The following is a 55,164-nucleotide window of genomic DNA, read 5'->3' as shown; positions in this document are numbered from 1 at the left end:
CAGCGATCTTTCGCCCAGCCTCCCGCGACCCGCTGCATCGGCTTAAAAAATGAGAGTCCGCCCGACTAATACCGAACCGACTTAAGAACTGAAACTGGCGAGTTGCTTGGCCAGCATGCGGATGACTTGCTCGCGTCGCGCACTGCCGTCGTGATCGTCGGACAGACTGGACCACCGCGGCTGACTTCGAGCCTCCAGCAGTTCGGCGGGCAGTCTTTTCTTACGCCACGCTTCAGTCAGCGCGTCCCCCGCTGGACTATCAGGATCGTTAAACGACGCCGTCTCGAGCTGTATGGGCCCCTGGGCCGCATGGCCGCGACGTTCCAGCGCCGTCACCAAAGCAAGCTGGCGTAGCGCCAGCAGCCGCAGTACAGGATCGTCGACGCTAAGCTCTTGGTATCCCTTCAAGCGGCCCAGCATGCGTTTACCCAATTTATCGGCCCCCTGCCAGATACCACCGGCAGCCGCGCCCAGCAGGGTCGCTGCCCCGAGGCTGATTCCCGCAGTGAATACATCGAGAGTCGCGCCGGCCATTGCCCCGGCGGCCATGCCTTTACTGACGTGAATGCCAACGTCCTTCAAGGCCTGCGGATGAAATAAATCCATTCCCCAACGCTCGCCCTCGAGCGGTAAGGTGTGGGCGGGGAAGTCGCGGCTATTAAAGTTATAGCGCTTCAGCAGTCCTTGCACACAAAGGTCCTCGCGCGCACGAACCCTTCTCCTTAACGTCTGTGTTGCCGTTTCCAGCGCCGCCTTGTCAGGCTCGCAAGGCAAGTGCCACGCCGCGGCGTCGACCAGCATTTCGGCAACGATGCGCATCGCGTCAAGGTGGCGGATATGCCTTTGCTGTGCAACGTCATGCTTCAGCCGTTGCAGCAATCCGGCGTGCTTATCCATCAGCAGAGCCAATTTATCGTACAGCTGCGCTTCGCCATCCAGCGCCGGTGCGATCGTGTCAAACTCTACGATAACGTGCAGGCCTAATCGACCCAGCGCTTCGCGCCACGCCGCCAGTCGTTGTTCGGGGCTGTGGGTAAAGTTCAACACGGGTACGATCGGATGCCCGCAGCTGGCCAAAATGGTTAGCTCGTCCTTGTGTTTACCGAGCACCGGGTCGCGCACATCCACCACGTACAAGCCCGCATCGCAATCCAACAATTTGTGCAATACACGGGCTTCCTGCTCGAAGCGCCGTTTACTTTCAGGGCTGTGCAGAAACCGGCGCACGCGTTCGGGGCCGTCTACGCGCTCTCCGGGCTGTGTCAGTTGATCGAGGTAATCCAGCAAAGCGATCCCATCTTCCATGCCGGGGGTATCGTACAGTTCGACGACCACTGCGCCATCGACCAGCAAGTGTGCACCTTCAACATGGCGTGTGGTTCCCGGGCGATCTTCGACAACGCCGAAGCCGGGATCGCGCGTGAGCGTGCGCAGCAGTGACGTCTTGCCAGTATTGGTGTGGCCAACCACGGCCAGACGCAAAGGAACGTCAGGTCTGGGCATGCGGCTCTCGGGATAAGGAATCGCCAGGCTGTGCGGCGGTGAGCCATGCCAGCCCGGCGCTTAGGGTTATGTGTAATTGTTCCGCACTGAATCCCGCTGCACGAAGGCGGTCGTGCCATGCGGCACTACGCGTATCCTGCGCAATATTGGCCGGTGACTGGCCCTGCACCACAATGTGCGCTTCACCCGCCAGGCTGGCAAGATCAGCCAGCAGCGCAACGGTGCCGCGGTCGGGGGTTTGTTGTGCATCGCAGACCATCAACAACTGGCGCGGGCTCTGCTGCTGCAGCCGATCGAGCAGGCTTTTGCGCTGGGGCCGGGTATCGATGATGCCCAGATCGACAACGGTAGACGGCAGATTGGCCGGCGGCCAGTCCGTGTCTGGGGGGAGTTCTATTCCCACCAGCAGTGGCTGGTCAACGTCGTACGATGTGTGAGGCCGGGGGTGAAGCTGTGCCTGGAATGCAGCGGTGGCGGGCGCGTCTATCCCTGCCTTCTGGCTCGCCGGAGCGAGCCGGTGGCGCAGTTCGGCATAGCCGGGCAGGCTTTCGTCCAGTCCGATCGCGGTAAGGTTCTTACGTGCCATGACCAGGCCCAGCACCAGGCATATCAACCGCGGTAATAAGCCGTATGCCACGACGCAGCCTATCAACCAGCTCGACCACAGTGCCTGCGCCGACTCGGGAAGGGCCTGCAGCCCATTGCTTGCTCGAACCACGGACTCGGGCGGAATGGCAAAGCCCAGCAGCGCCGGCAGCCATCCAAGCGAGGCCGTCAGCGAAACGAAGGTATCGGCGGATAAGAGTGTGGTTTCCCAATTGAAGCCGTAACGCCGGGCCGAAAGTATGCCCAGCAGCGTCAGCAACATGCTCAGTAGGGCGGTAGACCAGAGCCCATGGCTGACCGTGCCGAGTATCCAGCGCAGAGCGTTATTGCGGCCTAAAACCTCTACCAGGGCCCGCGGCACCAGCGCGGCATCCGGCCCTCGCGCCAATCGGCGCGTAAGCCACAGCCAGGCTTCGCCGAGCCAAGTTCCAGTGGTCGTGCTCGTGATGGTAAAGCTAAGGAGCCAGAATAGAAACGCCAGGCCGTTGAGCCCGAGCATCGCCACCAGGGCAAGCAACACGTTGACCGACCGGCTGCCGTCGCCCAGTGCGCCCAGCGCCGTCGCAGCACCCGCCAACACGCTGAGCAGCCACATGGCCAGTAGGGCGACTTTGGAAAGCTGAGTCCATTTCGCAATGAGCTGATCGATTTTCTCGCGCCGGCCAAGGTAGTCAGCGCGCAACAGTATTTTTTCAGGAAAGCTCTGCGCCTCGGCACGGGCGCGGCGGACTTCGTTTGCGTCCTCCAGCGGGCCCCACAGCGCTTCGCGCAGCCGCAGTGTTTCGGCCAGCCAGTATCGGTTGAACCTTGGTTGACCGAGGCTGGCCTGCGCTTGAGCCTCAGGCATCCGTCGTATAAGAATTGACAGCAGGCTTGGTGAACCATTGGTCCAGCTTGCGGTGGGCCTGGTCCTTGACATCGGGAGTGATGTAAAACATGACCGTCGCCAAGGCTGCGGCCATAACACTAAGGTCGTCGGTATAGCCTATTAGCGGCGCCAAATCAGGAATGGCATCCAGCGGGAAAATAAAATAGCCCAGGGCGCCATAAATGACGCGTTTCGCCCACTTTGGTGTGTTGGGACTTTGCACGGCGTAGTAAAGGTACAGTGCTTTTTCCAACGTGCCGCGTCCGACCGATTGGGCACGGGGTCCAAGCTTCTGCCAAAAGCGGCGGGGCGTGTATTCGTTCTGATACCGGAATTTATCCATGATGCCTCCAGTCTGCTGGCGTTAAATGTATAGCGTATTGTATCGGTCACTGCACGCTTTGAGCGGGTGGACGTATTCAGGGAAGGCATAAAAAAGGGCACTCGAGTGGTCGAAGTGCCCGGGGACTGAACGCTATTGCCTGGTCCCGCAAGGTGGACCGCGGCGAATACTATCTTTTCTTGACGATAAGCCCGTAAATAAACAGCACAATAATGGCACCGACGATGGATCCGATCCATCCCGCGCCCTCTCCGGCCTGATAAAAGCCTAAGGCGGCACCCAGGTAACCGGCGACAATCGAGCCGACGATACCCAGGATAATGGTCAGGATGATTCCGAACTTTTGTTCCCCCGGCATGATTGCCCGTGCTAGTAGACCTACGATGAAGCCAACTACGATCATGCTGATAATGCCCATGGCGTTTTGTATCCTTTAAATGAGGAAAATGACTGATTGGGAATTATGGTGCTAGTCGGCTGTGACGCCGACTGTGTGCGTCAATCATAGGGATGCGGGGGCGTGACGTCTACCGTCGAGCGACGATTTTTGTATCGAAAGGTTGCCATACTCCGGCCTCGATTCTTGGATAACCGTCCAATTTACGGAGTCTGAAGGTGCAGTGGCCCGGGGCACGTCCGGCGAAAGTTTGAGCCCGCCGCGCAGTCGGCCTGGAGGGGGAATCAAGAGCGCGCTGTTCGCGCGGGACGCTTACGGACAGCCGGGGGCTGTCCGTTCCGCAAGTTCGCGCTCGCCCCCTCTGGGGCGATTGCAAGGGCAGTCCCGGAACGGGACCGAAGGCGATACTTGAGCCGGACGTGCCCCGGGCCACTGCACCTGTTAAGAACCCGCAACACTACTGAGGAGTCGGCCATAGCGTCCAAAGAAACGGTAACGAGGCAACTTAATAACCGCCAGCTGCCGCCAAAGAACCCGCAGTCGATCCCTCCACATCCAGCCCCTCCTGCGACAGGAAATCAAGGCTAGGCATCAGCGACAGCAAATGGCGGCTGTATTCATGCTTCGGAGCAGAAAATAAGGTCTCGGTATCGGCCACCTCAAGAAGCTGCCCGTGCCGCATCACACCGACGCGGTCGCACATTTGGCGGATCACCGGCAAATCGTGACTGATGAACAGAATCGTCAATCCCAGAGTCTCTTGGAGATCCTTCAATAGATTCAAAATCTGCGCCTGTATTGACACATCCAAGGCAGAGGTCGGTTCATCGCAGATAAGGAAGCGCGGTCGCGTCGCCAATGCGCGTGCAATACAAATCCGCTGCCTCTGGCCACCCGAAAACTCATGAGGAAAGCGTGACAAGGCCTGCGTGCCAAGCCCCACATAGTCCAGTAGACCGCTGACAATCTGACGCGTAATTTTCTCTGTTGTCGCGATCTTGTGAAAACGTATTGGCTCCGCCACGATGTCCAGAATACGCATGCGAGGATTCAGCGACGAGAACGGGTCCTGGAACACCATCTGAATCTGGCGTCGGAACGCATTCATCATTTTTTGATTGTTAAGTTGCGTAATGTTCACGTCATTGAACGTCACCGAGCCATTAGTGGTCTGGTACAGACCTGCGATCAAGCGCGCAATGGTCGACTTTCCCGAGCCCGACTCGCCCACCAAACCGAAGACCTCACCCTCCTTGATATGGAAGCTGACGTTCTTCACCGCGTCGAGATGAATGCGGTTCCGCTTGAAGAAGGAATTTTTCAGCACGAAACGCATGCTCAGGTCTTCCACCTGAAGCAACGGTTTGGCCGAATGTTCCCCGTATGTGCGTTGCTGTCCAAGCCAACGCGTTGCCACCTCAAGATCTTCTTTGTCCGCCGGTGCAATGACGTCTTCGATGTAGGTGACCATCGGAAAGCGGCGCAGCTTTATATCCGAACGAGGCACTGCGGAAATCAGACTCTTAGTATAGAGATGCTGCGGATTACTTAACAGATACTTAGTTGCCCCTTCTTCGACCAGTTTGCCGCGATAAAGCACGGCGACCCGGTCGGTGACTTCGGCGATCACGCCCATATCGTGCGTGATCAGGATCATGCCGACCTGCTTTTCTTTACAGAGCTTGCGCAAAAGATCCAGAATTTGTGCCTGTATGGATACGTCCAGCGCGGTTGTTGGTTCGTCGGCAATGATCACTTCGGGTTCGCAACACAAAGCCAATGCAATGACGACACGCTGACGCATTCCACCTGAAAATTGGTGGGGATATTGTTCCAGCCTTATTTTGGCATCGGCTATGCCGACGCTGTCCAAGAGTTCGATTGCGCGAGCCCGTGCCTGTGCGGCATTCAGCGGCAGGTGCACCTGCATGGTTTCGATCAGCTGGCTTCCTATGGTTTGCAAGGGGTTCAAAGAGGTCAGCGGATCCTGGAAAATCATGCCTATACGGCGCCCGCGAACTGCACGGAACTCATGCGGGCCAAGCTTGTCGATGCGCTCGCCGTTCAATAGCACGGCACCCCGGGTCATCTTGCCGGGTGGTTCCAGCAGCCCGATGACGGCGTTGCCGATGGTTGATTTTCCCGCGCCCGATTCTCCCACCACGCCCAGTATTTCACCTTTCTGCAGAGACAGGCTTACATCCTGAATGGCCACTACCTTGCCGCGCCGACTGGAAAATTCGATGCGCAGATTTTCAATTTCGAGCAATGCCATATGCAAGCCTTAACGAAGCTTGGGATTGAGCGCATCGCGCAGCCAATCGCCCAGCAAATTAACCGACAAGGCCAGCAAAACCAATGCAACACCCGGGAAGATGGAAATCCACCAATCGCCTGAAAACAGGTAGCTATTGCCTATGCGGATAAGGGTGCCCAGCGAAGGAGTCGTCGGGGGGATGCCCACGCCCAGGAACGATAACGTGGCTTCCGTAATAATGGCGATCGCCAGATGAATGGTGGCAATGACCAGGACGGGGCCCATGACGTTGGGCAGAACGTGGCGGCGCAGCACCATGAAAGGGCCCATGCCAATCAGCCTTGCAGCTTGCACGTATTCTTTATTGCGCTCAACCATGGTCGCGCCACGTACGGTGCGCGCGTATTGCACCCATCCCGAAATTCCTATCGCAAAGATAAGCACGTACAGCGATAGGCTGTCCTGGGAATCCCGAGGCAGCAAGCCGCGGGCGATGCCGTCGATTAGCAAGGCAATAAGAATGGCGGGAAAGGACAATTGCACATCGGCAATGCGCATAATGATGCTATCAATCCTGCCCCCCACATATCCACTGATCAAACCCAGCGATACGCCGATAATCAGTGAGAACATGACCGACGCAAAACCGACCAGTAACGATATGCGCGAGCCATACAAGATGGCGGACAACATGTCGCGGCCTTGGTCATCGGTGCCCAGCAAAAAGCGTGGGTCACCTTCGCCCGACCATGCCGGCGGAATATTGGCATCCAGTAAATCCAGAGTGGCCAGGTCGAAAGGATTATGCGGCGCGATCAGGGGCGCGCACACGGCCCCGGCGATGATGGCGAACGCGACAAGCGCAGAGATAATCGCCGTGGGAGAGCGGCGGAAGCTGTAGAAAACATCGCTGTGAAAAGCGCGCGAGATAACATTTTGGGTCATGTTCTGGACCTTCTAGCTTTTTTGCACACGCAGTCGCGGGTCGACAGCGAAATACAGGAGGTCAACGATCAGGTTAATGATCACAAAAAAGAAGGCGATCAATAACAAATAGGCGGCCATCACCGGGATATCCACCGAGCCAATCGACTGAATGAACAGCAAACCCATGCCTGGCCATTGAAAGACCGTTTCGGTAATGATCGAGAACGCGATAATTGACCCAAGTTGCAGGCCGGTAATGGTAATGACGGGTACGAGCGTGTTTTTGAGGGCGTGGCGGAAATTGATGATGCGATCAGGCAGGCCTCGGGCACGCGCAAACTTGATGAAATCGGCCTGCATGACTTCCAGCATCTCGGCACGTACCAGCCGCATGATCAAGGTCATTTGGAAAAGCGCAAGCGTAAATGCCGGCATTATCAAAGACTGCCAGCCGCTGTTGGTCAGAAAGCCGGTCGACCACCAGCCCAGCTGTACGACGTCACCACGCCCGAAGCTGGGCAGCCAGTGCAGCATGACGCCAAAGAACAGGATCATCAAAATGCCGATCAGAAAGGTCGGCAGCGAAATCCCGATCAGGGAAATGGTCATGAAGGTCCGCGACAAGATGCCGTTTCGCCTGAGGGCCGTGTAAATCCCCATCGGTATACCCAAAAACAGCGCCATCACCGCCGACACGAGCGAGAGTTCAAGCGTGGCAGGCAGGCGGCTTTCGATAAGCTCACTGACGGGCCGGCGCTGACGGTACGACATGCCGAAATCGCCTTGGGCAGCCTTGCCGATGAAGCGCGCATATTGCAGCAAGAAGGGGTCGTCCAAGCCAAGCTGCTTGCGTATTTCAGCGCGCTGCTCAAGGGTGGTGTCCTGGCCGACCATATTATTGATGGGGTCGCCGACATACCGGAACATGGCGAAAGCAATGAAGCCGACGGCGAGCATCACGAATATCGACTGGAAGATCCGTCGGGCAATGAAGTTGAGCATGTGGGAAGTCTCTAGAAACCAGGCCGGCAGGGCAGGCCGCAAGCTTCGGGAAGCTCGCGGCCTGCGCCGGCGTTATCCTGACTGGTTCAGGGCATTACGACGTTGCGGATGTCCAGCACATCGTCGGCGCGCTGTGCAAGCTTGATGCCCTTCTTGATGCCCCACGACATAGGTTGCTGATGCAGGGGCAGGTAGCCATAGTCGTTATGCAACATGGTGAAGGCTTCCTTGATCATGGCATTGCGTTTAGCCTGGGCGGTTTCAACGTCGATTTTCGCGGTAAGGGCGTCGATTTCTTTATTGCAATAACCGCCGAGATTGAACTGGCCCGCTGCCGTTTTTGAGTCGCGGCAGGAAACCAGGTTGGTCAGCGAATTAGCCGCGTCGATGGAACTGGGCGTCCATCCCAGCATATACATGCTGGTGTTGTTGCCGGCCTGTAGCAAAATCTTGGCAAAGTACTTGGACTTGGTCTGTGCCAGCAGGTCGATTTTGATGCCGACACGGGCCAGCATACTGGCTACGGCCTGGCACACCTTTTCGTCGTTGACGTAGCGGTCGTTGGGGCAATCCAGCTGTACGCTGAAGCCGTCGGGATACCCCGCGTCGATCAATAGTTGCTTGGCCTTGGCGACGTCAGCCTTGTAGGGGGTTCCGAACGATTCATCAAAGCCGTTGATCTTGTCGCCGATAAGCGTGCCCAGCGGTTTAGCGGCTCCGCGCATAATCTTCTGATTGATGACGCTGGTGTCCACTGCCAGATCGACCGCCTGGCGCACCCGCTTGTCCTTGAAGGGATTCTTGCCTTTGACATTGGAGAACAGCAGTTCGTCGCGGTGCTGGTCCATGCCGATGAAGACGGTGCGCGCTTCGGGTTCGTTCATGACCTGCACGTTGGGTTCTTTTTCCAGGCGTGGCCAGTCTTGTACGGGTACAGGAATCACAATATCCATTTCGCCGGAAATGAGTGCCGCTACGCGGGTGGATTCCTGGGATATGGGCTGGAAAACAATGTCCGTGACGTTGGTGGGAATGTCTTTGTTCCAATATCCATCAAACCGCTTGAGAGTGGTTTTGACGTCGGGCTGGCGGTCCACAATGACGAAAGGGCCGGTGCCATTTTGATGCAGATTGGCGTAGTTGCTTTCGCCGCCTTTGACGTTCGTGGCTTCGGTGGTTTTATTCTTTTCGGCCCAAGGCTTGCTCATCATGTACAGGAAGGTCCAGTCACGCGGCAGGATGGGGTTGGGGGTGGGCGTTGTGACTTCCACTGTGTGGTCGTCGATTTTTTTGATATCGACTGCTTTGGCGCCATAGGCCTTCATGTCCGAACCGGGAGTCTGGCTACGCTTCCAGGAAAAGATCACGTCGTCGGCAGTAAAAGGGCTGCCATCATGGAACTTGACACTTTTTCGCAAGTAAAAAACCCACTTGGTCGGTTCTGGGTTTTCCCATTTCTCGGCCAGCATCGGGACCAGTTTAAGGTCTTTGTCGTAGGCGGTCAGGGTTTCATAGAACCAACTCTGGAATCCCAGGGTGAAGGTTTCGTTCAACGCCATGGGGTCAAGCGACATCATGTCGCCCTGATAAGACCAGCGTAGCGTTTTTGCGTCGACCGATTGTGACAAGCCCACGCTCAGTGCGAGCGCTGTGGCGATGGCGGAATGTTTCAGTAGCTTTGTGATTTTCATTGTTGCTCTGCCCCTTCATCATTGTGTTGGCCCCTTGAAAGAGGCCTGTTTGGCGGCTTGTCAGCGAAGCCGTGTTAGCGCATCATCCCCGTGGATTCCTTGTTGTAGTGAAACTCCTCTGTGGGTGGTCAAGTCGAGCTTGGCCGGTTACTGGGCTAGTCGGTCCGTTAAGGCCTCCAGGAACTGTTCGCAGGCGCTGACTTCCGATACATCGATGTATTCGTTGGGCTGATGCGCCTGATCGATGGATCCGGGTCCGCACAGGACAACCGAGAAGCCTCGTTCTTGGAATTGCCCCGCTTCGGCGGCATACGGCACCACGCCGCTGTGCGAATGGCCGCACAAGCTGAATACAAGGTCTTGGGCCGCGCCGCCCTTGTCCTGCAGTGGTGGCGCGTCAGCCAAGATTTCGGTCTTGATGGACGCCATGGGCGCGATGGCCTTCATGGCAGGCAACAGGCTATCGGCATATTCCTGAAAGCGGTTCAGGTACGCACGCCAGTCGTCTCCCGGAAGGCTGCGGATATCCCAGATAAACGAACATTCGCGCGAAATAATATTGATCGCCGTTCCCCCATGCACGACGCCTACGTGCAGCGTGGTGTAAGGCGGTTCGAATTGACTGTCGGGGTCGGCCGAGGCCTTGTTTTCCAGCATCATGTCATCGATGAAACTGATCAGCCTTGCTGCCGTGGTGACGGCGCTTACGCCGCGCTGCACCTGGCTGGAGTGAGCTTCATGGCCGATGACGGTGGTGCGCAGGGCTGCTATGCCTTTGTGCGCCACGATCGGCCGCATGCTGGTGGGTTCGCCCACAATGACGGCACTGGGCCGGGCAATGTCGGTAAGCAGTCGGTCAATCATGGACGGCGCGCCAAAGCAGCCAATTTCCTCGTCATAGCTGAGCGCAAAGTGCACGGGTCGCTTCAGACCTTTTTCCAGCATGTCGGGCACCATCGCCAGTGCCACCGCTGAAAAGGCTTTCATGTCGCAGGTGCCGCGGCCATACAGGCGGCCATCTTTTTGAACAACGCTGAAAGGATCGGTGTCCCACGGCTGGCCATCGACCGGCACGACATCGGTATGACCGGACAAGACGATGCCGCCCTCGATATTGGGGCCGACCGTTGCGAACAGGTTGGCTTTGGTGCCTTCGGCATTTGACACAAGATGGCTTTGCACCCCGTAGCCGGCCAGATAGTCACGAACGTAGTAAATGAGCTCCAGGTTCGAATTGCGCGAGACGGTGTCGAAACCGACCAGCTTTTTGATCATGTCCAGCGATTGGGTTTTCACGGTTTGTATCTCCAATGACATTACGAGTGGATGCCAGGCACGCAAGCGTTGCCATTGGAACCGCACTGATCTTAGCCAAGTAGCGCTTGGCGCGTCAATCAGCTGGCGTTGGGGTATGCCCGAGGAAGCATGGCGCTTTTATGTAACTTAGGCCCGTGAAATGCTAAGCTGCCAAGGCGGAAATCGCTCACGGTGGCTTGCGCGCGCAAGCCGGAAAACCTTGCTGCCCCTTACTAGGAAAACCCATGCCCGATTTGTTCGACCCCATTACGCTTCGTCGCCTTACGCTGGCCAATCGTGTCATGGTTTCGCCGATGTGCCAATACTCCGCCGTAGAGGGCAACGCGACTCACTGGCATATGGCCCATCTGTCCAGCCTTGCCTTGGGCGGCGCCGGGCTATTGTGCATTGAGGCGACGGCGGTAAGCCGCGAAGGCCGGATTACGTCGGGATGCCTAGGCTTATGGAATGACGATAACGAAGCCGCTATAGCGACGGTAATCCAAACACTGCGCGCCGCATCACCCATCAAGCTGGCTATTCAATTGGCCCATGCCGGGCGTAAAGCTTCCAGTGCCCCCCCTTGGCGGGGCGGCCAGCTTGTTGCACTGGAAGAAGGGGGATGGACGCCCGAGGCGCCGTCAGCCGTCCCGCATAAGGACACCGAACCCGCTCCCCGCGCAATGACCGTCGACGATCTTGCGCGCATTAAGCAGGCCTTTGTGAAAGCCGCCGAGCGTGCGGTGCGTTTGGGGCTGGACGCGATCGAACTGCACGCGGCTCATGGCTATCTATTGCATCAGTTTCTTTCGCCGATAGCGAACCATCGCACTGACGAATACGGCGGCAGTCTCGAAAACCGCATGCGTTTTCCGCTCGAGGTATTTCGGGCGGTACGTGCGGCCTTACCCGACCCTATGCCCTTAGGCGTACGGATTTCCGCCACCGACTGGGTCGATGACCAGCCAAGCTGGACCCCCGACCAAACCGTCATATTCGGCCTGCAGCTGAAAGAAGCGGGCGCGGACTGGATCGACGTATCGACAGGCGGTGTTTCGCCCAAGCAGCAAATTCCGCTCAAGCCCGGCTATCAGGTCGATTTCGCACAACGGCTTAAACGCGAGGTAGGCTTGCCCACCATCGCCGTCGGCTTGATCACGGACCCTTCCCATGCGCAGCAGATCGTATCGCAGGGTCAGGCCGACATGGTCGCTTTGGGGCGTGCCATGCTTTACGACCCGCGTTGGGCATGGCACGCCGCCGCAGAACTGGACCAGCATGTTTATGGCCCGCCGCAATACTGGCGTTCTTTGCCACCCGGCAAGAACCGCGTGTTCGGCGAAGTGACCTTCGGTATGCGGTAGCCGGGGCTTCCGATTTATTCTTTACTTGAGCGGTCTTTGAAGGCATCGGAGGTGTTGCGATGGAAGACAAAAATTCATCGACGTTAATGCATGGCGGGCTCACGCCGTCTACGGCGACGCAGCGTGTATTTTTTGCCTTTTGGCCATCCGCTGAAGCCGCTGATCAGATAGCGGACTGGGCTCGTCATGCTCATGCCGTGTGCGGCGGGCGCATGATGCGTCCTGAATCACTGCATATGACGCTGGCCTTTCTGGGTAGTATCCCAGTAGATAAGGTGACGCAATTGATACAGGCGGCCCCCGCCTGGTCTATTCCCGTGGGAACAGTGGAACTGCGACACTTTGGGCGATTTTATGGTCCCCGTGTTGTATGGTTGGGGCCGTCGATCGACGACAGTGACCGCATTCAATGGCTTGACGAGGCCTATGCCACTTTGTGGGACCATCTTGAACCTTTAGGGTGGCAACGGCCCGCCTCGGTATTTCGTCCGCATGTGTCTTTGCTGCGTAAAGCGGGGGCGGGCGACCTGACCACCTTGCCGCAACCCAACTTGCGCTGGACACCGGTGCAATGTGTACTAGTGGTTTCTCGGCCGTCGACGAATGGTTCGCATTATGAGGTGCTGGCCCGGCTTCCGACAGCGCCGCCTGCCGGCTGAACCGATGGGCGCAAGTCCTCGAGCGCAAAATGATCGAGGGATCGTGATTTCCTTGGAAGGCCTAAGGATGCGCCGCTGCGCTACATGCCGCTGGGGTAGGTTTCCGGAGGCTCGGTATCCGGGCTTAACGGTACATCGAAAGCGTCCAGCGCTCGCGTGTGATCGATAAACAGAAAGGCATCGTAGCGCCTAGGCACTAAGGTGGGCACATAATTGCTTCGACGCTCTGCCTCAGGGTGGTACACCACACCAATGGCTCGATGATCCAAACTCTTGTCGAGGCCCGGAATTCCGCCATCGTCGCTGCCATTGAATACGAGTAGGCTGTTTTGCTTGTGCATGGTAGTTGTCGAGACGGCGAGGCCGGGCGCTCCCGCCCTGTGCAGCAAGTCTTCCAAACTATTTACGCGGGCATGAGGCATGCGCATCGCTTGCATCGGTGCTCCCCATTCCCGAGCTGCGATCACCGTGCCGCTGTGAGTTCCAAAGCCGACCAGGCGCACCACACCGGGCTCCGGATGCGCTTCCCGTATCAGCTGGCCGACGTTCACCATGCCGGCCCTGGCCATATTGGTGAATCTAGCGTCGCCCACATGCGTGTTGTGCTCCCATACGACCGCCCTGGCATGCGGGCCGTGGTAATCCATCAGCCGTTCCAGCGTTTCCGTCATGTGGCGGTCCCGCACATTCCACGAATTTTGTCCGTGCTGGATCATGGCTCGATAGTATCTTTCAGCGCCCCGTGCAATCAGGGCATTTTGTTCCGCGTTGTAGTAGGCCTCACGGTCGTCCTGCTGGTAGGCGGGCGCTTTTGCGCGCAGCGCCCTGAGCACCGCCACGGTCTCGTCTTCGCACGACGCGGGCACCATGACGGTAGCCCGTGCATAGGCTTGCGCATCTTCGCCATAAGGCTCGAAACACATATAGGCGCGCCTTGCGGCTCGGGCCAGCGCGGGGTCAACGGTTTCCAGGTAGTTCACGACTGCGGTCATGGAGTCCCACAGCGAATAAACATCCAAGCCATAGAATCCGATCCGCTGCTCGGGCTCTAGTTGCAGATTGTGCAGGCGCAGCCATTCTGCCAGTTCCGCGATTTCGCGATTGGACCACATCCAGGTCGGCCAGCGGTCGAAACTTCGCAGCACTTGTTCTGCGCTGTCGCCAGAGTCCGCATACGCTTTTACGTATCGATTTACCCGATAGCAGTCGGGCCAGTCCCCCTCGACAGCGATAAAGGAGCATTGTCTCTGCTGAATCAGGCGCTTGGTGATGGCGGCACGCCAGGCGTAGAACTCGTGGGTACCGTGCGTGGCTTCACCCAACAGGACATAGCGGGCTCGTTTAATTTTATTCAGCAATGGCGCAAGGTCTTCGTCCCCCTGCAGTGGCCGGGCCGCAGCGCGTAACGCCTTAACGAGTTCATCGTGGTTTTTGCCGACCATACCCAAGAACCTCGGAAAAGATTGCCTTTCCCGTCGCTGACGGAGTACCGTTTTATCTTACACGCTTATTTGCGGGGAGGGCGTATGAAACTTGAAGGGTCTTGCCATTGTGGTGCTGTCGAATTCTCGGTGTCGAGTTCGACGCCCTATCCTTATCAGCGCTGCTATTGTTCCATCTGCCGTAAAACCCAAGGCGGAGGCGGATACGCCATTAATCTCGCCGCTGATGCAAATACTATGGAGGTCAGGGGAAGCGCCAGTGTATCGGTGTATCACGCCCGCATGCCTGGAAAAGGGCAGGCGTTGGCGAAGACCAGTACGGCCGAGCGACACTTTTGCAAGCGTTGCGGCAGCGCCTTGTGGCTATTCAGTCCAGAATGGCCCGACTTGATCCATCCGTTTGCATCGGCGATCGATACACCCTTGCCGACACCGCCGGAACATACCCATTTGTTGTTAGATTCAAAAGCGTCGTGGGTAGAAATCGATAAACACAAGGGCGATAAATTTTTCGATGGGTATCCCCAGGAATCCATTGCCGAATGGCATGAGCGTCTGAAATTGACTTCTAACTAGCCAGCACGACGACTCCGCTCAACGCCACGGCTACGGTTGGTGCTAGACTATTTTTTTACCTTATATAGCAGATAGGACAATCGATGGCCGCTTTTCTGCCCGTATTAAAAATTGCATTGCCTTATATCACCCAAGTGGTCACAGCCACGCTGCCCATGTTCACCTCGAAGACAGCGGGTGAAAAGCCAGATGAAGTCATCCCTAAACAGATTGCCGAGTTGCAGTCGGCCGTTACCCAAAATGCGGAAACGGTCAAAGGGCTTGCGATGCAATTGAAGGAAAGCATCGAAAGCGTCGATGCAGCGGCGGCACGGTTTCAAGAACAGCTGGTTTTTTTGAAGCGTGTCGCCATTACCGCAGGGGTCGTGGCCCTGGTCGCGATCTGCCTCGCCATTTGGGCAATTGCGTCCCGATAACGCGCTTCACCTTGTGCCACTAACGGCCGCCGGCCACGTCGTTTGACGCAGCCGCCTGGCATACGAATTGCTCCGTCTCCCACGACCCATCGGGTCATATACCAGGAGACAACCATGAGAAAACTTTTAGCATTCGCCATATGCTCTGCTTCGTTCGCCATGGCGCCTGCGCTGTATGCGCAAAGCAGCGGAGCCCCCACGTCTAGCGGTGCGCCATCGCCATCGGGCGACGCTACGAAAAATCAGGCGCCTGCCGCCGGCACGACTCCCACACCTAAGGGCAGCATGGGCGGTACCAGCTCAAGTTCGGGGTACAAAGGCACGGCGGGCGCAACCATGGGCGAGGGTCACAAGTCCAATGGCGACAAGGGCAGCGCTACTGATCCCATGAAAGCGCGTGACCAGATTGGCGGAAAGCCGACCGAAGGCGCACCGAAGGGCGCCACCCCTCCGGGGACTAGCGCCAACGATAGCAATGCAAGCAAGAGCGGCACTGGCGGAAAGACGGCGCAGTGATGCGTGCTGATGAGGCCGGATTTGCTCTATCGCGCCTAAAGGTTGAGTGAGTTACAGGTGCATTTACGGTTTCTTCTGGCCGGACCTATTGTCGACCGGCGGAGCTCCCGGCGTGGCGCGGCCGGGGTCTGCCGCGGCTTTCGGCGAGACACCAGGGGGGAAATTGCCTTTTTCAGTAAGCGCGTTCGGGTCAACGGGATGATTCAACAGTGAGCGGTCTTGTGTCTTTGGTTTGTCCGGCTGATGGCCTGGAGACGTTTCCGCCTCATAGGACTTCTTTTGGATAGGTTTGGCTTTGCTATCTCGATCGACTGGCATGGCGGGCCTCTTAAAAAAACTACAAGTTGTACCGTAATACGGGCAAACCGCGTTCCCGCCGTTAAGTCCACAGCGGCATGCGGCCGTGTTGTGGCATCCAGGCACGTGCGATGCTGGGGAGTCGCGCCTTGAACAATCACCGCATTGCATTGCATTGGTACGGGGAATGTGGGCTTATATGACACGCGATTCAGTTCGGGAGACAGGCATGAGAGCACTCAGATGGCATGGCAAGCACGATATTCGGTGCGACACAGTTCCAGACCCCATCATTGAACAGCCACGGGACGCGATTATCAAAGTCTCCGCCTGCGCAATCTGCGGATCCGACCTTCATCTGTTTGATGGTTTCATGCCTGGAATGCAATCGGGCGACATCATGGGCCATGAATTTATGGGCGAGGTCATGGAGGTGGGCAAGGACAATAAGACGCTGAAAGTGGGCGATCGTGTGGTCATCCCGTTCACCATTTTTTGCGGGGAATGCGAACAGTGCCGTCGCGCCAATTACGCGGCATGTGAACGTAGCAACCGCAACCAGGATGATGCCGCCAAGATGTTTGGCCACAGCTGCGCCGGTCTATTCGGCTATACCCATATTACTGGCGGCTATCCGGGCGGGCAGGCCGAATATGTTCGGGTGCCGCTGGCCGACACGACCCATGTAAAAGTTCCAGATGGTCTTACCGACGAACAGGTGCTATTCCTGGGCGATATATTGCCAACCGGGTGGCAGGCTGCCGTCCAGTGCGACATTGAGCCTACCGATACCGTCGCCATATGGGGCGCCGGGCCGGTTGGTCAGATGGCCATACGCAGCGCTCTACTACTGGGTGCGAAGCAGGTGGTGGTTATCGACCGCGTGCCGGAACGCCTTTTAATGGCCCAGCAGAGCGGCGCCATGACCATCAATTTTGAAGAAGAAAGCGTTTTTGAACGCCTTAACGAAATAACCGACGGCAGGGGTCCGGAAAAATGCATAGACGCGGTGGGCATGGAGTCGCACGCCACCGGGTCAATCGACTCCATATATGACCGGGTAAAGCAGGCGGTGATGCTGGAAACCGACCGACCTCACGTACTGCGCGAAATGATCTATGTATGCAGGCCGGCAGGTGTACTCTCGATTCCGGGTGTATATGGCGGCTTGATCGACAAGATTCCTTTCGGGGCATCGATGAATAAGGGGCTGACCTGGCGCATGGGGCAGACCCACGTCAATCGCTGGACCGACGACTTGCTGAATCGTATCGCCGAAGGGCAGATCGATCCGTCGTTTGTGATTACCCACCGGGAAACGCTGGAACGCGGCCCGGACATGTACAAAACCTTCCGCGATAAGGAAGACGGCTGCATCAAGGTGGTACTGAAGCCCTGACCCGGTCTTGCCGGCGCCGGTCAGGCCGCCGTAGGGCTCGCGTTATTTGCCGAATTTCCCAAATTTGAGCGCCAGGAGCTCCACGAAAAGACGGACCCGCGACGATAGCTGATGGCGCTGGTGGTAAACGGCATATATGCTTGCCTGGGGGGTGGAGTACTGCGGCAGAACTTGCACCAAGGCACCACTGCGCAAATGGCGCTCAATGTCCCACTCCGCACGCATCACGATTCCGTGACCTTCCAGTGCCCAATTCACCGCGATTTCGCCATCGTTGGTGGTCAGGTTGCCGCGCACGTGGACGGCTTCCGTTTGTCGCTGTGCCTGTCTGACCGACGTTAGTCGCCAAACGCCATAAGCATCGCTACCCTGGCGAATGCCGATGCAATTGTGGCGAGCCAGTTCCGGGGGCGTCATAGGTACGCCATGATCCTGAAGGTACTTTGGGGACGCACACAGCAAGCGTCGATTTGGCGCAAGCAGCTTGGCGACGATGCGAGCGTCCGGAGGTTCCCCGAACCGAACGCAGACGTCGAACGCATCGCTGCTTAGCGAAGGCGGGTCGGCCGACAACTGTAACTGCACATCGGTGTCAGGGTACATCCTGCAGTACTCGGAAATGACAGGGGCCACGTGCATACGGCCAAAGCCCAGGGTGGCGTTGACCCGGAGCAGGCCGCTTGGGCGGCCCTTGGCATTCGTTAATAGCTGCTCCAGATCATTGATCTCGCCCAGAATCCTTCTGGCGTGCTCAAGAAAGACCTCGCCTTCAGGGGTTAGCCCCATCCGACGGGTAGTCCGTATCAGCAGCGGCATACCAATCCGCGTCTCCATCTGTCCAAGCCGCTTGCTGACCGCAGCGGTTGTGAGGCCCAGGTTCCGTGCTGCGGCGGTCAAGCTGCCCGCCGTTGCGACGGAAGCAAAAAAGCCCAATTCGGCAGGTTGGATGACGCTACTTGCACTTGAACTCATGTCATTCTCAACTCTAGGTTAACAATGCTTTAACTTTAGCCACGATCCAAAACGGCGTCCAGGAGTAAAAATCCGCTCAAGAGGTTTATTGGCAAACTTAACCGAGAGACAGGAAATGAAGACATACAAAATCGCTACGATTCCGGGAGACGGTATCGGCAAAGAGGTAGTGCCGGCAGGCCGTAAGGTGATGGAGGCCTTGGCCGCCCAGAACGCGGAGTTTCGCTTTGAGTTTGAAAATTTCGACTGGGGCGGCGACTACTACCGTAAACACGGCATGATGATGCCCGAGAATGGTCTTGATGCGCTACGCGCCAAGGATGCCATTTTGTTCGGCTCGGCCGGAGACAACGAAATTCCCGATCACATCACGTTGTGGGGACTACGCCTGAAGATATGTCAGGGTTTCGATCAATACGCTAACGTACGTCCAACGCGCATTCTTCCCGGCATCGACGCTCCGCTCAAACGCTGCGCACAGGAAGACCTGAATTGGATTATCGTGCGCGAAAATTCCGAAGGCGAATACTCCGGCGTAGGAGGCCGGGTTCATCAAGGGCATCCCATTGAAGCGGCGACCGATGTGTCCATCATGACCCGTGTAGGCGTGCAGCGAATCTTGCGCTTCGCCTTCAAGCTTGCCCAAGCACGCCCTCGCAAGCTGCTTACGGTAATCACGAAGTCCAACGCCCAGCGCCACGCAATGGTGATGTGGGACGAAGTCGCCCTGGAGGTATCCAAGGAATTTCCGGATGTCACCTGGGACAAGGAACTGGTGGACGCCGCCACGGCGCGTATGGTGAATCGTCCGAAAACCTTGGATACTATCGTCGCCACCAACCTCCATGCCGACATTCTTAGCGACCTGGCCGCAGCGCTGGCAGGTAGCCTGGGCATCGCCCCAACTGCCAATCTTGATCCCGAACGCCGCTATCCCTCCATGTTCGAACCCATCCATGGTTCAGCTTTCGACATCATGGGCAAAGGGCTGGCCAACCCGGTAGGCACGTTCTGGTCTGTAGTGATGCTGCTTGAACACTTGAACGAGCATGAAGCAGCACAGGGCCTGATGGCGGCCATCGAAGCGGTGACCGCAAATCCAGCGCTTCATACACGAGACCTTGGTGGTACAGCGACGACCGACGATGTGACCAAGGCGGTTTGCGATTACCTGAAGTCTGGCCAGCAAGCCCCGCTTACACAGGCGACCGTGGCGTCGTAGAAGATAAAAAGATCCGAAGAGACTAAACCTAAAATTACAACAGGAGACTATCCATGCGCACTTCCCTTACTTTCCAGCGGCTATTCGGCGTTTCGCTGGTGGCGATTGGACTCGGAGCAGCCTTACCCAGCGTCGCACAAGAATGGCCCACCAAGCCCATCAGCCTTATCGTGCCTTTTCCCACCGGCGGTACTACCGACGTCCTGGCACGGGCCCTTGGCGACGAATTGTCCAAAAATCTAGGACAGCCGGTGATTGTGGAAAGTCGTCCTGGCGCAGGCGCGACCATTGGTGCGGACTACGTTGCAAAGGCAAAGCCCGACGGCTACACGCTCTTAATGGGCGCCGTCCACCACACGATCGCCACCAGCGTCTATAAAAAGCTGCCTTACAGCTTTCAGAAGGACTTCGCACCCATCGCTACGGTCGCAATGGTACCCAACGTGCTGGTCGTCAACGTCGCAAAAGCGCCGGTCGCCAACGTAGCGGAATTGGTCTCCCTGGCAAAGAAGTCTTCTACCGAGCTTGCTTACGGTTCGAACGGAAACGGCACCGCGCAACACCTTATCGGTACACAGTTCCAAAGCGCTACGGGCGTGCGTTTACTCCATGTGCCATATAAAGGCAGCGGTCCACTGACGACAGATCTGTTAGGCGGCCAGGTGACCATGTCTTTCGATACGCTGACCCCGGTGCTCCCGCATATCCAGTCCGGAAAGCTCCGTGCATTGGCGGTGGCCACCGCCAAGCGCTCTAGCGTATTGCCTGACGTGCCAACGCTGCAGGAAGCGGGCTTAGGCGAGTTCGATATCGGAACGTGGTTCGGTGTGCTGGCGCCGGCGGCAACGCCCAAGGCCGTTGTCTCGAAGCTAAGCACCGAAATGATGAAGATCATCAAGTCGCCGGATTTCCAGCAACGTTTGCGTCAAGTGGGCGCAGAGCCGCTGGTTAGCACGCCAGACGAGTTCGCCCAGCGTATTAACGATGAAACGGTCAAGTTTGCAAAGCTCGTCAAGGCGGGGAACGTGGCGATCGAATAAAAGGATCGCACTTAACCCATCCTGCCAAGCAGAAGGGCCACTATTTCCAGTGGCCTTTTTTTTTTTGCAGAATCGGGACGAATACTGGCCCGAAAATCGACTTTCGAGCCTCACGTTACAGAGGCTTTTTTTCGTTTGGCCGGGTAAAGGAAATGCACGTGAGAGGCTCAAGTAAAGCAGCGTAAGTCCATCGGGACGCAGGGCTTGTGTACGCAGACATTATAGTCAGTAAAGTTGTTGACAGTTTTGTTTTGAGAACTGTATATTTAATTTCACTCTTGAAAGCAGTATGGATTTCCCGTATCGGCACGGACATCCTTGAAACACTGACCGCCATGTTCAATCCGCTACCGGCCATTGCCCTGCTCCCGCTTGCCCTGATCTGGTTTGGTTTGGGCGAAGGAAGCCTCGTCTTTGTATTGATGCACTCCGTACTTTGGGCCGTCGCATTGAACACCCATTCAGGCTTTTTGTCGGTGTCGCCTACGCTGCGGAGGGTTGGCCGCAACTATGGTTTGAGCGGGTTCTCGTACGTTAGGCAAATACTTATTCCGGCAGCATTTGCGAGCATCCTGTCGGGGTTGAAGATCGGATGGGCGTTTGCCTGGCGAACGTTGATTGCGGCAGAGCTTGTGTTTGGCGTGAGCTCGGGTTCCGGCGGGTTAGGCTGGTTCATCTATGAAAATAAAAACATGCTTGAAATACCCAGCGTCTTTGCCGGTCTGTTCATGGTGATTCTGATCGGGCTGTTCGTGGAAAACGTCGTATTCAATTCTTTGGAAAAATGCACTGTCCGTCGTTGGGGCATGCAAAACTAAGTGGAATAGCATGATTCCGGACTGGGCGCTGGAACAACTGCCTTCGCTGTCCATATTCGCCGAACTCGCTAGTGCCACTTTTGTCGGCAGCCTCATGCGAGGTTATTCCGGGTTCGGCGCCGGCCTGCTGATGGCGCCAGTGTTCAGCTTGCTGATGTCGCCAACTGATGTTGTTGTGCTTGTGCTTGGCATCAACCTGCTGACGACGTTCCAGTTGCTGCCGGGCGCCTTGCGCACCGTAAATTGGCGGCTCGTTTGGAGGCTGTTCATTCCATCATTGCTTGGGCTCCCCATTGGTCTTGGCATGCTGCATATGGTTGATGCAGCCGTCATGCGCAAGCTGATAGCCTTCATCGTGATACTGGTATCCCTGTTGATGTTGATCGGATGGCATTACAAGGGCCGGCGCGGTTTGATTCAGGATTCGTTGGCCGGAGCGCTAAGCGGTTTTATGACGGCTATCGGCGGTATAGGTGGGCCGCCGGTCATCTTGTATATGCTCTCGGATCGTTCTTTGCCGCTCGCTGTCATTCGCGCAGTCAGTCTCGTCTATTTCAGTCTGGCCCAAGTGGTGACCCTGGCGCCTTTGGCCGTAGGTGGCTCGCTGACGCTGCGGCAGGGCGTCTATATAGTGGTTCTATTGCCCGCGGCGGTCGTGGCCAGCCTGTTAGGCGCCCAGTTGCACAGGTGGTCGATGGGCAAGCATCAGGAACGCGTTAGGTTCATTTCGTTGTTTATGTTGCTGGCAATCGGCGTTACGGCTGCAGTGGTGTAGAAGGCGCGCGTTAAAGGCATACGCGAACCGGTGAGCATACCGGGCGCACAAAACAAAAGGGCCACTATTTCTAGTGGCCCTTTTCTGCGGCGAACCGCAGGAATACTGGTGCCGGTTAAAGGAGTTGAACCCTCGACCTTCGCATTACAAGTGCGCTGCTCTACCAACTGAGCTAAACCGGCAAGACCGACATTCTACCCTTTTTTTTAATTTTGTGTTTTTACTGTTGAAAAGCCCCTTTTGTTCAGCGCGAGCACTATGCAGCGTGAACGGTGATACGATTGCCCGGTTAATTCGCACGCTATATTCTGGCGGCGCTTCGGCGCCACTTCTTTGATTTTCTCAAGGTGAGTCATGCAAGTTCCGGTCAATCGTTTTAAGCGCGCCATCCTGGCGGGTCAGCATCAGTTGGGCCTTTGGGTTTCGTTGAACAGTCCCTACAGCGCTGAAGTGGTGGCCGGGTCGGGTTTTGACTGGCTGGTGCTTGATACCGAGCATGCGCCTGGCGACGTAAGCTCGATCCTGGGTCAATTGCAGGCGGTGGCGCCTTACCCAGTGTCGTCAGTTGTGCGTCCTAGCTGGAACGAAGCGGTGCAGCAAAAGCGCTATCTTGATATTGGTGCACAAACGCTGTTGATTCCTTATGTGCAGAACGCCGAAGAGGCCGCGCGTGCGGTGGCGGGCATGCGCTACCCGCCCCAGGGTATTCGCGGTGCTGGCGGTACCATGCGTGCGAGTGCTTTTGGACGAATGGGCAACTACGCCCACGAATGTCAGGAAGAGCTTTGCCTGTTGGTGCAAATCGAGACGCAAGAAGGGCTGGATAACCTCGAGGAGATCGCCTCGGTCGAAGGCGTCGATGGCATTTTTATTGGGCCGGCCGACTTGTCGGCAAGCTTGGGTCACCTGGGTGACATGAAGCACCCCGATGTTCAGCGCACCATAGAAGACGCCATAAAGCGAGTTCGGGCTTGCGGCAAGGCGCCTGGCATACTGACCTTCGACGAGACTCTGGCGAAGCGGTATATCGAGCTTGGCTGCTTGTTTACCGCCGTGGGCATGGATCTGGCGATTCTGGCTCGCGAGACCGAGAAACTCGCGGCCCGCTTCCGCGCCTGACCCACCTGTCTTCTATATGCCTTTAGGTTATATGCAAAGGCTAAATAAATCGTTATGTTGAATAAGCCTTCCTTTAGAATAAGCAGTTATTAGGGCGCGCCATAGGGTGGGCTTATTCGAATGTGCCTCGCAGGGGCTTTAGCAAGGAAGCTTAGAATGTTGTTGAAGAAACTTATTACAACGGCCGCGTTTGCCGCAACGCTGGCCGCAACCGGCACCGCTGGTGCGCAGACCTCCTTGCTGAATGCATCGTTTGACGTGGCTCGCGAGACGTTCGCTGCCATTAACCCTAAGTTTATTCAGCACTGGAAAAAAACGACGGGTGAAGATGTCAAGATCGACCAGTCGTTTGCGGGAACGTCGCGCCAGGCGCAAGACATCGCGCAAGGCAAGAAGGCCGACACGGTTACGTTCAATCAGGTCACCGACATTGAATTCCTGGTCGATCGTGGGTTTGTGGCCAAAGACTGGGCCAGCAAGTTTCCCCACAATAGTTCTCCTTACTACAGCACCATTGCATTCCTGGTGCGCAAGGGCAATCCTAAAAACATCAAAACCTGGGACGACTTGGTCCGCAGCGATGTGAAGCTTGTCTTCCCGAACCCGAAGACGTCGGGTAACGCGCGCTACACGTATTTGGCTGCGTGGCTATATGCCAATCAGCAATTCAAGGGCGACGAAGCCAAGATCAAGGAATTCGTAAGCAAGCTGCTGCATAACGTGGAAAGCTTTCCCACCGGCGGTCGCGGCGCGACAGTGGCCTTTGCCCAAAACGGACAGGGCGACGCGTTGCTGACTTTCGAGTCCGAGGTGCTCAACATTGCTAATGGGCCCGATTTCAAGGCAGATGGCTACGAAGTGGTTGTGCCACCTGTCAGCATCCTGGCCGAGTTCCCAGTCGCTGTCGTCGATAAGGTGGTCGACGCCAAGGGTACTCGCAAGCTGGCTACGGAATACTTGAAATTTCAATACGATCCGGAAATCCAGCAGCTTCTGACGACGTTCAACTATCGTGTCAACGATCCGGAAGTTGCCAAGAAAGCTGAAGCACAGTTTGCGAAGGTCGAGCTCATCAACCCGACCCAGGTGCTGGGCAGCTGGAACGATATTCAAGCCAAGCATTTCGGTGCCAACGGCGTCCTTGACCAACTTCTGGCCAAGTAATCAAGGGCGTTAAGGCCAAGATGTAGCGCTTGAAGCGTTAAATTCGTGTAAAAGCAGTGGGCCATCGTCGTTTTGACGGGGCCCATTGTTTTATTATTGGGGCCTGGATTTTTTAGATGCCCTTTGGCATTACCTTATTCCGTTTCCCGATCAAACCTGAACGCCAAGGCGAAGCGAACATTACTTGCCTAAGGCAAGCGAAGCCGGCGAAGGGCACGACTGATCGGGAGGAATTATATGTGTTCAGCAAGGTTGTAAGTGACTACCAAGACACCGCGTTTTTTTCTGCAAAACCCGCTTTTGCCCGGTTTCGGACTGACGTTCGGATTCAGCGCCTTTTATTTATCGCTTTTCCTGTTGTTTCCGCTGTCTGCACTGCTGGTGTATGTCAGCGGCATGAGTCTGGCCGAGTATTGGCAGGCGATCAGTGACAGACGCGTTGTGGAAAGTTACTACACCACGGCCACCGCCGCGTTCTATTCAACCGTTATTGCCACAGTGGTGGGCTTTATCATTGCGTGGATCATTACGCGCTACGAATTTCCGGGCCGGCGCCTTATCGACGCGCTGGTCGATTTGCCGTTTGCCTTGCCGACATCGGTGGCGGGACTGACATTAGCCACGTTGTTGGTCCCTAACGGTTGGCTCGGCCAGTGGTTTGCGTCGTATGGCATAAAAATCGCCTATGCCTATCCCGGTATTGTCGTCGCCATGACCTTTACCAGTTTGCCCTTCGTCGTGCGCGTCGTGCAGCCCGTTATGGAGGACATGGCGGGCGAGTTCGAAGAGGTCGCGCAAACGCTGGGGGCCCGCAAGTGGCAAATATTCTGGCGCGTGATCTTGCCGCCGTTGCTGCCCGCCATGATCACCGGTTCATCGCAGGCTTTTATTCGTAGCCTTGGCGAATTTGGCGCGGTCATCATGATCGCCGGTAACATTCCGTTTAAAACTGAAGTGTCTTCCCTGATGATTTTTGTTCGTTTGCAGGAATTTAATTACCCCGCGGCGGCCGCGATTGCTTCAGTCATACTGCTGGCCTCGTTGCTGTTGCTATTTACGCTGCAGGTCGTGCAAGGCCGCTTCCTGGCATGGACAGGAGGCCGATAATGAAGAAGCCAGTCCAGGCCCATCAATGGGCGCTTATCGTAACGGGCATGGTGCTCGTCATATTGTTGTTGATCATTCCCTTGGCGCTGATCTTCAGCCTCGTCATAAAGGGTGGCTGGGAGCTTCTACTTGCGAATCTGCAGGAAGACTTCATGCTGCATGCCATTGGGCTGACGTTGTTTGTCACCGTGCTCACGGTACCGCTGAATATGCTGTTCGGCATCGCTCTGGCATGGTGTGTGACGCATTTTGATTTCAGGGGGCGCCGCGTGCTGACGACCCTTATCGACATTCCCTTTGCGGTATCGCCGGTGGTGGCGGGCTTGTGCTACCTGGTCGTATACGGAGTAGAAAGTGTTGTAGGCCGATGGTTGTCGACGCAGGGCGTGCAGCTTATGTTTGCGTGGCCGGGCATTCTTCTGGTGACGATCTTCGTGACGTCGCCCTATGTTGCGCGAATTTTGATTCCCGTCATGCAGGCGCAGGGTAGCGACGAGGAGGTCGCCGCTTTAAGTCTTGGTGCCACGGGCTGGCAGATTTTCAGCCGCGTGACCCTACCGAATATCAAGTGGGCGTTGTTGTATGGCGTGGTGCTGACCAATGCGCGCGCCATCGGCGAGTTCGGCGCGGTGTCGGTGGTGTCGGGCACCATCATGAACCAGACCTTGACCCTGGCATTGTTGGTCGAGCAATTGAATAACGATTACAAGACGGCTGCGGCCTTCACGGCGGCTGCGCTGCTGGCGTGCATGGCCATGCTTACCGTATTCATGAAGAACTTTCTGGAGTGGCGCTTAAGGGTGGCGACCCGGCGTGAAGCGCTGTAGGGTTCTAGTGGGCATTTAATGCGGCCGTGATCACACGCCGCATTACCCTTGAACTGGTTTCTTTCTTACTTGACGATCGTCAGGCGCGGCGGTTTGGGGTCGCCGGAGGACGAATCAGGGTTGCCTTTGCTTGTGGTGTCCGCATGCTCGACCACGGCTTTGGGCCCGCCGCCTGCAGGGTCCGCCAATTCGCCACCTGGATAAGGCTGCGATTCTGCCACGTCAAAACCCATACCCGCACCAGTTTCCCGCGCGTAAATCGCCGATACCGCTGCAACCGGCACGAATATCTGTTCAGTGACGCCGCCAAATCGTGTCTGGAATTCGATATAGTCGTTCCCCAGGGTGAGGCGGTTGGTGGCCAGAGTGCCGATGTTCAGCGTGATCTGGCCATCATGAATATGCGCGAGCGGAACAATCGTATTGGCGTCTACGGTAACGACAATATGAGGGGTGTAGCCGTTATCGGTACACCACTCGTGCAGCGCGCGAATCAGATAGGGTTTGGTTGATGACTCTTGCATGGCCTGTATAGCGTTAGCGACGCATCACCTTTTCAGATGGCGTCAGTGCCTCGATGTAAGCCGGGCGCGAAAAAATGCGTTCGGCGTATTTCTGGATGGGGGCGGCATTTTTTGGTAGTTCAATACCGTAGTGATCCAGACGCCACAGCAAAGGGGCTACGGCCACGTCCAGCATCGAAAACTCTTCGCCCAGCATGTACTTGTTTTTTAACAGCATGGGTGCAAGTTGCGCAAGCCTGTCGCGAATATTCTGGCGCGCGAAATCTTGCGCCTTGGTATCGCTGGAGGCACGGTTTTCAAGAACCGATACGTGCACGAAAAGTTCTTTCTCGAAGTTGTACAGGAACAGACGCGTACGGGCGCGCATGACCGGATCCGCAGGCATAAGCTGGGGATGGGGGAAGCGTTCGTCGATGTACTCGTTGATGATGTTCGATTCGTACAGAATCAGATCGCGCTCGACCAGGATAGGTACCTGGCCGTAAGGGTTCATGACCGAGATGTCTTCGGGCTTGTTGTACAGGTCGATATCGCGGATTTCAAAATCCATGCCTTTTTCGAATAGTACAAAGCGGCAGCGTTGGGAGAACGGGCAGGTCGTTCCAGAATAGAGCACCATCATGTCGCGGATTCCAATCGTAGAAATAAGAACAAGAGCCAACCGTAGTATGGCTCCGAAAAGGGAAATAGGCGTATCAATCTACGCCTATTTCTTTACCGGTAGCTTAAACGCAGTGCCTGATGGGCACTACCGGTGCTGCGGACTGCTTTATTTGACGTGTTTCCAGTAGGCCGCGTTCAGGCGCCATGCAACGACAAGGAAAAGACTAAGGAACAGCAAGACCCAGACGCCCAGTTGCTTACGCTGAAGCTGCATGGGTTCGGACATCCAGCCCAGGAAGTTGCTAAGGTCGGCCACATTGTTGTCGAACGCAGCGGCATTGCTTTTGTTGGCTGGAGCCAGTATAGCTTTATCTGCTGCCGAGCCATTGTAGCCCTTCAGCTCTTCGGTCTTGATAACCGAGAAGCCTTGGGGGTCGTAGTTGGCTACGGTACGTTCCCACACTTTTGTGCCATCAGGCTTCTCGGCCTCGTGGATGGTAGTGTGATCCAGCCCGACTGGCCCCTGAAGCTGCCACAGAACGTTGGGCATGCCCACGCTTGGGAAGACCAGGTTGTTCCAGCCAGAAACCTTGGAGGTATCGCGGTAGAACGTGCGCAGGAAGGTGTAGACGTAATCGACGCCGGACGGGCCCATGGTGGTCGACTTGGCGCGCGCAATGACGGACAAGTCGGGCGGAGCCACGCCTAGCCATTGCTTGGCGTCTTGCGGAGTCATGGCGATGGTCATCAGGTCGCCAATTTTATCGGTCGTGAACAACAGATTCTTTTTGATCTGTTCTTCGGTCAGGCCGATTTCAGTGAGCTTGTTATAGCGCATTGAACTGGCGCTATGGCAGCCCAGACAGTAGTTGACGAACAACTTGGCTCCGTTTTGCAAAGAAGACATGTCGTTGATGCGGTCGGGTGCTTGGTCCAGCTTGTAACCGCCGGTTGCGGCAAACGACACCGCGCAGGTCAGTGACAAAGCAATGGTACCTATCAGCTTTTTAATCATGATCATTCCGTAACGTGTTGGTGGCCTTAATGAGCGCTAAAGGTGATGCGGTCGGGTACGGGTTTGAACGTACCCAGGCGGCTCCAGACCGGCATGGCCAGGAAGAAGCCCAGATAGATCACCGTGCCGATTTGGCTCATCAGGTTGAAAGTTGGATTAGGCGCTTGCGTACCCAAATAGCCCAACACCAGGAAATTAACGATGAAGATAGCGTAGAAGTACTTGTGCCAGGTTGGACGGTAGCGGATGGACTTGACCGGTGAGTGGTCGAGCCATGGCAGGAAGAACAGGATGACGACCGAACCGCCCATAGCGACCACGCCCCAGAATTTGGCGTCGATCGTGCGGAACAGCACGGCGACGACGATCAGGATAACGGGTACTGCAATGCGCCAGATGCCTTTCAAGTTGCCCTTGGCAAACAGAACGACGGCAGCCAGTACCGATGCGCCTGCAAGAATCCAGGTGAAGTCGGCAGTCGTTGCACGCAACATGGAATAGAACGGCGTGAAATACCAGACCGGAGCGATATGCGGAGGCGTTTTCAGCGAGTCGGCAGGAATGAAGTTGTTGTACTCAATGAAGTACCCACCCATTTCTGGTGCGAAGAAAACGATCGCGGCAAAGACGATCAGGAAACCGGCCACGCCCACAAGATCGTGCACCGAGTAGTAAGGATGGAAAGGAATGCCATCGACAGGGTGACCGTTGCGATCTTTGGGGCCTTGCTTGATCTCGACGCCGTCAGGATTGTTCGAACCCACTTCGTGCAAGGCAATGATATGCGCCACGACCAGGCCGATAAGCACCAACGGCAAGGCAATCACGTGGAAAGCAAAGAAGCGATTCAGTGTTGCGTCGGAAACCACGTAGTCGCCGCGAATCCAGACCGAAAGTTCAGGCCCGATGAAAGGAATGGCGGAGAACAGATTGACAATAACCTGTGCGCCCCAATACGACATCTGGCCCCAGGGCAACAGATAGCCCATGAAGGCTTCACCCATCAAGCACAGGAAGATGGCTACGCCAAAAATCCAGACCAGCTCGCGAGGCTTGCGGTACGACCCATAGAACAGGCCACGCAGCATATGCAGGTAGACCACCACGAAGAACATGGAAGCGCCGGTAGAGTGCATGTAGCGGATCAACCAGCCCCATGGCACTTCTCGCATGATGTATTCGACTGACTCAAACGCCAGTTTGGCATCGGGCTTGTAATTCATGACCAGGAAAATACCGGTCACGATCTGGATTACGAGCACCAACAGTGCGAGCGATCCAAAAAAGTACCAAAAATTAAAGTTTTTTGGTGCGTAATATTCGGACATGTGCTCTTTGAACAGGGAGCTAAGCGGGAAGCGCCTATCTATCCAGCCCAAGAGTCCTGTCGTTTCGACGGTTTTTTCGCCAGCCATGAAAACGGCTCCTTTATATCTTACGAGGCGTGTAACGGGTTCAGTGTCTTGGGGCGCCGCGGGGCACCCCAATTCGGAGCTTTAGCCTTTGTTGTCTTCGTCGATGCCGATGACGATGCGGGTACCATCGGCCGAAAACGTGTAGGGCGGGACTTCGAGGTTGTCGGGAGCGGGCTTGTTCATGAAGACCCGTCCGGCTAAGTCGAAGTAGGAACCGTGACACGGACAAAAGAAGCCGCCTGCCCAATCGGAAGGCAGGCCGGGTTGCGGGCCGGTCGCGAACGCCGGCGAAGGTGAGCAGCCAAGGTGAGTGCAAATTCCGACGCAAACGAAGAGTTCAGGCGTGCGCGAGCGGAAGTCGTTCTTGGCATATTCCGGGGTGTAGCCGGGACGATCGGAGTTCGGATCGGCCAGTTGTTTATCGTGTGCTTCGTTGACCAGGCCTTCGAGCTGGGCCTTGGTGCGATGCATGATCCAGACCGGCTTACCGCGCCATTCGACGGTACGCATTTCGCCCGGGGCGATGTTGGAAACGTCGACTTCGACCGGGGCTCCGGCTGCGCGCGCCTTTTCCGACGGCGCAAAGGAACTGACAAAAGGGACTGCCGTTGCGACGCCCGCCACACCACCGACGGCACAGGCGGAAGCTACCCAGAAACGGCGCGACGGATCGGGTGGAAGGTTGGAATCAACCTCACCGGAATCATCGAGCTGTGTCGTAATCTGACTCATTCTAGTATCCTTATTCATGCCCCTCCGGGGCATACCATTCACTGTTTTTAGCTGTGTACTATCCTATTAGCCGCGTATTATAGCGTTAGCCCGCCTTCGGGTGAAAATTTCAAAGGAAGACGACATGAGCAAAGCACGGGGTTTCCTCCAGGAATTTCAAGAGTTCGCCGTTAGAGGCAACATGATTGACCTTGCGGTCGGGGTCATTATTGGTGCGGCGTTCGGCAAAATCATCGATTCATTGGTTAAAGATATCATCATGCCCGTCGTTGCTTTCCTTGTGGGCGGCCAGGTCGACTTCACCAATCAGTTCTGGATATTGCGGGCGCCTGAAGGCTATGCGGGTCCTCGAACCTACGACGCCTTGACCAAGGCCGGCGCAGTGGTGCTGTCGTGGGGAAACTTCCTCACCATACTCATCAACTTCATCTTATTGGCCTTTGTGGTGTTTTGCCTGGTGAAGGCGGTTAATTCAGCGCGCAACCGGCTCTTGAAGCAGGCCGAGGCCATTCCTGTGGCGCCTGCCGAAGAGGTCGTATTACTGCGCCAGATTCGCGATTCATTGCAAAAGTAGGCGCGGCGGCGTATAGGCCGCCAAACGGTTAAATCGGGTTATCCAAGTCGATGAAGTCGACACGAATACCGAATTTGTTTTCGATCGCCTTGCCCAGGGCTTGCACACCATAGCGCTCGGTCGCATGATGTCCGGCCGCAATAAAGCTCGTGCCCGTCTCCTGAGCCAGGTGAAAGCTGGGCTCAGACGCCTCACCTGTAATGTACACATCGGCTCCAGCGGCCACGGCGGCCTCTAACATGCTTTGGGCCCCGCCTGTGCACCATGCTACACGTTGTATCTGCTGTTGTGAATTGCCCACAATCAGGGGCGCTCGTTGCAAAGCATTGCAAATGCTCCGGCCAAGTTGTTCCAATGACTGCGGCACTTTGCACCGACCCAGCCATACTAGGCCATCTGGGCCGCAAACGATGGGGTTGCCTTCGGCGTCGCGATCCACCTCAAGGTCCAGCACACGGCCCAGTTGTGCGTTATTCCCCAGTATGGGGTGCGCATCCAGAGGCAGATGGTAAGCGAAGACATTCAGCTCGTTTTGCAGTGCCAGGGTCAGCCGCTTGCGCTTGGGGCCGCGTACACAAGGGTTCTCGTTTTTCCAGAACCACCCGTGGTGCACCAATATCGCATCGGCTCCGCGGGCAATAGCCGCTTCCAATAACGCCTGCGATGCCGTAACTCCGGTGATAATGTGACGGATTGAAGCTTTGCCTTCGACCTGCAGCCCATTCGGACAATAGTCCTTGAAGCGCTGAGGCTGTAATGTGGCATCGAGCCAGTCGGCGAGTTCTTGTGTAGATACCTGATTCATTGATTGCTTTTTCCTTTTAGCCTTATGCATCGATTCTGGTTGCTATTTGCCCAAACCGTGACGGTATGCCTGGGTATTTTATTCATCGTCGCAACCCTGCGACCGGAATGGCTGAAAACGTCTCCGCAGACCACTGCGCCGATCGCGACGTCGCCCGCCACACCGGCCAGCAAGACCATTCGGCCAGAGGTCTCATACGCCAGCGCGGTCGCCATGGCCACCCCCGCGGTCGTCAACGTATACACCAGAAAGCTCATTGAGGTCCCGGCCCTTCCCTTGCCGGATGATCCGGAGTTCAGCCGTCTGTTTCGTGATATTCCGGGTTTCAGTCGCCGCAAGGAATCGACTAACCTGGGTTCCGGCGTGATTGTGCGTAGCGACGGTTATATTTTGACCAACTACCATGTCGTAGAGGCCGCAGACGCCATCGAAGTGGCGTTGAGCGACGGGCGTGAGACTCGGGCCGAACTGGTGGGGGCCGATCCCGAAAGCGATCTGGCGGTGCTGAAGATTAACCTTCCAGGCCTGTCGGCCATCGCATTCAATGGCGAGCATGAAGTACAGGTAGGCGATGTGGTGCTTGCTATAGGGAATCCTTTTGGCGTCGGTCAGACCACCACAATGGGAATTGTATCCGCGTTGGGCCGTAATCGACTGGGCATCAATATCTACGAAAATTTCATCCAGACCGATGCGGCAATCAACCCGGGCAACTCCGGCGGCGCGCTGATCGATACCACGGGGCGTTTAATCGGTATTAACACGGCAATCTATTCCGAAACCGGCGGTTCGCTGGGGATAGGCTTTGCCATTCCCGCCCAGGCCGCCGCCACGGTGCTCGAGCAAATCATAAAGAATGGCACGGTAACGCGTGGGTGGCTGGGTATTGAACCCCAAGACATTACGCCGGAACTTGCCAAAGCCTTCAAGCTGGAAAGGGACGACGGTGTAATAATTGCCAGCGTGCTAAGGAACGGTCCGGCGTGGCGGGCGGGCATCAGGGTGGGCGATATTGTCCTGCAGCTGAATGGCCAGGAAGTAATGGATTCGATCGGCTTTTTAAATCAGATTGCGCCGCTTGCGCCGCGCGAGGACGTAACCTTGCTGATATTGCGGGACGGCAAGAAACGGGACGTTACGGTGCAGGTCGGTACACGCCCCCGCATCCGTAAGCCCTGATTCGTTTACTCGTGATGCGTCGCGACGTCGTCGGCGCTATCGTCGTCTTCGCGCTGAACTTCGCGCTTTTTAAGCGCGCTGGCAATCAGTACGCCCAGTTCGAACAACAGGCATAAGGGCACGGCCAGCATAAATTGGCTAAGCACATCGGGTGGCGTTACGACAGCCGCGATAACGAATGCGCCGACAATGACGTAACCACGCGCTGCCCTAAGCTTTTCCACCGTGACCATGCCGCTTTTAACCAGCAGAATAACGGCAATGGGCACTTCGAAGGTTACGCCGAAGGCCACGAACATCGTCATGACGAAGCTTAGGTAAGCTTCGATATCAGGCGCCGGGGTAATCGATTGCGGCGCAAAATTGGCGATAAAGTGAAAAACGGTGCGAAACACCACGAAATAACAGAACGCCATGCCCAGCAAGAACAGCAGGGTGCTGGACGCGATGAGCGGCAAAGCCAGTTTCTGTTCATGCTTGTACAGGCCAGGTGCGACAAATGCCCACGCCTGATACAGCACCACGGGCAGGGCCAGCACGAACGCCGCCATCATGGTCACCTTGATAGGCACCATGAACGGCGTAATGACGCCCGTGGCGATCATGCGGGTGCCTTCCGGCAGCGATGCCAGCATGGGCTGCGCAAGCAAGTCGTAAATGACTGAGGGCCCCGGGTAGATGAACAGTACGATGAACACCGCCAGGATAGCCATTACGGCACGCAAGAGGCGGGTGCGCAGCTCGACCAGATGCGAGATGAAGGTGTCTTGCGAAGAAGAGGCGTCGTGCGTCATGCGGGCGTCTCGGTGTCAGGTTTTTTTACCGGAACCGGCTCGGCTTGAGGGACTCCGGGTAGCGGCAACGTTGCCGTGTCGGGCGATGCCAACGCGGGTTCCGCGGAATGATCTGCCACCGCAGGAGGTTCCATCAGTGGTTCGGAAACATACTCGGCGGGTTTTTCGGCATTCTTTTGGGGGCCGGCTTCTTCCTTGATGTCTTTGACCAGGTTATCAACCGAAACAGAGGCGCCCTTAAGCGCTTTCTGGGCTTCGTCCAGCGGCTGGCGCAGGCTGTCGCTGGCATCCTGCATGGACGACTTCACCGACTTGGCGGCGTCTTCCATCTGGCCCTTGAGACTACTTAGTTCATCAAGGTCCATTTCGCGTTGGATATCGGTTTTAACGTCGCTGACATACCGCTGGGCGCGGCCCACCAGGTGTCCGAGCGTGCGCGCTACCTTGGGCAGCCGCTCGGGCCCGATAACGATCAGCGCAATTACGCCGATAAGCAGCAGTTCACTGAAGCTGACGTCAAACATCGTTATACGTCAGTTTTTTCTTTGGCGTGTACGTCGATGGTCTCGTCGCTTTTCACGCGCTGCGTGACCGCGTCGGGAGATTTATCGTCTTTGGCTTCGTTCATGCCTTTCTTGAAGCCCTTGACGGCGCCGCCGAGGTCTTCACCCATGTTGCGAATTTTTTTCGTGCCAAAAATCAGGGCGACGATGACCAGAACGATTAGCCAGTGCCATATGCTTAAACTACCCATAATACGATCTCCGATTATGCGGCGGGAGCCGCACGTTTGTCCCAGGGGCGTGCGCCCCCAATTATGTGAAAATGCAGGTGGGCAACTTCTTGCCCGCCGTCTGTTCCGTTATTGGCAACCACCCTGAACCCCCCTTCTGGACCAGGCCTGCAGCCGTTATCGGCCGCCAGTTGGGGCACCAGCGCCAGCATTTTGCCTAGCCATGAAGCGTCGTCAGATTGGATGTCCTGTAGTGACACGATATGGCGTTTTGGTATAAGTAGCAAGTGTACGGGAGCCGCGGGATTTATGTCGTGGAAAGCGAAGAAATCTTCATCTTCATAAACTTTCTTCGACGGAATCTTGCCGCTCGCAATTTTGCAAAATAGACAGTTATCGCTCATGGTGTGCTCGTACAAAGTGATCAGTTTTCGAGGCGGCTGGCTTTTTCGCTCAGGCCCGACGTGCCCTCGCGCCTTGCCAGTTCGGCAAGGACCTGTTCGGGGCGCAGGCCGTAGTGGGCCAGGGCCACCAGGCAGTGAAACCATAGGTCGGCCGTCTCGCTGACGATGCGGTCAGGGGTGTTGTCTTTGGCGGCCATCACCAGTTCGGTGGCTTCTTCACCTATTTTCTTCAGGAAAGAGTCCGGTCCACGCGCCAGCAACTTGGCGGTATACGAACTGGAGGGGTCGCCGCCGTTCTTGGGCAGGCGCGATTCCAGAGTGTCGGCCAGGCGGGCCAGAATAGTCGAAGTGTCTTGCATTATTTGTAGATCAGTTCAGGGTCTTTAAGGACGGGATCGGTAATGGTCCAGACGGCGTTGTCGCCATCGCCGTCCAGGCGGCGAAAAAAACAGCTTTCGCGACCAGTATGGCAGGCAATGCCACCCTGCTGTTTGATCTTGAGCAACAGAACGTCGCCGTCGCAGTCCAGGCGCAGTTCGTGCACAATTTGCACGTGGCCGGATTCTTCGCCCTTGCGCCAAAGTCGCCGCCGCGAGCGCGACCAATACACGGCGCGCCCCGTTTCGAATGTTTCGGCCAGCGCTTCGGCATTCATCCAGGCAACCATCAATATGTTGCCTGTTTCAGCATCTTGCGCAATGGCCGGAATCAGGCCGTTGCTATCGAAAGTTATGGCGGCGAGCCACGTTGTATCGTGCTTCATGCCGGTAAGCGTACCTTAATACCCTGTTCGGCCATGAATCTCTTGGCTTCCTGAACCGTATATTCGCCGTAATGGAAAATGCTGGCGGCCAGGACGGCGCTGGCGCGCCCCTTCGTGACACCATCGGCCAAGTGCTGCAAATTACCGACGCCACCTGACGCGATGACCGGTACTGCTACCGCATCGGACACGGCGCGGGTCAGTTCAAGGTCGAAGCCCGATTTCGTACCATCGCGGTCCATGCTGGTCAGCAGTAGTTCGCCGGCGCCATATTCGGCCATCTTGATGGCCCATTCCAGTACGTCGATACCCGTGGCCTTGCGTCCGCCATGAGTGAAAAGTTCCCATTTGGCGGGTTCGCCAGGAGCCGAGACGCGGCGTGCGTCGATGGCGACCACGATGCATTGCGAGCCGTGGTAATCAGCCGCCGCGCGGACCAGTTCCGGGTTGGATACGGCGGCGCTATTGATGGACACCTTGTCGGCGCCGGCGTTCAGCAGACGTTGGATGTCGGCCACTTGCCGCACACCGCCGCCCACTGTCAGGGGAATGAACACCTGGCGTGCCACCGATTCAATGATGGGCAGGATCAGGTCGCGCGCATCGCTGGTCGCGGTGATGTCAAGAAAGGTGAGTTCGTCGGCGCCTTGCTCGTTGTAGCGCTGTGCGATTTCAACGGGATCGCCAGCATCGACCAGGTCAACAAAGTTGACCCCCTTGACGACGCGCCCTGCTGTGACGTCAAGGCAGGGAATAATGCGGCGCGTAAGCGTCGTGTCGTTCAGCGAGGCAGAAGCTTGGCTCATGCTGTTCCCAGCTCGTCGGCCATTTCTTGCGCAGTGGCGAAATCCAGCGTGCCTTCGTACAGACTGCGCCCCAGAATGGCCCCTTCGACGCCCTCGTGCTCGACGGCGCAGAGCGCTTCGATATCGCGCAGGTCGGTGACGCCGCCCGAGGCAATGATGGGAATACGCACATGTTGCGCCAGTTTGACGGTAGCTTCGATATTGACACCCGACAACATGCCGTCGCGGCCGATGTCGGTGTAGATAATGGCTTCGCAACCGTAATCTTCGAACTTGCGAGCCAGGTCGAGAACGTCGTGGCGGGTAAGCTTGCTCCAGCCGTCGGTTGCCACTTTGCCTTCGCGGGCATCAAGGCCGACGATGATGTTGCCCGGAAAGGCGCTACATGCGTCGTGCAGGAAGCCAGGATCTTTGACCGCCGCTGTACCAATGATGACGTACGAGATGCCGGCGTCGAGATAGCGTTCTATGGTGTCCAGGTCGCGGATACCGCCGCCGATCTGCACCGGGATGTCGCCACCCACAGCCGCAATGATCGCCTTGATGGCGGATTCGTTCTTGGGCTTGCCTGCTACTGCACCATTCAGGTCAACCAGATGCAGCCGCCGTGCCCCTTGATCTATCCATTGCGTCGCGATAGCGGAGGGGTCTTCAGAAAAAATAGTTGCGTCGTCCAGGTCACCTTGGCGAAGGCGCACACAGCGCCCGTCTTGGAGGTCGATGGCGGGGATGAGTAGCATGATCAATAGCCGATAAATTCAGTGAAAGGGAGTAAAGGAGTAATCAGTATTGCTTAAATGTCGGTGATGCCGGACGGAAATCGGTTTAGCGTGGGTATGCGTCGCAGCGCAAGATGTTATTTCGCTTCTGGATCAAGCGTGAACGCGAGGGCGAAGGGCAGACATTACTGGCGTAAGGCAAGCGACGTCGACAACGTGCACATTTGATCTAGACATGGAATTATGGATTCCAGTCAACAAAATTTCGATATAGACGCAGGCCATGGTCGGCGCTTTTTTCGGGATGAAACTGTACCGCAAAAATATTAGCCGCTGCGACCGCTGAGGTAAAGCCCTGTCCGTAGTGGCTAACCCCTACCGTGAGCGCTGGATCATCTGGTACTACATAGTAGCTGTGCACAAAATAAAAATGGCAGTCGTCGGGAATACCCGCCCACAAGGGATGGTCTTGCACCTGCTGGACACAGTTCCAGCCCATATGTGGCACCTTCAGCAGCTCGTGTTCCTGGCCCGTTTGCGCGGACGTGGCGTACTGCGGGCCGGCAAAGCGTTTGACCTGGCCGGGGAATACGTTAAGGCAGGGTACGTTGCCTTCTTCGCTGTTGCTGAAAAGCATTTGTTCGCCAACGCACACGCCCAGCAATGGCTTGGTGTTAGCAGCGCGGATCACGGCTTCACGCAGACCTGATTTATTCAACGTCCGCATGCAGTCGGGCATGGCGCCTTGGCCGGGAAACACCACGCGCGACGCTCGGTCGATTTCACTGGCCTGGTTACAGACTCTGATGTCGGCATCGGGTGCCGCGGCCTGAAGGGCCCGGGCCACCGAATGGAAATTTCCCATGCCGTAATCAACAATGGCGATTGTATTCACGAAAAGCAGCCGTTTAACGGTTTAGAGGACGCCCTTGGTCGAGGGAACAACCCCGGCATTGCGCGGATCGAATTCGGTTGCCATGCGCAAGGCCCGACCAAACGCTTTGAATACGGTTTCGCACTGGTGATGGGAATTTTCGCCACGCAGGTTGTCGATGTGCATGGTGACAAGGGCGTGATTGACAAAGCCCTGGAAAAATTCGCGCGCCAGGTCGACATCGAAGCGGCCGATGTGCGAGCGCGTGAAAGGAATGTGATAGTACAGGCCCGGGCGGCCGGAGAAGTCGATTACAACACGGGACAGGGCTTCGTCGAGCGGCACATAAGAATGGCCGTAGCGGCGTAGGCCCGACTTATCGCCCACGGCGGCTGCAAATGCTTGGCCCAGTGTGATGCCGACGTCTTCCACCGTGTGGTGGTCATCGATTTCGGTGTCGCCGTCGCAATGGATATCAAGGTCGATAAGGCCGTGACGTGCAATCTGGTCGAGCATGTGATCCAGGAACGGCACGCCGGTATTGATGGTTTGACGGCCGGTGCCGTCAAGATTGATGGAAACGCGCACACGCGTTTCGTTGGTGTTTCGGGTAATGTCGGCAGTACGCATGTTCAGGACTTCAATTTGATAGGTTAAGGCGGTATTCGGCGCTGGCGGCATGGGCTTGCAGCCCTTCGCCATAGGCCAGTGTAGCCGCTACGCGCCCCAATGTTTGAGCGCCGGCTTGCGACACATGGATAAGGCTGGACCGTTTCTGAAAATCATACACGCCCAGCGGCGAAGAAAAGCGCGCAGTGCGCGAGGTGGGCAGAACGTGATTAGGGCCTGCGCAGTAATCGCCCAGCGATTCGGAGCTATATCGGCCCAGGAATATCGCGCCAGCATGGCGGATTTTATCGGCCCATTGCTGGGGATTTTCGGTTGAGATTTCGAGGTGCTCAGGTGCAATATTATTGGCGATTTCGCAGGCTTCGTCCAGGTCTTGCACTAATATCAGCGCGCCGCGCCCGGCCAGGCTCGCGCGAATGATGTCGGCGCGGGGCATGGTAGGCAGCAGTCGGGCGATGGCCGCTTCGACTTCGTCCAGATAGCTGGCGCTGGGGCAAAGCAAAATCGCCTGGGCCATTTCGTCGTGCTCGGCTTGCGAAAACAAGTCCATGGCGATCCAGTCGGCTGGCGTGGCGCCATCGCAGATGATCAAGATTTCGCTAGGGCCGGCGATCATGTCTATGCCCACCGTGCCGAATACCCGGCGCTTCGCGGCGGCCACATAGGCGTTGCCCGGGCCCACGATTTTATCGACCGGCGACAGCGTTTGAGTGCCATAGGCCAGGGCGCCCACTGCCTGCGCGCCGCCTATGCCCCATACGCGGTCGACCCCGCCTATGGCGGCGGCTGCCAGCACCATGGGATTGCGCACGCCATCGGGCGTGGGAGTCACCATGATGACCTCGGGAACTCCGGCCACCTTGGCCGGAACGGCGTTCATTAGCACGGAGGACGGATACGCCGCCTTGCCGCCAGGCACATAAAGGCCGACTCGATCAAGCGGGGTGACCTTCTGACCCAGTACCGTGCCGTCGGCTTCGGTATAGGTCCAGGTTTGCGCGCGTTGATGATCGTGGTACACACGCACCCGTTCCGCCGCGGTTTCAAGCGCCTGGCGCTGTCCTGACGGCAACTGATCCAGCGCCGCCAGCCATTCGCGACGCTCTATTTCCAGCGCGGCAACCGAAGGTGCCGAGACACGATCGAATCGCTGTGTATAGTCAAGCACGGCGCTGTCGCCATGCTGTTGTACATTTTTAAGAATGTCCGCCGTGGCGCGTTCGATGGACTCGTCTTGCGAGGCATCAAAGGCCAGCAAAGTGCGTAGCGCAGAATTGAATGATTCGGACTGGGTGCTTAAACGTGTAATAAGGGCCATGGCTTTAACGCTGGAAAATGCAATGTATTACGAAGAGTGTATACCGTAATGGACGGCGATCCGGGCCACGAGCAGGCCCCGGGGACTATGCCGGAAGCGCCGAAGCGCGCGCAAAGGAATCGATAAGCGGCTGCAATTTTGCCGTCCGTGTCTTGAGCGATGCCTGGTTGACGATAAGCCGCGACGAGATATCGGCCACGTCTTCGACGGCCTCTAGATTGTTGGCTTTCAGCGTGCCGCCCGTGGAAACCAGGTCGACGATGGCATCGGCCAGGCCTACCAGCGGCGCCAATTCCATTGATCCGTAAAGCTTTATCAGGTCTACGTACACGCCCTTACGGGCAAAGTGCTCGCGCGCCGCGTGCACGTATTTGGTCGCAACACGAAGGCGCGAGCCCTGATGCACAGCGGCTTCATAGTCGAAACCCTTGCGCACTGCAACGCAAAGGCGGCAACGGGCGATGTTCAGGTCGACAGGCTGGTACAGGCCGCCCGGATGGTCGGCGGCATGCTCGAACAGCACGTCTTTGCCGGCAATGCCGAAATCCGCCGCGCCATATTGGACATAGGTCGGAACGTCGGAGGCCCGGACGATAATCAGCTGCAGATCGGAGCTGCTGGTTGGCAGAATCAGTTTGCGCGATGATTCCGGGCTCTCGGTGACGTGAATCCCTGCTGCCTCCAGCAAGGGCATGGTCTCGTCAAAAATACGCCCTTTGGACAAGGCGAGCGTTAAAGGTCGGTCGAGGCTGGCTGGGCTCATGCGATTTTCCGGGTTATGCGTTGAATATTGGCACCGACCGAACGTAGCTTTTCTTCCATACGCTCGTAACCGCGATCCAGGTGGTAGATGCGCTCGACCACGGTGTCGCCGTAGGCGGCCAGGCCGGCAATGACCAAGCTGGCCGAAGCCCGCAGGTCGGTCGCCATGACGGTGGCGCCAGACAGCTGCGGTATGCCGGTCACGACTGCGGTGTGGCCGTCGATGTCGATTTGGGCGCCCATGCGGCCCAGTTCCTGGACGTGCATGTAACGGTTTTCGAAAATATTTTCCACGATAACGGCAGTACCATCGGCCAGCGTATTGAGCGCCATGACTTGAGCCTGCATATCGGTGGGAAAGCCCGGGTACTCGCGCGTGCGAAAGCCGGTGGCCTTGGGACGCTTGTTCATGGAACCGCGTATCCAGTCCTCGCCGCACTCGATGGTCAGGCCTGCTTCCTGCAGCTTGTCGATAATGGCGCCCATGGTGGCGGGTGCAGCCTGGCGCAGCATGATTTCGCCGCCCGTGGCGCCTACGGCGCACAGGAAGGTACCGGCCTCAATGCGATCGGCCACGACGCGATGGCTGGCGCCATGCAGGCGATCGACGCCGTCGATGACAATGCGGTCGCCGCCGTGGCCCTGAATGCGGGCGCCCATTTTATTCAGAAGTTCCGCCAGGTCGATGATTTCGGGTTCGCGCGCCGCGTTTTCAAGGGTCGTTCGGCCCTCGGCTAGCACGGCCGCCATCATCAGGTTCTCGGTGCCGGTCACAGTGACCATGTCGGTCCGGATGGACGCGCCTTTCAGGCGTTTCGCCTTGGCCACGACAAAGCCATGTTCGATCGTGATGTCGGCGCCCATGGCCTCCAGCCCCTTGATGTGCTGGTCGACCGGGCGCTGCCCGATTGCGCAGCCGCCCGGTAGGCTGACACGGGCCTCGCCGAAACGGGACAGCAGTGGCCCCAGTACCAGAATGGAGGCCCGCATGGTCTTGACCAGTTCGTAGGGGGCTTCAAGGCTGCTTACGTTCGCGGCGTTCAGTTGCAGCGTGCCATCGTTGCCGCGCTCGGACTGCACGCCCATTTGGGCCAGCAGGCGCAGGGTCGTGCCGATGTCTTTAAGATCAGGCACGTTCTCCAGCGCGATGGAGTCGGCGGTAAGCAGGCTGGCGCACAATATAGGCAGTGCTGCGTTTTTGGCCCCCGACACCGAAATTTCGCCATTAAGGCGGTTGCCGCCAGTTATCTGCAGTTTATCCATTCGGGTTCGCCTTGTATTCGGCGGGGGTAAGGGTGCGCATGGACAGGGCGTGGATCTCGGCCTTCATGCGGTCGCCCAGTGCGGAATACACCAGTTGGTGGCGCGCAATAAGACGTTTTCCTTCAAAGGCGGCACTGACGATGATCGCTTCGAAGTGCGAACCGTCGCCCTGGACTTCAAGATGTTCGCAGGGCAGATTGTCGGCGATGTACTGGCGTACTTGTTCTGGGGTAGGCAACATAACAATTAATTCCGAAGTTTATAGCCGCTGGCCAGCAGGCGCATGGCAAACAGGCAGAGCACGGCAAATACGCCGCTGACCACGGCCAGACTTTGCCATGGCGATACGTCCGAAACAGCGAAAAAGCCGTAGCGGAAGCCGTCGATTGTGTAGAAAATGGGGTTCCAGCGCGAGACCGCCTGCCAGAAAGGGGGCAGGCTGTGTATGGAATAGAACACCCCTGATAGGAACGTGGCCGGCATGATCAGGAAGTTCTGGAACGCGGCGAGCTGGTCGAATTTTTCCGACCACAGGCCAGCAATAATGCCCAGCGTACCCATGATGCCGCAAGACAACACGCCAAAGACCAACACCCAAAGCAGGTTGTTTACCGGCAACACGACAAAAAACAGGGCCACCAGCCAGACGCAGGCGCCTACGCACAGCCCTCGGGCGATGGCAGCCAGCATATAGGCGCCGAAAATCTCGCGATGCGACAAAGGCGGCAGCAGTATGAAGACCAGGTTCCCAGTGATTCGGCTTTGAATCAGCGACGACGATGGATTTGCAAACGAATTTTGCAGCATGCTCATCATCATCAGGCCCGGGATCAGGAACGACGTGTAAGGCACCGTGTCATAGACCTGCACCCGCCCTTCCAGCACGTGGGCAAAAATCAGCAGATACAGCAGGGCAGTAAGCACCGGGGCCGCGATGGTCTGGAAAGCAACTTTCCAGAAACGCGTGAGTTCCTTGCGCAGCAAGGTCGGAAAGCCCGACCCCATGTCGGTGCGCGGCTTGATACGCGAAACAGAGCTCATGCCGTTACCCCAAGGAAGTCGTCGTCATTCATGATGCGCACGAAAGCGTCTTCCAGGTCATTGCCGCCGACCCGCGCCAATAGTGCCTGCGTGGTGTCCAGGGCAACCACGCGCCCGGCCTTCAGCATGGCGATCCGGCCGCAAAGGGCTTCGGCTTCTTCCAGATAATGGGTGGTCAGCAATATGGTGTGGCCTTCTTTGTTCAGACGAGCAATAAATTCCCATAGCGTGCGGCGTAGATCGACGTCGACCCCGGCAGTGGGCTCGTCAAGAATGATGACCGGGGGACGATGCACCAGGGCTTGGGCGACCAGCACCCGTCGCTTCATGCCGCCCGATAGCGCGCGCATATTGGCGTCAGCCTTGTCGGACAGGCCCAAATTGCTAAGAATCTCGTCGATCCAGTCGTCGTTGTTGCGTAGTCCGAAATACCCCGACTGCAGGCGCAGGGTTTCGCGAACACTGAAAAAGGGATCGTAAACGATTTCCTGGGGAACGACTCCCAGTGCGCGGCGCGACTGTTTAAAATCGCTGACGACATCATGGCCACAGACGCGGGCAACGCCCGATGTGGCGCGCGCAAGCCCGGCCAGTACGGAAATCAGTGTGGTTTTGCCGGCGCCGTTAGGGCCCAGCAAGCCGAAGAATTCTCCGTGTTCTACCGTGAAGCTGACGTCATGGAGTGCCTGGAAACCCTTTTTTCTGGGCGTCGAGGTCAGCCGTTCTTTAAGGCTGCGGGCGCGCGGCGCGTATATCTTCGAGATATGTTCTAGGGTAAGGGCAGACATAGCAATAAAAAAAGCCTGGCTCATGATTAAGCCAAGCCTCGTATTATAGGTCGGACCAGCGCTTATGGGCGTTTAGCCCCTGGTCCGCCCTGGTGCAGCGTGTGGCTTACTGGTTGCGTTGATTCAGTGCCGCGATCAGGCCATCGACGCCATTTTGGGAAATTTGCTGGGCAAACTGGTTGCGATAATTCTGAATCAGCCAGATGCCTTCCACGTTCAAGTCGTAGATTTTCCAGCCCTGAGGCGTCTTTTCCAGGCGATAGTCTATGCCGACGGCAGGCCCGTTAGCCTGCGACAGCGTTGAGCGCACCACCAGATCGGAAGCATTGATATCACCGCGGAACGGCAGCATGGCAAAGGAAGATCTCTGGTCTACTTTGGTAAACGCGCCGCTGTAAGTGCGGATAAGCGTGCCTTTGAAGGCCTGAACCAGTTCCTGTTGCTGCTTGGGAGTGGCAGTGCGCCAGTGACGGCCTGCAGCCAGACGCGTCGTCTTTTCCAGATTGACGTAGGGCAGTACATACTGGTTGACGACCTGATTGATTTTGACCAGATCGCCCGCCTTAACGGCCTGATCTCTCTTGATGGCGTCTAGCGCGTTATTGGCAACGGTCTGGACGAAATCGCTGGGCGACTTGCCGGATATGGCAGAGTCTTGGGCGTGGGCGCTACCCATGGCGAGGCCTGCCAGGCATAGAAAGCTTGCGCCCAGCAGACGCCGTGCGCTTAAAAGTGTACTGAAAGTCTTGAACATAGAGTAATTAGGTCCTCATTACTGTGCTGCCTTGGCAGCAGGATCGTTCGATGGCGCTGGGGGTGCAGCGGCAGGGTCCTCGTCGTCCGAGTAGTCCGGGAGGTTGTCCTTAGTGTAGTCGGGCACGCTCACGTCGGCGCGGCGGCTGTTGACCAGTGCTTTGCGGCGTTGCATGTAGGCATCGCGAATAAAGCTGTAACGATCAAGGGCAACTTGGTTGACGAGTTTATCGGCATCAAGAAGGCTTGCGCGAGTGTCGACGGCATACAAGCCGATGATCGAATTGCGCAAGGGAATATTATCCATCTCGAATACCGGGGTGATAGGCGAAATGCCGACGGCGATCGTTCCCAGTGTGGCCGTGCCGTCGCGTAGCGAGCTTGGCCCCAGGAAAGGTAGTACAACATAAGGACCGGAACTGAAGCCCCAGACGCCCAGCGTTACACCGAAATCGTTCTGAATGCGGCGCGAACCATTCATCGAGGCAACGTCGATACAGCCGCCTAACCCCATGGTTGAATTAAACAGCACACGGCCTAGTGTGTTGACAAAGTCATGTCCCTGACCTTGCAGGAAACTGTTTGCCGCAGACCAGACGTCGGCGACGTTATTGAAAATGTTATGAATACAGGTTTGCACCGGCTGGGGCGTAATGGTGTCGTAGCCGACGGCAATGGGTTTTAGCAGTGCACGGTCTACCGTATCGTTGAACGTGTACATGCCGCGGTTGTAACTTTCCCAGGGATCGTCAGGGTTGGAATGGCTTACCGAGGCACAGCCCACCGCGAGAGACGTGGCGCCCAGCAACGCCGCGAGACGGACAAACCGTCCGCTGGACGTGCGGGCCGGGGTAGAAATGTAAGTCATGGCTTTTTTTCAGCTTTTTTGGCAATGGCTACAGATTGTAGACATCCATTCTCTATTTTAGGGTTTTGATGCGGGTGCAGGGATCGATTCGGGGCCTGCTGTAACATCTGGTTTTATGCTGTTGTGTTCCGTCGACACTGGCGGCGCAGCCGCTGGGTCGCTTGATGCTGTACCCTGGTTGCTGGCCGAACTGTAAAGAAATTTGCTGATCAGTTCTTCCAGCACTACGGCGCTTTGCGTGTATTGAATTTCGCTATTTTGTTCGAGCATTTTGTCCTCGCCCCCTGGGGTCAGGCCAATGTATTGCTCGCCCAGTAAACCCGAGGTCAGGATAGACGCCGACGAATCGCTGGGGAAGTTGTATTGTTGTTCCAGTTCAAGCGTGGCAACCGCCTGAAAGCGTTCGTTATCGAACCCGATGCTGGCCACACGGCCAACCACCACGCCGCTGCTTTTAACCGGGGCACGCACTTTCAGGCCGCCCAGATTATCGAAATGCGCCTGCACCTTGTAGGTGGGAGCAAAGGAAAAGGAATTCATATTACCGGCTTGCAAAGCCAGAAACACCAGGGCCATGGCGCCTAATACAACGAACAGGCCTACCCAGAAATCGGTTTTTTCACGCGTCATGATTGATCCGTCTATATCGTTAATTGCTGAACATCAGCGCGGTAAGCACAAAGTCTAGTCCCAGCACAACCAGCGAGCCCGCTACCACCGTGCGCGTGGTAGCTCGGGACACGCCTTCCGGAGTCGGTTTGGCGGTCCACCCTGCGTGCAGGGCAATAAGCGTGACGGCTATGCCAAACACCACGCTCTTGATGACACCGTTCAAGATGTCTTTGACAACGTCAACGCCGCCCTGCATCTGTGACCAGAAAACGCCGGGGTCTACGCCGATAAGCACGACCCCTACAATCCATCCACCCAGTATCCCAACCATTGAAAATACGGCGGCCAGTATGGGCATCGCGATGACACCACCCCAAAAGCGCGGCACCAGTACCCGGCTTATGGGATCGACCGCCATGACTTCCATGGCGGCCAGTTGCTCGCCTGCTTTCATCAGCCCTATTTCGGCGGTGAGCGACGTGCCCGCCCGCCCGGCGAACAGCAAGGCAGTGACCACTGGCCCAAGTTCCCGAGTAAGCGACAATGCCACCAGCAATCCCAAGGCCTCTTCTGAACCGTAACGTGTCAAGGTGTAATAGCCTTGCAGGCCTAATACGAAGCCTACGAACAGCCCCGATACGGCAATAATCAACAGCGAATAATTGCCGATAAAGTGGATTTGCTTCGATACCAGGCCAGGTCGCTTAAGGGCGATTCCGCTGCGTGCCAGGATGGCGCCGGCCAGGCGCATGAATGCGCCCAGGCCGACAATGCCTCGTCGCACTTTTCCGCCTAGCGCAGTAATGGATTGAACAGGGGATGTCATGGGCGGCCCGTAGTTTGTTCCAGCCACTTCGTGAAAGCAGGTGAAGTGGGGTAATGAAAAGCGATCGGCCCGTCGGGTTCACCATTCAGGAATTGGCGTACGTAAGCGTCTTGCGAGGTCGACAGCTCTTTAGGTGTGCCTTGGGCAATCAGCGTACCCTGACCCACCATATATACCTGATCGGCGATCAGGAACGATTCGGCCACGTCGTGGGTAATCAGTACCGACGCACAATTGAGCCTGTCGGTAAGGCTGCGTATTAATTGCGCAGTAATGCCCAACGAGATCGGGTCCAGTCCGGCAAAGGGTTCGTCGTACAGGATCAGTTCGGGCTCGAGCACGATGGCGCGTGCCAGCGCCACGCGCCGGGCCATGCCGCCTGATACCTCGGAAATGTTAAGGTGGGCCGCCGCGCGCAGGCCGACGGCGTCGAGCTTGTCGAGCACCCGTTCAATAATCTGGCTTTCCGATACCTCGGTATGTTCACGCAAGGGGAAGGCCACGTTCTCGAAAACGTTCAAATCGGTAAACAAAGCGCCTTGCTGGAACAGCACGCCCATGCACTGGCGCAGTTCGCGCAGCTCGGTGTCGGATATGTTGGCCAGGTCGCGGCCAAATATGTTGATAGTGCCCCGTTGGGCGGTAATTTGCCCGGTGGCTGCGCGCAACAGGGTGGTCTTGCCTGAACCCGAGCCGCCCATCATGGCGACGACCTGTCCGCGCCGGACCTCGATATCGATGCCTTGCAATACGGTGAAGTCGCCGTAGCCCAAGGCAACGTCGGCGAACTTGACAATAGGATCAGCAGAATTTGATGGATTCATAAGGGCTAAAGCCTGACGATAAGCTGTGCATTGTAGCCTTTTGCGCTCAGATGCTTTACGCCCCGGGGAATATGCCCGGGGCGCTCCTGTCTGCTTGACTGCACTGTTTTTACCGCGGCAGGGTGCTGCTTCCCATCAGGAATTCATCGACCGAGCGTGCACACTGGCGACCTTCCCGTATCGCCCATACGATCAGTGATTGACCGCGGCGCATATCGCCGGCGGCGAAAACCTTTGCGACGTTGGTAACGTAGTCGTCGGTGTTCGCACGGGCGTTGCCACGCGGGTCCAACTCTACACCGAAGGCGTCAAGTATGTGCTTCACTGGCGAGACGAATCCCATAGCCAAGAGCACCAGGTCGGCAGGAAGCTCAAACTGCGAGCCTTCCACTTCACGCATCTTCATTTGGCCGGTGGCCTTGTCCTTGAACCACTCCACCCGCACGGCAACCAGCTTCTCGACCTTGCCGTTCTTGCCCTCGAATGTTTTGGTCGCTACGGCCCAGTCGCGTTCGCAGCCCTCTTCGTGGGACGAGGAGGAGCGCAACTTGGCGGGCCAGTATGGCCAGGTAAGTTCTTTGTCTTCCGTTACGGGCAATTTGGACATAAGTTCGAATTGCATGACCGACGCCGCGCCCTGGCGGTTGCTGGTCCCCACGCAGTCCGAGCCGGTATCGCCACCGCCAATCACAATCACGTGCTTGTCCTTGGCGGTAATCTGCTTACTGACGCGATCGCCGTTGCATGCCTTGTTTTGCTGACGCAAGAAGTCCATGGCAAAGTGAATGCCCTTCAGTTCGCGCCCCGGCACCGGTAAATCGCGCGGGTCTTCGGCGCCGCCGGTCAGGACGACGGCGTCGAATTCTTCCTGTAGTGATTCAGGGGTGCGCGTGTTCAGGCCCTCTTCCGCGTGTTCGGCAGCGCCCACATAGGTAGATGGACAAAATTCAACGCCTTCGGCTTCCATTTGCGCCAGGCGGCGATCAATGTGAAACTTTTCCAACTTGAAATCGGGAATTCCATAGCGCAGAAGGCCGCCGATGCGATTGCTCTTTTCAAATACCGTTACGGAGTGTCCGGCACGTGCCAATTGCTGCGCGCAAGCAAGCCCGGCGGGGCCGGAACCTACGACGGCGATCTTCTTGCCGGTTTTGCGCAATGGAGGAACCGGAACCACCCAGCCTTCGGCCCAGCCCTTGTCGATAATGGCGTGTTCGATGGACTTGATGCCCACCGGGTCGTCATTGATGTTCAGCGTACAGGCGGCTTCGCAAGGAGCTGGGCATACGCGACCGGTGAACTCCGGAAAATTATTGGTGGAGTGCAGAACGTCCAGTGCCGTGTGCCAGTCTTGCCGATAGACCAAGTCATTCCAGTCGGGAATGATGTTGTTGACCGGGCATCCGCTGGTACAAAACGGGATGCCGCAATCCATGCAGCGAGCCCCCTGCTGCCTGGCCTCGCTGTCGTCGAGCGTACGAATGAACTCGTGCCAGTGCTTTACCCGTTTTAGTGGTGCCTCGTAGGTTTCTTTCACGCGTTGAAATTCAAGAAAGCCGGTGACTTTGCCCATTTTTTTTCCTCAGGCAGCAATTGGTTGTAGGTTGACCGCGCGCCAAAGCTCACCCAGAGCGCGACGGTATTCAATGGGCATGACCTTGACGAACGACAGGCGGGCACGATCCCAATCGTCCAGGACATCGCGCGACCGGAAGCTGCCGGTGTAACGGTAGTGGTCTTCGATCAGACGGCGCAAAATCGTTTCATCGGTTTCGCGTTCGCCGCCGCGAACGGCGCTATGCCAGGTTTCCGGCTCGTCCTGGCTGCGTTGCTCGGCATGCGAAATGACGCGCTCCAGTTCGACCATGGCCAGGTGGCAGCGTCGGCGGAAGGTGTTGTCCGGGTCCCAGACATAGGCCACGCCGCCCGACATGCCAGCCGCAAAGTTGCGTCCGGTCGCGCCCAGCACCACAACGGTTCCGCCCGTCATGTATTCGCAACCGTGGTCTCCGGTGCCTTCCACGACGGTGGCGGCACCGGAATTACGCACCGCAAAACGTTCGCCGGCCACGCCATTGAAATAAGCTTCGCCCGATAAGGCGCCGTACAACACCGTGTTGCCGGCAATGATGTGATCAGGCCCAAAACCGCGGAAGTCGTTGGGCGAGCGCACCACAATCCGGCCGCCCGACAGGCCCTTGCCGACGTAGTCATTCGCCTCGCCCACCAAGTCCAGGGTGATACCGTGGGCCAGGAAGGCGCCAAAGCTTTGACCGGCAGCACCGTTGCATTGAATATGTATGGTGTCGTCGGGCAGGCCTTCGTGGCCGTAACGGCTCGCCACCACCCCGGACAGCATCGCGCCTATGGTGCGATTGCGATTGCGTACCGGGGTAATGAACGAGACTTTCTCGCCGCGTTCGATCGCTGCTTTGCTGCGTTCGATCAGTTGATGATCCAGCGCATGATCCAGCGCGTGGTCCTGGTCTTCGGTTTGAAATAGGGGACCTGTCGAGGGCACGGCATGGAAGACGCGGCTGAAGTCCAGGCCTTTTGCCTTCCAGTGCTCGATGCCGGGGCGCATATCCAGCAGGTCGACGCGTCCGATCAGTTCGTCGAACCGGCGGATGCCCAGTTGGGCCATGATTTCACGAACCTCTTCGGCGACGAAGAAGAAGTAGTTCACCACGTGTTCCGGCTTGCCCTGGAATTTCTGGCGAAGCACAGGATCTTGCGTTGCCACGCCCACCGGGCAAGTGTTCAAGTGGCATTTGCGCATCATGATGCAGCCTTCAACGACCAGCGGTGCGGTCGCAAAGCCGAACTCATCGGCACCCAGCAGGGCGCCGATCGCGACATCGCGGCCTGTTTTCATCTGGCCGTCGGCCTGCACCCGGATGCGACTGCGCAGATTGTTCAAGAGCAGCGTTTGCTGGGTCTCGGCCAGGCCCAGTTCCCACGGTGTGCCGGCATGCTTGATCGACGACACGGGCGAAGCGCCGGTACCGCCGTCGTGTCCTGCAATGACCACGTGGTCCGCTTTGGCCTTGGCGACCCCGGTGGCGACCGTACCGACACCCACTTCCGACACCAGCTTGACCGATATCGACGCCTTTGGATTCACATTCTTCAAGTCGTGAATCAATTGCGCCAGGTCTTCGATGGAATAAATGTCGTGATGCGGTGGGGGCGAGATCAGGCCCACGCCAGGCACCGAATAGCGCAGTTTGGCGATGTATTCCGTTACTTTATGGCCTGGCAGTTGGCCGCCTTCGCCGGGCTTGGCTCCTTGCGCCATCTTGATCTGGATCTGGTCCGCGCTAGCAAGGTATTCGGCCGAGACACCGAACCGTCCCGAGGCCACCTGCTTAATACGCGAGCGCAGGGAATCCCCCGCGGCCAGCGCCACATCGGCTTCGATGCGGTCCGATCCCAGGAAAGAAGCAAGCGTATCGCCTTTCTTGACGGTGCTTTTGCCAGCACGCATCTCGGCGCGATAGCGCAATTCGTCTTCGCCGCCTTCGCCGGTATTCGATTTGCCGCCGATCCGGTTCATGGCGACGGCCAGGACAGTGTGGGCCTCGGTCGAAATCGAACCGAGCGACATGGCGCCAGTGGCAAATCGTTTCACGATATCCTTGGCGGATTCAACGTCGTTCAACGGTATCGCGCGGGCGGGGTCGACCTTGAATTCGAACAGGCCGCGCAGCGTCATGTGACTGCGCGACTGATTGTTCACGAGCTGGGCATATTCCTTGTACGTGCTGTAGTTATTGGCACGCGCGGCGTGCTGCAGCTTGGCGATGGAGTCCGGCGACCACATATGGTCTTCGCCGCGCACGCGCCAGGCGTATTCGCCACCGGCGTCCAGCGCATTGCTCAGGACCGGGTCATTGCCGAAAGCGGCCCGGTGTATGCGCAACGCTTCTTCGGCAACTTCGAATATGCCTATGCCTTCAATATTGCTGGCGGTGCCCGCAAAGTACTTGTTGATCAGGCTGGAGTTCAGGCCGACCGCCTCAAAAATTTGCGCGCCGGTATAGGACATATAGGTCGAAATGCCCATCTTCGACATCACCTTGTTCAAGCCTTTGCCGATCGCCTTGATGTAGTTCTTGGTAGCCACTTCGGGCTTTTCCATCGTGGCCAGTGTTTCCAGGGCCAAGTACGGGTGGATGGCTTCAGCGCCATAGCCGCCCAGCACGGCAAAGTGATGCACCTCGCGCGCCGATCCCGTCTCGACCACCAGACCTGTCTTGGTGCGCAAGCCGGCATGAATCAAATGCAAATGAATAGCCGAAGTCGCCAGCAGGGCGGGGATGGCAACACGCTCGCTGTCGACATTCCGGTCGCTGATCAGCAAGATGTTGTAGCCGCTAAGAACAGCGTCGGTGGCGTTCGAGCACAACGAGGCGATACAGGCTTCAATACCATCGGGACCCCAGGCGGTGGGGTAGGTGATATCCAGTTCGTAGCTACGGAACTTGTTCGAAGTGATCTTTTCGATGTTGCGGATTTGCGCCATGGCGGCGACATCCAGTATGGGTTGCGCCACTTCGAGACGCAATGGCGGGTTAACGTTATTGATATCCAGCAGATTGGGCTTGGGGCCAATAAACGACACCAGCGACATCACCAACTGTTCGCGGATGGGATCGATGGGCGGATTGGTGACCTGCGCGAACAACTGACGGAAATAGTTGTAGAAAGGCTTGGATCGGTCCGAAAGGACCGCCAGTGGGCTGTCGTTGCCCATGGATCCCATCGCTTCTTCGCCCGTTGCCGCCATGGGCTCCAAAATAACCTTGTAGTCTTCTTGCGTCCAGCCAAACGCCTGCTGGCGATCCAGCAGCGACGCCACTTTGGGGGCAGGGTGCTCGAGCTTCTGCGCCGGTAGCGATTCCAGCTTCAGGCGCAGTCGTTCGATCCATTGACGATAAGGGCGCGTGTTGGCCAGCTGCGATTTGATCTCAAGGTCGTCAATTATGCGGCCTTGTTGCAAATCGATCAGGAACATCTTGCCGGGTTGCAGACGCCATTTCTTGATGATCCGGTGCTCGGGAATGGGCAGCGTCCCGGCTTCCGACGCCATGACCACCATGTCGTCGTCGGTGATCAGGTAACGGGCCGGGCGCAAGCCGTTGCGGTCGAGCGTGGCGCCAATCTGGCGGCCGTCGGTAAAGGCAACGGCGGCTGGACCATCCCATGGCTCCATTAGCGCGGCGTGGTATTCGTAGAAAGCGCGGCGGTTTTCGTCCATGTCGGAATGCTGTTCCCAGGCTTCGGGAATCATCATCATCATGGCGTGCGCCAGCGAATAGCCGGACATCACCAGCAGCTCGAGACAATTGTCGAACGTGGCCGTGTCGGACTGCCCCTCGTAGACGATGGGGTAAAGCTTGGGCAGGTCGTTGCCCAGTACCGCCGACTGCATGACGCCTTCGCGGGCACGCAGCCAATTGAAGTTGCCCTTGACGGTATTGATCTCGCCGTTGTGGGCGATCATGCGGTAGGGGTGGGCCAATGGCCAGGCAGGGAAAGTGTTGGTCGAAAACCGTTGGTGCACCATGGCCAACGCCGAAACGGCGCGCGTATCGGCCAGGTCGCGGTAATAGCTGCCCACCTGGTCGGCCAGTAGCAAGCCCTTATAGACAACGGTGCGCACCGAGATCGAGGGTACAAAATATTCCCGCCCGTGCGCCAACTGCATATGCTGAATGGCATGGCTGGCGGTTTTACGGATAACGTACAGTTTGCGCTCTAACGCATCGGGCACCATGATGTCATTGCCGCGGCCAATGAACAGCTGCCGAATAACCGGTTCACAGGCGCGTACCGTGGGTGACATCGGCATGTCGCGGTCAATCGGCACATCGCGCCAGCCTAGAACCACCTGGCCTTCGTCGCGCACAGCGCGTTCCAGCTCTTGCTGACAGGCCAGCCGCGAAGCCATTTCCTTGGGCAGGAACACCATGGCGACGCCGTATTCGTCGGGCGGCGGAAGATCGACGCCCTGAGCGGCCATATCTTCGCGATACAAGGCGTCGGGGATCTGGATGAGTATTCCCGCGCCATCGCCCATCAGTTCGTCTGCGCCGACCGCACCGCGATGGTCCAGATTCTCCAGAATCTTCAATCCCTGCTGAATAATGGAGTGGCTCTTGCGCCCTTTGATATGGGCGACGAAGCCGACGCCACAGGCGTCGTGTTCGTTGGCTGGGCTGTACAGACCCTGAGCCGAGGGGGCCAGGTTCGAGGCGGGCCGTGTCGGCGAAGCAATCACCGTAGGCTTGCGCCGTGAGGGCAGGCCGATGCCGGACGCGTCGATCGCGACAGCAGGAATGGACGAAGCTGTTAGAGACTGAGACATAAGGGACTCGTAGGTCGATTGACACGGGTTAAGACAAGCCTGCGGTCGTGGGCAAGACCCGCCCGGACACCAGAAAAGGTGCTTTGGTGCACTGCAGTAGGGAAAAGATACTGCTGAAAATTCACTTTTACAAGCGGAAAATGTGGGGTACGTCCCTTTTTATTTGCTTATAAATATATCTATGTCATAATTGGGGACGCACTTAATTCATTGATTATAAAAGGAGAAAAAAATGATCTTTAAGACGCTAGCTTCAATTCCAGGTCTGCGAAAGCCACGGATACTGCTAAAAAAATGGGCAGTGAATCGCGAAAGGGCGGCACGCTTGCAACGGGCAGGCCAGGAAACCAACCACAACGACCACAAGCTTGATGGTGGTATGGGGGCGGTTTTCTTTGGCTCGAAAGTGCGCGTATAACGCGCTACGGGTAGTTAAGCGCCCTGCTCCGGCAGGGCGTTTTTGTTTTCTGACGCGGTGCTTTTGCGCGGCCGGCCTCTTGGGGCGGGCGCAGTACGGCGCGAAGCGCTGCTTTCGAGCTTGGCCAGGAAGGGTGCTTCCCCCAATA

General features: G+C 57.1%; 58 protein-coding genes, 1 tRNA gene and 1 pseudogene (1 of these 60 cut by a window edge). 17 read left to right on the top strand and 43 right to left on the bottom strand.

Annotated elements, in window-relative coordinates:
* Nucleotides 1-81 precede the first annotated feature (81 nt).
* The 9 genes from EKL30_RS10550 to argE all read right to left on the bottom strand — a co-directional run bounded on the left by EKL30_RS10550 (nt 82) and on the right by argE (nt 10,905).
* A complete protein-coding gene (locus EKL30_RS10550; protein WP_126707187.1) occupies nt 82-1,503 on the bottom strand; it encodes a DUF3482 domain-containing protein in 1,422 nt (473 codons plus the stop codon).
* A complete protein-coding gene (locus EKL30_RS10545; RefSeq protein WP_126707186.1) occupies nt 1,490-2,956 on the bottom strand; it encodes a DUF2868 domain-containing protein in 1,467 nt (488 codons plus the stop codon). Before EKL30_RS10545 ends, EKL30_RS10550 begins: the two co-directional genes overlap by 14 nt.
* The gene (locus EKL30_RS10540; protein ID WP_126707185.1) at nt 2,949-3,320 is read right to left on the bottom strand and encodes a YkvA family protein; all 372 of its coding nucleotides are present in this window, start codon (nt 3,318-3,320) and stop codon (nt 2,949-2,951) included. Before EKL30_RS10540 ends, EKL30_RS10545 begins: the two co-directional genes overlap by 8 nt.
* 169 nt (nt 3,321-3,489) lie before the next feature.
* Nucleotides 3,490-3,738, bottom strand: coding sequence for a GlsB/YeaQ/YmgE family stress response membrane protein (locus EKL30_RS10535; protein ID WP_126707184.1), 249 nt, complete (start codon nt 3,736-3,738; stop codon nt 3,490-3,492).
* 484 nt (nt 3,739-4,222) lie between these two features.
* Nucleotides 4,223-5,992, bottom strand: a complete 1,770-nt coding sequence (locus EKL30_RS10530; protein WP_126707183.1) for an ABC transporter ATP-binding protein — start codon at nt 5,990-5,992, stop codon at nt 4,223-4,225.
* Nucleotides 5,993-6,001: 9 nt separating this feature from the next.
* Entirely contained in the window at nt 6,002-6,919 is a 918-nt protein-coding gene (locus EKL30_RS10525; RefSeq protein WP_126707182.1) for an ABC transporter permease, read from the bottom strand.
* A 12-nt stretch (nt 6,920-6,931) separates the two neighbouring features.
* Nucleotides 6,932-7,903 (bottom strand): ABC transporter permease, encoded by a 972-nt coding sequence (locus EKL30_RS10520; protein ID WP_126707181.1) that lies wholly within the window; start codon nt 7,901-7,903, stop codon nt 6,932-6,934.
* A gap of 86 nt (nt 7,904-7,989) precedes the next feature.
* The gene (locus tag EKL30_RS10515; protein ID WP_126707180.1) at nt 7,990-9,594 is read right to left on the bottom strand and encodes an ABC transporter substrate-binding protein; all 1,605 of its coding nucleotides are present in this window, start codon (nt 9,592-9,594) and stop codon (nt 7,990-7,992) included.
* Between the two features lie 147 nt (nt 9,595-9,741).
* Nucleotides 9,742-10,905 carry an acetylornithine deacetylase gene (argE, locus tag EKL30_RS10510; protein ID WP_370246259.1) on the bottom strand — a complete coding sequence of 388 codons (1,164 nt, stop codon included), beginning with the start codon at nt 10,903-10,905 and terminating at the stop codon, nt 9,742-9,744.
* Nucleotides 10,906-11,135: 230 nt separating this feature from the next.
* Here argE and EKL30_RS10505 point away from each other — a divergent pair, with 230 nt between their 5' ends.
* Together EKL30_RS10505 and thpR are read left to right on the top strand one after the other, a co-directional pair.
* Complete coding sequence (locus tag EKL30_RS10505; RefSeq protein WP_126707178.1) at nt 11,136-12,254, top strand: NADH:flavin oxidoreductase/NADH oxidase; 1,119 nt, start codon at nt 11,136-11,138, stop codon at nt 12,252-12,254.
* Nucleotides 12,255-12,313: 59 nt separating this feature from the next.
* On the top strand, nt 12,314-12,913 hold the full coding sequence (thpR, locus tag EKL30_RS10500) for an RNA 2',3'-cyclic phosphodiesterase (RefSeq protein ID WP_126707177.1): 600 nt from the start codon (nt 12,314-12,316) through the stop codon (nt 12,911-12,913).
* Nucleotides 12,914-12,993: 80 nt separating this feature from the next.
* On the opposite strand, the gene EKL30_RS10495 is transcribed toward thpR, so the two are convergent.
* Nucleotides 12,994-14,355 carry an erythromycin esterase family protein gene (locus EKL30_RS10495; RefSeq protein WP_126707176.1) on the bottom strand — a complete coding sequence of 454 codons (1,362 nt, stop codon included), beginning with the start codon at nt 14,353-14,355 and terminating at the stop codon, nt 12,994-12,996.
* Between the two features lie 84 nt (nt 14,356-14,439).
* Between EKL30_RS10495 and EKL30_RS10490 the strand changes: the two genes are divergently transcribed.
* The 3 genes from EKL30_RS10490 (at nt 14,440) to EKL30_RS10480 (ending at nt 15,863) form a co-directional block, all read left to right on the top strand.
* Nucleotides 14,440-14,931 carry a GFA family protein gene (locus tag EKL30_RS10490; protein WP_126707175.1) on the top strand — a complete coding sequence of 164 codons (492 nt, stop codon included), beginning with the start codon at nt 14,440-14,442 and terminating at the stop codon, nt 14,929-14,931.
* An 83-nt stretch (nt 14,932-15,014) separates the two neighbouring features.
* Nucleotides 15,015-15,347 (top strand): hypothetical protein, encoded by a 333-nt coding sequence (locus EKL30_RS10485; protein WP_126707174.1) that lies wholly within the window; start codon nt 15,015-15,017, stop codon nt 15,345-15,347.
* A 114-nt stretch (nt 15,348-15,461) separates the two neighbouring features.
* The gene (locus EKL30_RS10480; protein WP_126707173.1) at nt 15,462-15,863 is read left to right on the top strand and encodes a hypothetical protein; all 402 of its coding nucleotides are present in this window, start codon (nt 15,462-15,464) and stop codon (nt 15,861-15,863) included.
* A gap of 63 nt (nt 15,864-15,926) precedes the next feature.
* Here EKL30_RS10480 and EKL30_RS10475 read toward each other — a convergent pair whose 3' ends face one another.
* Entirely contained in the window at nt 15,927-16,181 is a 255-nt protein-coding gene (locus EKL30_RS10475) for a hypothetical protein (protein ID WP_126707172.1), read from the bottom strand.
* Nucleotides 16,182-16,389: 208 nt separating this feature from the next.
* Between EKL30_RS10475 and EKL30_RS10470 the strand changes: the two genes are divergently transcribed.
* Nucleotides 16,390-17,559: a zinc-dependent alcohol dehydrogenase gene (locus tag EKL30_RS10470; RefSeq protein WP_126707171.1), complete on the top strand. Its 1,170-nt coding sequence runs from the start codon at nt 16,390-16,392 to the stop codon at nt 17,557-17,559.
* A gap of 42 nt (nt 17,560-17,601) precedes the next feature.
* Here the strand turns inward: EKL30_RS10470 and EKL30_RS10465 are convergent, their stop codons facing one another.
* Nucleotides 17,602-18,531: a LysR family transcriptional regulator gene (locus tag EKL30_RS10465; protein WP_126707170.1), complete on the bottom strand. Its 930-nt coding sequence runs from the start codon at nt 18,529-18,531 to the stop codon at nt 17,602-17,604.
* 115 nt (nt 18,532-18,646) lie between these two features.
* Here EKL30_RS10465 and EKL30_RS10460 point away from each other — a divergent pair, with 115 nt between their 5' ends.
* The 4 genes and pseudogenes from EKL30_RS10460 to EKL30_RS10445 all read left to right on the top strand — a co-directional run bounded on the left by EKL30_RS10460 (nt 18,647) and on the right by EKL30_RS10445 (nt 22,386).
* Nucleotides 18,647-19,753, top strand: coding sequence for a tartrate dehydrogenase (locus tag EKL30_RS10460; protein WP_126707169.1), 1,107 nt, complete (start codon nt 18,647-18,649; stop codon nt 19,751-19,753).
* 53 nt (nt 19,754-19,806) lie between these two features.
* On the top strand, nt 19,807-20,793 hold the full coding sequence (locus EKL30_RS10455; protein ID WP_126707168.1) for a tripartite tricarboxylate transporter substrate binding protein: 987 nt from the start codon (nt 19,807-19,809) through the stop codon (nt 20,791-20,793).
* 266 nt (nt 20,794-21,059) lie between these two features.
* A pseudogene (locus tag EKL30_RS10450) lies at nt 21,060-21,611 on the top strand (ABC transporter permease); the annotation flags it as partial.
* Nucleotides 21,612-21,621: 10 nt separating this feature from the next.
* A complete protein-coding gene (locus EKL30_RS10445) occupies nt 21,622-22,386 on the top strand; it encodes a sulfite exporter TauE/SafE family protein (protein ID WP_126707167.1) in 765 nt (254 codons plus the stop codon).
* 106 nt (nt 22,387-22,492) lie between these two features.
* Here the strand turns inward: EKL30_RS10445 and EKL30_RS10440 are convergent.
* A tRNA-Thr gene (locus EKL30_RS10440) sits at nt 22,493-22,568 on the bottom strand.
* Nucleotides 22,569-22,740: 172 nt separating this feature from the next.
* Here EKL30_RS10440 and EKL30_RS10435 point away from each other — a divergent pair.
* The 4 genes from EKL30_RS10435 to cysW all read left to right on the top strand — a co-directional run bounded on the left by EKL30_RS10435 (nt 22,741) and on the right by cysW (nt 26,603).
* On the top strand, nt 22,741-23,505 hold the full coding sequence (locus EKL30_RS10435; protein WP_126707166.1) for an aldolase/citrate lyase family protein: 765 nt from the start codon (nt 22,741-22,743) through the stop codon (nt 23,503-23,505).
* Nucleotides 23,506-23,661: 156 nt separating this feature from the next.
* Complete coding sequence (cysP, locus tag EKL30_RS10430) at nt 23,662-24,669, top strand: thiosulfate ABC transporter substrate-binding protein CysP (protein WP_126707165.1); 1,008 nt, start codon at nt 23,662-23,664, stop codon at nt 24,667-24,669.
* A gap of 258 nt (nt 24,670-24,927) precedes the next feature.
* The gene (gene cysT / locus EKL30_RS10425) at nt 24,928-25,776 is read left to right on the top strand and encodes a sulfate ABC transporter permease subunit CysT (RefSeq protein ID WP_233583010.1); all 849 of its coding nucleotides are present in this window, start codon (nt 24,928-24,930) and stop codon (nt 25,774-25,776) included.
* Nucleotides 25,776-26,603, top strand: coding sequence for a sulfate ABC transporter permease subunit CysW (gene cysW / locus EKL30_RS10420; RefSeq protein WP_126707164.1), 828 nt, complete (start codon nt 25,776-25,778; stop codon nt 26,601-26,603). Before cysT ends, cysW begins: the two co-directional genes overlap by 1 nt.
* A gap of 65 nt (nt 26,604-26,668) precedes the next feature.
* Here the strand turns inward: cysW and EKL30_RS10415 are convergent, their stop codons facing one another.
* The 5 genes from EKL30_RS10415 to petA all read right to left on the bottom strand — a co-directional run bounded on the left by EKL30_RS10415 (nt 26,669) and on the right by petA (nt 30,892).
* Nucleotides 26,669-27,127, bottom strand: a complete 459-nt coding sequence (locus tag EKL30_RS10415; RefSeq protein ID WP_126707163.1) for a ClpXP protease specificity-enhancing factor — start codon at nt 27,125-27,127, stop codon at nt 26,669-26,671.
* A 13-nt stretch (nt 27,128-27,140) separates the two neighbouring features.
* Complete coding sequence (locus EKL30_RS10410) at nt 27,141-27,749, bottom strand: glutathione S-transferase N-terminal domain-containing protein (RefSeq protein WP_126707162.1); 609 nt, start codon at nt 27,747-27,749, stop codon at nt 27,141-27,143.
* A gap of 147 nt (nt 27,750-27,896) precedes the next feature.
* Complete coding sequence (locus EKL30_RS10405; protein ID WP_199748535.1) at nt 27,897-28,751, bottom strand: cytochrome c1; 855 nt, start codon at nt 28,749-28,751, stop codon at nt 27,897-27,899.
* Nucleotides 28,752-28,771: 20 nt separating this feature from the next.
* Nucleotides 28,772-30,160, bottom strand: a complete 1,389-nt coding sequence (locus EKL30_RS10400; protein WP_126707160.1) for a cytochrome bc complex cytochrome b subunit — start codon at nt 30,158-30,160, stop codon at nt 28,772-28,774.
* An 81-nt stretch (nt 30,161-30,241) separates the two neighbouring features.
* On the bottom strand, nt 30,242-30,892 hold the full coding sequence (gene petA, locus EKL30_RS10395; RefSeq protein WP_126707159.1) for a ubiquinol-cytochrome c reductase iron-sulfur subunit: 651 nt from the start codon (nt 30,890-30,892) through the stop codon (nt 30,242-30,244).
* A 124-nt stretch (nt 30,893-31,016) separates the two neighbouring features.
* Here petA and mscL point away from each other — a divergent pair, with 124 nt between their 5' ends.
* A complete protein-coding gene (mscL, locus tag EKL30_RS10390; protein ID WP_126707158.1) occupies nt 31,017-31,466 on the top strand; it encodes a large conductance mechanosensitive channel protein MscL in 450 nt (149 codons plus the stop codon).
* Nucleotides 31,467-31,494: 28 nt separating this feature from the next.
* Here mscL and EKL30_RS10385 read toward each other — a convergent pair whose 3' ends face one another.
* Nucleotides 31,495-32,271, bottom strand: coding sequence for a Nif3-like dinuclear metal center hexameric protein (locus EKL30_RS10385; RefSeq protein WP_126707157.1), 777 nt, complete (start codon nt 32,269-32,271; stop codon nt 31,495-31,497).
* Between the two features lie 24 nt (nt 32,272-32,295).
* Here EKL30_RS10385 and EKL30_RS10380 point away from each other — a divergent pair, with 24 nt between their 5' ends.
* Entirely contained in the window at nt 32,296-33,450 is a 1,155-nt protein-coding gene (locus tag EKL30_RS10380) for a trypsin-like peptidase domain-containing protein (protein ID WP_126707319.1), read from the top strand.
* Between the two features lie 5 nt (nt 33,451-33,455).
* Here the strand turns inward: EKL30_RS10380 and tatC are convergent, their stop codons facing one another.
* The 23 genes from tatC to EKL30_RS10265 form a co-directional block, all read right to left on the bottom strand.
* Complete coding sequence (gene tatC, locus EKL30_RS10375; protein WP_126707156.1) at nt 33,456-34,244, bottom strand: twin-arginine translocase subunit TatC; 789 nt, start codon at nt 34,242-34,244, stop codon at nt 33,456-33,458.
* A complete protein-coding gene (tatB, locus tag EKL30_RS10370; protein ID WP_126707155.1) occupies nt 34,241-34,768 on the bottom strand; it encodes a Sec-independent protein translocase protein TatB in 528 nt (175 codons plus the stop codon). Before tatB ends, tatC begins: the two co-directional genes overlap by 4 nt.
* Nucleotides 34,769-34,770: 2 nt before the next feature.
* Nucleotides 34,771-34,998, bottom strand: a complete 228-nt coding sequence (gene tatA / locus EKL30_RS10365; protein WP_126707154.1) for a Sec-independent protein translocase subunit TatA — start codon at nt 34,996-34,998, stop codon at nt 34,771-34,773.
* Nucleotides 34,999-35,012: 14 nt separating this feature from the next.
* A complete protein-coding gene (locus EKL30_RS10360; RefSeq protein ID WP_126707153.1) occupies nt 35,013-35,381 on the bottom strand; it encodes a histidine triad nucleotide-binding protein in 369 nt (122 codons plus the stop codon).
* Between the two features lie 20 nt (nt 35,382-35,401).
* Nucleotides 35,402-35,740 (bottom strand): phosphoribosyl-ATP diphosphatase, encoded by a 339-nt coding sequence (locus tag EKL30_RS10355; RefSeq protein WP_126707152.1) that lies wholly within the window; start codon nt 35,738-35,740, stop codon nt 35,402-35,404.
* Complete coding sequence (gene hisI, locus EKL30_RS10350) at nt 35,740-36,144, bottom strand: phosphoribosyl-AMP cyclohydrolase (RefSeq protein WP_126707151.1); 405 nt, start codon at nt 36,142-36,144, stop codon at nt 35,740-35,742. Before hisI ends, EKL30_RS10355 begins: the two co-directional genes overlap by 1 nt.
* Nucleotides 36,141-36,950: an imidazole glycerol phosphate synthase subunit HisF gene (gene hisF, locus EKL30_RS10345; RefSeq protein WP_126707150.1), complete on the bottom strand. Its 810-nt coding sequence runs from the start codon at nt 36,948-36,950 to the stop codon at nt 36,141-36,143. Before hisF ends, hisI begins: the two co-directional genes overlap by 4 nt.
* Nucleotides 36,947-37,690 (bottom strand): 1-(5-phosphoribosyl)-5-[(5-phosphoribosylamino)methylideneamino]imidazole-4-carboxamide isomerase, encoded by a 744-nt coding sequence (gene hisA, locus EKL30_RS10340; RefSeq protein ID WP_126707149.1) that lies wholly within the window; start codon nt 37,688-37,690, stop codon nt 36,947-36,949. The genes hisF and hisA overlap by 4 nt, the downstream gene beginning before the upstream one ends.
* A 220-nt stretch (nt 37,691-37,910) precedes the next feature.
* A complete protein-coding gene (hisH, locus tag EKL30_RS10335; RefSeq protein WP_126707148.1) occupies nt 37,911-38,564 on the bottom strand; it encodes an imidazole glycerol phosphate synthase subunit HisH in 654 nt (217 codons plus the stop codon).
* Between the two features lie 21 nt (nt 38,565-38,585).
* The gene (gene hisB, locus EKL30_RS10330; protein WP_126707147.1) at nt 38,586-39,173 is read right to left on the bottom strand and encodes an imidazoleglycerol-phosphate dehydratase HisB; all 588 of its coding nucleotides are present in this window, start codon (nt 39,171-39,173) and stop codon (nt 38,586-38,588) included.
* Between the two features lie 10 nt (nt 39,174-39,183).
* Nucleotides 39,184-40,491, bottom strand: coding sequence for a histidinol dehydrogenase (gene hisD, locus EKL30_RS10325; protein WP_126707146.1), 1,308 nt, complete (start codon nt 40,489-40,491; stop codon nt 39,184-39,186).
* Nucleotides 40,492-40,576: 85 nt separating this feature from the next.
* Nucleotides 40,577-41,254, bottom strand: a complete 678-nt coding sequence (gene hisG / locus EKL30_RS10320; protein WP_126707145.1) for an ATP phosphoribosyltransferase — start codon at nt 41,252-41,254, stop codon at nt 40,577-40,579.
* Nucleotides 41,251-42,516: a UDP-N-acetylglucosamine 1-carboxyvinyltransferase gene (gene murA, locus EKL30_RS10315; RefSeq protein WP_126707144.1), complete on the bottom strand. Its 1,266-nt coding sequence runs from the start codon at nt 42,514-42,516 to the stop codon at nt 41,251-41,253. The genes hisG and murA overlap by 4 nt, the downstream gene beginning before the upstream one ends.
* A complete protein-coding gene (locus tag EKL30_RS10310; protein ID WP_199748534.1) occupies nt 42,509-42,757 on the bottom strand; it encodes a BolA family protein in 249 nt (82 codons plus the stop codon). The genes murA and EKL30_RS10310 overlap by 8 nt, the downstream gene beginning before the upstream one ends.
* Nucleotides 42,758-42,762: 5 nt before the next feature.
* Nucleotides 42,763-43,557 (bottom strand): ABC transporter permease, encoded by a 795-nt coding sequence (locus EKL30_RS10305; protein ID WP_126707142.1) that lies wholly within the window; start codon nt 43,555-43,557, stop codon nt 42,763-42,765.
* Nucleotides 43,554-44,345, bottom strand: a complete 792-nt coding sequence (locus tag EKL30_RS10300; protein ID WP_126707318.1) for an ABC transporter ATP-binding protein — start codon at nt 44,343-44,345, stop codon at nt 43,554-43,556. Before EKL30_RS10300 ends, EKL30_RS10305 begins: the two co-directional genes overlap by 4 nt.
* A 106-nt stretch (nt 44,346-44,451) precedes the next feature.
* Nucleotides 44,452-45,099 carry a phospholipid-binding protein MlaC gene (locus tag EKL30_RS10295; protein ID WP_126707141.1) on the bottom strand — a complete coding sequence of 216 codons (648 nt, stop codon included), beginning with the start codon at nt 45,097-45,099 and terminating at the stop codon, nt 44,452-44,454.
* A gap of 18 nt (nt 45,100-45,117) precedes the next feature.
* A complete protein-coding gene (locus EKL30_RS10290) occupies nt 45,118-45,966 on the bottom strand; it encodes a VacJ family lipoprotein (RefSeq protein ID WP_126707140.1) in 849 nt (282 codons plus the stop codon).
* Between the two features lie 57 nt (nt 45,967-46,023).
* A complete protein-coding gene (gene mlaD / locus EKL30_RS10285; RefSeq protein WP_126707139.1) occupies nt 46,024-46,596 on the bottom strand; it encodes an outer membrane lipid asymmetry maintenance protein MlaD in 573 nt (190 codons plus the stop codon).
* Nucleotides 46,597-46,615: 19 nt separating this feature from the next.
* The gene (gene mlaE / locus EKL30_RS10280; protein WP_126707138.1) at nt 46,616-47,404 is read right to left on the bottom strand and encodes a lipid asymmetry maintenance ABC transporter permease subunit MlaE; all 789 of its coding nucleotides are present in this window, start codon (nt 47,402-47,404) and stop codon (nt 46,616-46,618) included.
* On the bottom strand, nt 47,401-48,228 hold the full coding sequence (locus EKL30_RS10275) for an ABC transporter ATP-binding protein (protein ID WP_126707137.1): 828 nt from the start codon (nt 48,226-48,228) through the stop codon (nt 47,401-47,403). The genes mlaE and EKL30_RS10275 overlap by 4 nt, the downstream gene beginning before the upstream one ends.
* Nucleotides 48,229-48,337: 109 nt before the next feature.
* Nucleotides 48,338-49,801 carry a glutamate synthase subunit beta gene (locus EKL30_RS10270; protein WP_126707136.1) on the bottom strand — a complete coding sequence of 488 codons (1,464 nt, stop codon included), beginning with the start codon at nt 49,799-49,801 and terminating at the stop codon, nt 48,338-48,340.
* Nucleotides 49,802-49,810: 9 nt separating this feature from the next.
* Complete coding sequence (locus tag EKL30_RS10265) at nt 49,811-54,598, bottom strand: glutamate synthase-related protein (RefSeq protein WP_126707135.1); 4,788 nt, start codon at nt 54,596-54,598, stop codon at nt 49,811-49,813.
* Nucleotides 54,599-54,830: 232 nt separating this feature from the next.
* Between EKL30_RS10265 and EKL30_RS10260 the strand changes: the two genes are divergently transcribed.
* Nucleotides 54,831-55,016, top strand: a complete 186-nt coding sequence (locus tag EKL30_RS10260) for a hypothetical protein (protein WP_126707134.1) — start codon at nt 54,831-54,833, stop codon at nt 55,014-55,016.
* A gap of 14 nt (nt 55,017-55,030) precedes the next feature.
* On the opposite strand, the gene EKL30_RS10255 is transcribed toward EKL30_RS10260, so the two are convergent.
* Nucleotides 55,031-55,164, bottom strand: the end of a protein-coding gene (locus EKL30_RS10255; protein ID WP_126707133.1) for a hypothetical protein. Its footprint extends 595 nt past the window's final position; only the last 134 of its 729 coding nucleotides appear in the window; the start codon falls outside the window, past its right edge; the stop codon is at nt 55,031-55,033.

The organism is Candidimonas sp. SYP-B2681 (assembly GCF_003971065.1).
GTDB lineage: Bacteria > Pseudomonadota > Gammaproteobacteria > Burkholderiales > Burkholderiaceae_B > Pollutimonas.
Note: the sequence above shows the minus strand (reverse complement) of the source record. Positions and strands in the feature narration are given on the sequence as shown.

Excerpts from the sequence above, each read along its gene's own strand:
- EKL30_RS10550 (WP_126707187.1), bottom strand. The coding sequence starts at position 1,503 with ATGCCCAGACCTGACGTTCCTTTGCGTCTGGCCGTGGTTGGCCACACC.
- EKL30_RS10545 (WP_126707186.1), bottom strand. The coding sequence starts at position 2,956 with ATGCCTGAGGCTCAAGCGCAGGCCAGCCTCGGTCAACCAAGGTTCAAC.
- EKL30_RS10540 (WP_126707185.1), bottom strand. The coding sequence starts at position 3,320 with ATGGATAAATTCCGGTATCAGAACGAATACACGCCCCGCCGCTTTTGG.
- EKL30_RS10535 (WP_126707184.1), bottom strand. The coding sequence starts at position 3,738 with ATGGGCATTATCAGCATGATCGTAGTTGGCTTCATCGTAGGTCTACTA.
- EKL30_RS10530 (WP_126707183.1), bottom strand. The coding sequence starts at position 5,992 with ATGGCATTGCTCGAAATTGAAAATCTGCGCATCGAATTTTCCAGTCGG.
- EKL30_RS10525 (WP_126707182.1), bottom strand. The coding sequence starts at position 6,919 with ATGACCCAAAATGTTATCTCGCGCGCTTTTCACAGCGATGTTTTCTAC.
- EKL30_RS10520 (WP_126707181.1), bottom strand. The coding sequence starts at position 7,903 with ATGCTCAACTTCATTGCCCGACGGATCTTCCAGTCGATATTCGTGATG.
- EKL30_RS10515 (WP_126707180.1), bottom strand. The coding sequence starts at position 9,594 with ATGAAAATCACAAAGCTACTGAAACATTCCGCCATCGCCACAGCGCTC.
- EKL30_RS10505 (WP_126707178.1), top strand. The coding sequence starts at position 11,136 with ATGCCCGATTTGTTCGACCCCATTACGCTTCGTCGCCTTACGCTGGCC.
- thpR (WP_126707177.1), top strand. The coding sequence starts at position 12,314 with ATGGAAGACAAAAATTCATCGACGTTAATGCATGGCGGGCTCACGCCG.
- EKL30_RS10495 (WP_126707176.1), bottom strand. The coding sequence starts at position 14,355 with ATGGTCGGCAAAAACCACGATGAACTCGTTAAGGCGTTACGCGCTGCG.
- EKL30_RS10490 (WP_126707175.1), top strand. The coding sequence starts at position 14,440 with ATGAAACTTGAAGGGTCTTGCCATTGTGGTGCTGTCGAATTCTCGGTG.
- EKL30_RS10485 (WP_126707174.1), top strand. The coding sequence starts at position 15,015 with ATGGCCGCTTTTCTGCCCGTATTAAAAATTGCATTGCCTTATATCACC.
- EKL30_RS10480 (WP_126707173.1), top strand. The coding sequence starts at position 15,462 with ATGAGAAAACTTTTAGCATTCGCCATATGCTCTGCTTCGTTCGCCATG.
- EKL30_RS10475 (WP_126707172.1), bottom strand. The coding sequence starts at position 16,181 with ATGCCAGTCGATCGAGATAGCAAAGCCAAACCTATCCAAAAGAAGTCC.
- EKL30_RS10470 (WP_126707171.1), top strand. The coding sequence starts at position 16,390 with ATGAGAGCACTCAGATGGCATGGCAAGCACGATATTCGGTGCGACACA.
- EKL30_RS10465 (WP_126707170.1), bottom strand. The coding sequence starts at position 18,531 with ATGAGTTCAAGTGCAAGTAGCGTCATCCAACCTGCCGAATTGGGCTTT.
- EKL30_RS10460 (WP_126707169.1), top strand. The coding sequence starts at position 18,647 with ATGAAGACATACAAAATCGCTACGATTCCGGGAGACGGTATCGGCAAA.
- EKL30_RS10455 (WP_126707168.1), top strand. The coding sequence starts at position 19,807 with ATGCGCACTTCCCTTACTTTCCAGCGGCTATTCGGCGTTTCGCTGGTG.
- EKL30_RS10445 (WP_126707167.1), top strand. The coding sequence starts at position 21,622 with ATGATTCCGGACTGGGCGCTGGAACAACTGCCTTCGCTGTCCATATTC.
- EKL30_RS10435 (WP_126707166.1), top strand. The coding sequence starts at position 22,741 with ATGCAAGTTCCGGTCAATCGTTTTAAGCGCGCCATCCTGGCGGGTCAG.
- cysP (WP_126707165.1), top strand. The coding sequence starts at position 23,662 with ATGTTGTTGAAGAAACTTATTACAACGGCCGCGTTTGCCGCAACGCTG.
- cysW (WP_126707164.1), top strand. The coding sequence starts at position 25,776 with ATGAAGAAGCCAGTCCAGGCCCATCAATGGGCGCTTATCGTAACGGGC.
- EKL30_RS10415 (WP_126707163.1), bottom strand. The coding sequence starts at position 27,127 with ATGCAAGAGTCATCAACCAAACCCTATCTGATTCGCGCGCTGCACGAG.
- EKL30_RS10410 (WP_126707162.1), bottom strand. The coding sequence starts at position 27,749 with ATGATGGTGCTCTATTCTGGAACGACCTGCCCGTTCTCCCAACGCTGC.
- EKL30_RS10405 (WP_199748535.1), bottom strand. The coding sequence starts at position 28,751 with ATGATCATGATTAAAAAGCTGATAGGTACCATTGCTTTGTCACTGACC.
- EKL30_RS10400 (WP_126707160.1), bottom strand. The coding sequence starts at position 30,160 with ATGGCTGGCGAAAAAACCGTCGAAACGACAGGACTCTTGGGCTGGATA.
- petA (WP_126707159.1), bottom strand. The coding sequence starts at position 30,892 with ATGAGTCAGATTACGACACAGCTCGATGATTCCGGTGAGGTTGATTCC.
- mscL (WP_126707158.1), top strand. The coding sequence starts at position 31,017 with ATGAGCAAAGCACGGGGTTTCCTCCAGGAATTTCAAGAGTTCGCCGTT.
- EKL30_RS10385 (WP_126707157.1), bottom strand. The coding sequence starts at position 32,271 with ATGAATCAGGTATCTACACAAGAACTCGCCGACTGGCTCGATGCCACA.
- EKL30_RS10380 (WP_126707319.1), top strand. The coding sequence starts at position 32,296 with ATGCATCGATTCTGGTTGCTATTTGCCCAAACCGTGACGGTATGCCTG.
- tatC (WP_126707156.1), bottom strand. The coding sequence starts at position 34,244 with ATGACGCACGACGCCTCTTCTTCGCAAGACACCTTCATCTCGCATCTG.
- tatB (WP_126707155.1), bottom strand. The coding sequence starts at position 34,768 with ATGTTTGACGTCAGCTTCAGTGAACTGCTGCTTATCGGCGTAATTGCG.
- tatA (WP_126707154.1), bottom strand. The coding sequence starts at position 34,998 with ATGGGTAGTTTAAGCATATGGCACTGGCTAATCGTTCTGGTCATCGTC.
- EKL30_RS10360 (WP_126707153.1), bottom strand. The coding sequence starts at position 35,381 with ATGAGCGATAACTGTCTATTTTGCAAAATTGCGAGCGGCAAGATTCCG.
- EKL30_RS10355 (WP_126707152.1), bottom strand. The coding sequence starts at position 35,740 with ATGCAAGACACTTCGACTATTCTGGCCCGCCTGGCCGACACTCTGGAA.
- hisI (WP_126707151.1), bottom strand. The coding sequence starts at position 36,144 with ATGAAGCACGATACAACGTGGCTCGCCGCCATAACTTTCGATAGCAAC.
- hisF (WP_126707150.1), bottom strand. The coding sequence starts at position 36,950 with ATGAGCCAAGCTTCTGCCTCGCTGAACGACACGACGCTTACGCGCCGC.
- hisA (WP_126707149.1), bottom strand. The coding sequence starts at position 37,690 with ATGCTACTCATCCCCGCCATCGACCTCCAAGACGGGCGCTGTGTGCGC.
- hisB (WP_126707147.1), bottom strand. The coding sequence starts at position 39,173 with ATGCGTACTGCCGACATTACCCGAAACACCAACGAAACGCGTGTGCGC.
- hisD (WP_126707146.1), bottom strand. The coding sequence starts at position 40,491 with ATGGCCCTTATTACACGTTTAAGCACCCAGTCCGAATCATTCAATTCT.
- hisG (WP_126707145.1), bottom strand. The coding sequence starts at position 41,254 with ATGAGCCCAGCCAGCCTCGACCGACCTTTAACGCTCGCCTTGTCCAAA.
- murA (WP_126707144.1), bottom strand. The coding sequence starts at position 42,516 with ATGGATAAACTGCAGATAACTGGCGGCAACCGCCTTAATGGCGAAATT.
- EKL30_RS10310 (WP_199748534.1), bottom strand. The coding sequence starts at position 42,757 with ATGTTGCCTACCCCAGAACAAGTACGCCAGTACATCGCCGACAATCTG.
- EKL30_RS10305 (WP_126707142.1), bottom strand. The coding sequence starts at position 43,557 with ATGAGCTCTGTTTCGCGTATCAAGCCGCGCACCGACATGGGGTCGGGC.
- EKL30_RS10300 (WP_126707318.1), bottom strand. The coding sequence starts at position 44,345 with ATGTCTGCCCTTACCCTAGAACATATCTCGAAGATATACGCGCCGCGC.
- EKL30_RS10295 (WP_126707141.1), bottom strand. The coding sequence starts at position 45,099 with ATGTTCAAGACTTTCAGTACACTTTTAAGCGCACGGCGTCTGCTGGGC.
- EKL30_RS10290 (WP_126707140.1), bottom strand. The coding sequence starts at position 45,966 with ATGACTTACATTTCTACCCCGGCCCGCACGTCCAGCGGACGGTTTGTC.
- mlaD (WP_126707139.1), bottom strand. The coding sequence starts at position 46,596 with ATGACGCGTGAAAAAACCGATTTCTGGGTAGGCCTGTTCGTTGTATTA.
- mlaE (WP_126707138.1), bottom strand. The coding sequence starts at position 47,404 with ATGACATCCCCTGTTCAATCCATTACTGCGCTAGGCGGAAAAGTGCGA.
- EKL30_RS10275 (WP_126707137.1), bottom strand. The coding sequence starts at position 48,228 with ATGAATCCATCAAATTCTGCTGATCCTATTGTCAAGTTCGCCGACGTT.
- EKL30_RS10270 (WP_126707136.1), bottom strand. The coding sequence starts at position 49,801 with ATGGGCAAAGTCACCGGCTTTCTTGAATTTCAACGCGTGAAAGAAACC.
- EKL30_RS10265 (WP_126707135.1), bottom strand. The coding sequence starts at position 54,598 with ATGTCTCAGTCTCTAACAGCTTCGTCCATTCCTGCTGTCGCGATCGAC.
- EKL30_RS10260 (WP_126707134.1), top strand. The coding sequence starts at position 54,831 with ATGATCTTTAAGACGCTAGCTTCAATTCCAGGTCTGCGAAAGCCACGG.